The organism is Streptococcus pacificus, assembly GCF_016481305.1.
GTDB lineage: Bacteria > Bacillota > Bacilli > Lactobacillales > Streptococcaceae > Streptococcus > Streptococcus pacificus.
The window spans coordinates 1-57671 of record NZ_JAENBO010000005.1 but is presented as its reverse complement, the minus strand read 5'-3'; the positions used below and the strand labels follow the sequence as shown (position 1 = coordinate 57671).

Here is a 57671-nt window from a genome sequence, read left to right as displayed (position 1 = left end):
GTTCGTCAAGAACACTCAAGAAAACCATGTCAATGGTCTGGTTTGTTTTCAAATAACTATTTCTTTGTTTTAAAACATGGTTATATTGAGAAATCTCAGTTAGATAAAGTGGTTTGATTTGTCCCAAATCAATGTCTAGAAATTTCCTTCTTAAGCTGGGTGCACCTTTAATGAGTTGTAAATCTTCAGGTGCAAATAAGACGACTGGCAAGTGACCAATATAATCAGACAATTTTGACTGTTTTAAGTGATTGACTTTTGTAATCCGTCCTTTGTCTGATAAAACAATGTCAAGGACCAGTTTACCTTGCAAGCGGCTTACATTGCCTGAGACACTTAACTGATTTTGAGAAAAGGCAATTAATTCTTTATCAGATTTAGCACGGTGACTTCTAGTTAAAGAAAGAAAGTAGATAGCTTCAATAAGATTCGTTTTTCCTTGTGCATTTTGTCCTACAAAAACATTTAGATGTGGTGAAAACTCTAGATTAGCCTTGTTGTAATTTCGAAAATTTAAGAGCTGTAATGATTCAAGTTGCATGATTATGTTCCTGGAAAACGAACAGTCGTTTTCGGTTTTTTATTTTGCTTGTTAAGCGTTTTTAGTTTCTTTGAAAGGTTTTCTTTTTCAATGAGTTCTTCTTGATGTAACAGTATTTCTTCACTACTAGGTGCTACAATTGAAATCCTAATATCAGCATCAGGTATTTCTATTACATCACCTTTATACAATTTTTTTCCTCGGCGATTTTCTTTAACACCATTTAGCAATACAATATTTTCAGCTAAAAATAATTTAATTGCCCCACCGGTTTCAATAATGCCCTGATCTTTTAATAATGATTGTAAAGTAATATAGTCATCAAATAATTTATAATCCATAATCCTCACCTTTCTAATAACCTTATTATAGCATAAAAGCGTGTGAAAATAGTTCTTTCTCTCTTTGAAAGAAAACTAATTTTATAAGCTATAAGAAATTGACAAACACTTTACACCTTTGTCAACCCTCTTTACAATTTCAAAACGCTTCTAATAGTAGTTTTTATAAGATTAATATTGCTAGATTTTACTGATGCTAATATTGTTATAAAGTGATATAATGGGTGTTAACTAATGACTTTTAAAGGAAAAAATATGAAAATAGCAGATGGTGTGACATTACATATTATCAAAACGGATCAGTTTAAAACGAATCACCTGACTTTTCGTTTCTCAAGTCAATTAAATAAGAAAAATATGGCTAGTCGTTTTCTGGTTTCTAAAATGATTGAAATTGCCAGTTCAAACTATCCTAATGCTACAAAAATGAGAGAAAAGTTGGCAGATTTATATGGAGCGACTCTTAGTACTTCTGTTTGGACAAAGGGCTTGATTCATATTGTCGATATCGACATTACGTTTTTACCTGGTCGCTATTTAATGGCCAAAGATTCTGTATTAGAGGAAGTTATTCAATTTTTATCTCAACTATTATTTCAACCCTTAATTACTTTAGAACAGTATGAATTAAAAACGTTTGAGCTAGTCAAACAAAATGCTATTCGTCAGCTAGAATTTGATTTGGAGGATTCTTTCTACTACAGTGAGTTGGCACTTGATTCTCTTTTTTTTGAGAAGGAAGAGCTCCAGTTGCCTTATACTGGTTCAAAGGAGATGTTAGGAAAAGAAAATGCTTATACAGCTTATCAAGAGTTCAAGAGAATGCTGAGTTCTGATAATATTGATATTTTTTTATTGGGGAGTTTTGATGACTCAAAAGCAGCGGATTTAATCGGTCAATTTCCTTTAAAGGGGAGACAGAATAATCTTTCATTTTTCTATCAACAAACACCTTCAAATATCACTAATGAAAAGATTGAAGAAAAAGAAACTAACCAATCTCTCTTACAAGTAGGTTATTCTTTCTCTAGCCCTAAAACTCTTTTAGAGAATTCTTCGTTACTGCTTTTTAATAGTATGCTTGGAGCCTTTTCTCATTCGAAATTATTTACTGAGGTTAGACAAAAAGAAGGTTTAGTCTACAGTATTGGCAGTGAACTAGATTCTTTTTTAGGCGCATTATATATTTTTGCAGCAATTGATAGTCGTAAAAGAAATACTGTACTAGCATTAATCAATCGTCAGTTGAACATGATTAAATTGGGGAGATTCTCAACGGCTTTTTTAAAGCAAACTAAAGAATTTTTAATCAGCCAAAGAAAAATAGTTTTAGATAATCCAAAAATGTTAATGGAGCAATCTTATAATACTATGTTACCACTAACCTATCAAGACTTGTCAATGTTTGTTGACAGTATTAATAACGTTCGTAAAGAAGATATATTAGAAATAGCAAACAATGTTAAAATGAAATCTGTATATTTTATGAGAGGAGGGTCATCATGAGTGATTTAAAAAGGCTGTCTTATGACAATCTTGATGAAACGGTATTCTTTACAAAGCTATCAAATGGACTGCGCTTAACCTTAGTTCCTAAAGCTGGTTTTAAAGAAGTTTATGGCATGATGACCTGTCAATTTGGATCAATTGACAACCACTTGACAGTTGCTAATCAAACAATAGAATTTCCTCTAGGTGTAGCTCATTTTTTAGAGCATCAACTTTTTGAAAAAAATGAACAAGAAGATATGGCTCAGCAATTTTCAAAATTGGGATCTGACAGTAATGCTTTTACCAGCTTTGAAAAAACGCACTATTATTTTTCTGGGACTAATAATTTATTAGCTTCACTAGGTTTACTTCAAACACTTGTTAGTAAACAAGGGTTTACAGATATGTCAATCAATAAAGAAAAAGAAATTATTAAAAAGGAAATAGCGCTTTATCAAGATGACCCTGATAGTCGCCTCTATCAAGGAGTTTTAGAAAACCTATATCCTCAAACCGCCTTAGCGGAAGACATTGTTGGTACAGATGAAAGTATTGTAAATATTTCTTTAACCAATCTAAAGGATTGTTTTTCTTTTTTCTATCAACCATCTAATTTGCACTTTGTTGTTGTTGGTGATTTTGATGTCAAGGAAGTTTTCAATAGCATTCAGTCCTTTCAATCAAATTGGCCTAAAAAAGAACAATTTGCATTTGAGAAAACACCTCTTGTTTTACATCCTGTCATTAAAAAGAGGTCAATCATGATGCCAATTGCTACTTCTAAATTGGGCATTGGGATTAGAAGAAATAACCTGAATCAAGATTTTTCTATGACTGAGAAAATTAAAATAGACTTATTCTTCTCTCTTTTACTTGGCTGGACATCACAAGACTATCAAAAATGGTATGATAAAGGCATGATAGACGACTCCTTTACTATTGAGACAACCTTGTCTAGTCGCTATCAATTTGTTGTCATTTTACTTGACACAAAGCATCCTATAACAATGTCTAGCCATATAAAAAAGAAGCTAAAACAAGTTGCTTCTCATTCTAACTTTTCTCTTGAACAGTTTGAAATGTTAAAAAAGGAAAGATATGGTGACTTTATGAGAGAACTTGATTCTTTAGAAGATTTGACACACCAACTATCAGAGAGTGATGATAATGATTATTTTGATTTCCCACAGATTTTAATGTCCTTTACTTTAGATGAGGTCATTGAGGCAGGGCAAGCATTTTTAAAGCAATCTGATTTAACAGAATTTATGATATTCCCAAAATAGTTAAAAATATTGATTTTAATTTGATATAATAGAAGTATTAGAGAAAGGTTGGAATAAATTATGATGCAAAAAAGTATTGGTGATCTTTTAACAGAGGCTCGTGTAAAAAAAGGATTACAGCTGGTCGATATCGCTAAGGAATTGGATATTGATGCCCAGTATTTATTGATTATGGAATTGAGCCAATTTAGTCTGATCCCGGCTGAACGTTTAGAAGAATATTTAACAAGTTATGCTGCCGCAGTTGATCTAGATGGTAAAGCTTTGCTAAATAATTATTACAATAAAGAAGAGAGTGATGTTTCTGTCTCTGATGGCTCTTCAGGAGGAATATCACCAAAGACTTTTGAGGCACCAAGCGAGGAATCTATAGAAAGTATTCCTGTCGAAGTGGCTGCTGTTGATGTAGATGATTCACCAAAAGAAGAAATGGCTTCTTCTACTATCGAAAGTGAAGCAATATACACTATTTTTAGAGACAATAGTAAAAATAGCGTGGTGAACAATACACAATTGGAAGACAATATATCTGTGAAAGAACCTAATCACTCAGAAGAATCTGTCACACCTTTACTGGCGGAAGAAAAATTGTCAACACCCTCAACACCAGATGAACTTACTGAAGATGATCGCTTAAATAATCAAGAGACGATGATTGCTCCGCCTGTACTTCCGAAAGAAAGTGGAGCTGATAGAGTAGAAAATAGGGTGTCTTCTGAAAGTAGAAGCAGACACCGCTCAAAAAGCAAGCGAGAAGTGAAAAAACAGTCAAGTTCTTTCTTGCCTATCTTTTTACTCAGCCTTTTAGCTATTGCAATAGTTGTGTTTATTGCTTACTTCGTTATCAATCAATCTGATATTCCTTTCTTAGATAAGAACACACCATCAACAAGTGTTTCTGAAACTACTTCTAGTGAAACTACAGATACAAACGAGCAAACAGCGACAACAGAAGCTAGCAATGAGACTTCAAATAACAACACGAAAACTAATTTAGAGGTGTCAGGTGGGGGAGACTCACTGACTGTTAATGTTACAAATGGCAACCGTCCGGTGGAAGTGGTTATTTCCTTAGATGGTGTTGAAAGTAGTTGGGTAGCATTAACTAATTCTTCACTTGGTGAAGGTGGTATTATGCTAGATCCTCAAAATACTAGTTATACAGCCACTTTAACGGAAGGTGCTACTTCTGCTGAATTGACACTTGGAGTTAGTCAAGGGGTTGTTGTTACTGTTAACGGCGAAAAACTTGATACTTCTCTTTTAGAAGGAAGTCCAAGCTATATTACTTTTACGATTGAATAAGAGGAAAAAATGATAAAAAAAGAAAACCTCCCGAATCTTCTAACCGTGGGACGCATTTTTGTAATTCCTTTGTTTTTAGTACTAACTAGTATACCAGACAGCATCTTAGTGCACAGGTTAGCGGCTATCATCTTTGCTTTAGCTAGTTTAACGGATTATTTTGATGGTTATTTAGCAAGAAAATGGCAAGTTGTCACAAATTTTGGTAAATTTGCAGACCCTATGGCCGACAAAATTTTAGTTATGAGTGCTTTTATTATGTTGGTGGGCTTGCAGTTAGCGCCAGCTTGGGTAGCGGCTGTTATTATCTGTAGAGAATTGGCAGTAACCGGTTTACGTTTGTTATTAATTGAAAATGGTGGTAAAGTTTTAGCTGCAGCACTTCCAGGTAAAATAAAAACAGCAACGCAAATGTTCGCTATTATCTTTTTGTTAAGTCATTTTGTGCTTGTGGGAACAATATTCTTATATATTTCTCTCGTCTTTACCATTTACTCTGGCTACGATTACTTTAAAGGAGCGAGTTTCCTATTTAAGGATACGTTTAAATAATAATGACTAATATAATTGAAGTAAAAAATGTGACATTTAGATATGATAAAGAACAAGAAAATCTTACTTTGAACAATGTATCGTTTCACGTGAAACATGGTGAGTGGCTGTCTATTATTGGTCATAATGGTAGTGGAAAATCAACTATGGTCCGATTGATTGATGGCTTATTAGAGGCGGAATCTGGTGAAATTGTCATATTAAATCAAAAATTAACAGAAGATAATATTTGGGACATCAGACAAAAAATAGGAATGGTTTTTCAAAATCCTGACAACCAATTTGTTGGTTCTACTGTAGAGGATGATGTTGCTTTTTCTCTTGAAAATAAGGGTGTTTCCCACAATGAAATGAAACAACGTGTTGAAGAGGCTCTTCATTTAGTAGGAATGAGTGATTTTAAAACAAAAGAACCTGCTAGACTGTCTGGTGGTCAAAAACAACGTGTGGCTATTGCTGGCGCGGTTGCTATGAGACCTGAAATCATTATTTTAGATGAAGCAACTAGTATGTTGGATCCAAAAGGACGATTAGAGTTAATTAAAACTATTAAAGACATCCGTGATCAGTATGGTGTAACGGTTATTTCTATCACGCACGATTTAGATGAGGTTGCCCTTAGTGATCGTGTTCTCGTGATGAAAAAAGGCCAGATAGAGTCGACAGCAACACCGAGAGAACTCTTTGCAAGAGGGAGAGACCTATTAACATTAGGTCTTGATATTCCCTTCACCTCTTCTCTTGTTAACGCTCTTCAATTAGAAGGATTTAAATGCCAAGATGCCTATTATACAGAAAAGGAGTTAGAAGATTATCTATGGGAATCACTCTCCAAAATGTGAATTTTACCTATCAAAAAGGAACCCCTTTTGAAGGAAGGGCTCTTTTTGATATCAATTTAGCTATTGAAAATAAGCAATTCACAGCCGTTATCGGACATACAGGCAGTGGTAAATCAACCATTATGCAGTTATTAAATGGTTTACACGTTCCAACAGAAGGTATGGTTGTGGTTGATGATATTACTATAGCACCAGACTCTAAAACAAAAGACATTAAATCTGTTCGAAAAAAAGTTGGACTTGTTTTTCAATTTCCAGAAAGTCAATTATTTGAAGAAACAGTTTTAAAAGATGTTGCTTTTGGACCTCAAAATTTTGGTGTTTCAGAAGAAAAAGCTGAAGAAATCGCCAAGGAAAAACTAAAACTGGTTGGCATTACAGAAGAGCTATTTGAGAAAAACCCTTTTGAATTATCTGGAGGTCAAATGCGTCGCGTAGCCATTGCTGGTATTTTAGCTATGGAACCAAACGTTCTTGTTTTAGATGAGCCAACAGCAGGTTTAGACCCAAAAGGACGACGTGAATTGATGAGTTTGTTTAAACAACTCCACAAATCAGGGATGTCCATTGTTTTAGTTACTCATTTGATGGATGACGTTGCCAATTTTGCTGATTATGTTTATGTGTTACAAGAGGGTAAAATTGTTTTAAAAGGTAAACCAACAGACGTTTTTCAACAAGTGGACTTTCTTGAAAATATTCAGTTAGGTGTGCCTAAAATCACTAAATTTGCTCATAATTTGACTAAAAGAGGCCTTAAAATAGAGAAACTACCAATAACGATAGCAGAATTTGTGGAGGTAGTTATCAATGGATAAACTTATTTTAGGCCGTTATATACCTGGAGACTCAATTGTCCATCGACTAGATCCAAGAAGTAAGTTGTTGGCAATGTTTGTATTTATTTCAATCATTTTTTGGGCAAACAATCTTATCACCAATATCATCCTTTTTAGCTTTACAGTGATTGCTATCTTATTATCAAAAGTGAAGTTAGGATTCTTTATTAGAGGTGTGAGACCAATGATTGGACTCATCTTATTTACTACCTTTTTTCAAATGTTTTTCATTCAAGGTGGTACTATTATTTTCGAATTTGGTTTTCTAAGAATTACTGATTATAGTTTAGGACAGGCTGTAATGATTTTTATCAGGTTTGTTCTTATCATCTTCTTTTCAACCCTGTTAACTCTAACAACGACACCATTAAGCTTGTCAGATGCTGTTGAATCCTTGTTAACACCTTTAAAGCCTTTTAAAGTTCCTGTTCATGAAATTGGTTTAATGTTGTCACTTAGTTTACGATTTGTTCCTACTTTAATGGATGATACAACAAGAATAATGAATGCTCAAAGAGCTAGAGGAGTTGACTTTGGTGAGGGAAATATTATCCAGAAGGTGAAGTCAGTCATCCCCATTTTAATCCCATTATTTGCTTCTAGTTTAAAAAGAGCGGATGCCCTTGCGACGGCAATGGAATCAAGAGGCTATCAAGGTGGTGATGGCAGAACAAAGTATCGTCTATTACACTGGGGCTTAAAAGATAGCTTGTTGATGCTAACTTTACTGGGATTGACAGTGGCACTTTTCCTGTTAAAATCTACTTAAAAATTAGTATAATAGTATAGAAAAGGTTGACACCGTTTGACATATTTGACAATTATCAAAAAATAGAATATGATAAATTATGGATAAAAAACTATAGAATTACTGATTTTGTAACTATTGATAATAATGAAAATTAGATTAATTACAATTATTGTCAATGAAGTAAACTGTAAACTTTAGACTTTTATTCATAATTTTTTGGAAACCTTTTTTTAATCAAACTGTAACATAAAAAAGGTAAGATAAGATGTATTCTAAAAAAGGAGACTAACTTCGTGTATAGTAGAAGTAAGATAAGATTATTAAAACGTAGAAAGAAAGTTTTACAATGGGTAATGCTTGCCATAGTTGTCAGCTTGACAGCTATATTTACAAGTAGACCTGTAAATACTGATTCTTACTCCGTTAAGACAGAAGTAAAGAAGCAAAAGCTTCTATCTGTTAATGATTTTGAAAAGAAAAAATCAAAACAGACATTGACTTCTAAAGATAAAATTAAGAAAACGATTGAAACAACAACAACTACAGTTGAAACCACAGAAGAGACCACTCAGGCCCTTACTGTTGAAGAAATACAAGTTGTTACTGAACCATCTACAACTGTTGTTGTAGAACAACCAGTTGTTACTCAACCAGTTCAAGAGACAGCGCCAGCCACTAGTTATCCAGTTGTTTTGGCTAATGGTAATACTGCTGGTGAGATTGGCTCACAAGCAGCAGCTCAAATGGCTGCAGCCACAGGTGTTTCGCAACAAACATGGGAATACATTATCGCTCGCGAATCAAATGGTAACCCATCAGCAGCTAATCCATCTGGTGCTTCAGGATTATTCCAAACAATGCCAGGATGGGGGTCTACAGCTACTGTTGACCAACAGATTGAAACAGCAATCAAAGTTTACAATACTCAAGGCTTATCAGCTTGGGGTATGCAATAAGAAAAAACACTTGAAATTATAATTTCAAGTGTTTTTTAATGTCTTTAGGATGATGACAGATAATATCTGCTCCATTAATGATGAGATCTTTTTCTTTTCCAAATCCCCAAGTAACACCAAGTGTTCTAATATTATTCTTCTTGCCACCGATCATGTCATAGATAGTGTCACCAACAATAATGGTTGTTTTCTTGTCAAGAGAATGACTCTTAATGGCAAAGTCGATAATATCTGCTTTATGATAACGGTTAGGCAATGCACCATAAACCCCTGTAAAATACTCTTTGATATGGAGATTTTCTAACATGAGATTGGCCATTGGTTCGTTTTTACTTGTTGTAACATAAATAGGATGGGAAGACTTTTTTAAATCATTTAAAAGTGTAAAGATACCACTGTAAAGTTCCGTCTCATAGACACCATTTTTATTATAATATTCGCGAAACGTTTTTATAGCTTTGTCAACACCTTGTTTTTCAGTGTAAAACTTTGTAAAGGTCGCCTCAAGTGGTGGGCCAATATATTCAAGCAGTTGCTCATCAGAATGAGTGGGTAAATCTAGTCTTTCAATGGTATACCTAAAGGCATTAATGATACCTTTGCTTGAATTGACAAGTGTTCCATCTAGGTCAAATAATAGGGTGGTCATAAACATCTCCTGTAAATAAGTTGTAAACTTTAATTGACAAACATGTTTTGTCCTTGAAAATAAATTCAGCAATAAAAGGCATTAAAGTTTTAATTTCTTCAAAATGATGATAGTTAAAGCTCTTTGAATAATGGTGAATAAGGGTAGAGATTGCTGTACCATGAGAGCCAACAACAACGTTGTTTCCTTTTTCTTTATCCAACACGTTATTAATCGCATTAACCATTCGATGTTTTACATCGTTTAAAGACTCACCATTGGTAAGTTTATAGTTGAAATCAAGCCATTGTTTTTGCGCAAACTGATTAAAATCCTCTATCCAGACATCATCAATCTTTCTTTCACGAAAGAGGTTGTCAATGGTAGTTGAAAGCTGTCTTTCTTTTGAAAATGATTCAATCGTTTCTATAGATCGTCTGTAGGGACTCGAATAAATACTATGAATTGCTTTGTCTTTTAAAAACACTGAGATAAGTTGACTGTCTTGTAAACCTTTTGTTGTCAATTCACGATCGCAATCATTATGATTTTCATAATTTGGCTGAGCATGTCGTACTAAGTAAATAGTAGTAAATGTCTCTTTCATAATTAACTTTCTCCGAAAATTTCTCTAGCATAGCGAAGACCAGTTGGAGTTGTAGCAAGTCCTCCTTCTGCTGTTTCTCTATGAGCTACTGGCATGCTAGATCCAACTTGATACATGGCATCAATGACTTCGTCAACAGGAATTTTTGAGGTAATACCAGCTAGAGCCATGTCTGCACAAACGAGAGCAAGGGTTGCTCCCATAGCATTTCGCTTGACACATGGGACCTCTACTAAACCAGCAACAGGGTCACAGATTAAACCTAATAAATTTTTAATGACAAAGGCAGTGGCTTGACTGGCTTGAAAAGGTGTTCCTCCTGCTGCCATTACTAATGCCGCTGCCCCCATTGCTGAAGCAGACCCGACTTCTGCTTGACAACCTCCCTCTGCACCTGAAATTGAGGCATTGTTAGCAATGACAAGACCAATAGCGCCTGCAGTGAAAAGAAATTCTAATTGTTCTTTTTTGCTTAGTTCTAGTTTTTCAATAGCTGTTGTTAAAACGGCAGGTAAACAACCTGCACTTCCAGCTGTAGGCGTGGCACAAACAAGTCCCATTTTCGCATTTTGTTCATTGACAGCAATGGCATTTCTAGCTGCTGATAAAACAGAATGGCCAGAGAGAGTCTTTCCTTTTTTGAGATAAGTATCTAATTTTAAAGCATCTCCCCCTGTTAAGCCACTAATAGACTTATTGTCATTTAAGCCATCAAGAACTGAGCTTTTCATGACTTCTAAATTCTTGGACATAATACTTATGATGTCATCACGGCTTCTACCAGTTAGTTCTTCTTCTGTCGCAATCATTAATTCAGCTATACTACCATGATATTGTTCTGTTGCTTGTTCAACAAGTTCAGCAATACTATAAAACATTCAAAACCTCCTAGCCAAAATAATTAACATTATAAATGTGAGAAACCTCTTCAATAACCTTGACAGCATCTTGACAGTCTCTGGAATCAATTTCAATAATCATAATGGCTTTTGCTCCCGCTTTTTCTCTCGTTACATTCATTTGTGCAATATTAATATCAAAACTTGATAAAATATCTGTGACACGAGCAATCATACCTGGAACATCCTTATGAACAATGATTAATGTAGGGGTGTTCATTGTTAAAGAAACTGAAAAACCGTTGAGTTCAGTTACTTCAATATTACCCCCTCCAATGGAAACACCAGTAATACTCATTTCTTTTGTTCCCTTCTTGACAGCAATCTTGACAGTGTTAGGATGAGGGGCGTTACTGTCTTTCAAAACATTCCAGTAGATTTTAATCCCTTTTTGATGCGCAATCTCAAGAGAGTTTTTAATGTCTGGATTATCAGTATCCATTCCTAAAATACCTGCAACTAAAGCTAAATCTGTGCCATGCCCTTTGTAGGTTTTAGCGAAAGAATGGTAGAGATGAAAAGTGATTTCTGTTGGTTCTTCACCAAAAATGGATCCAACAACACGCCCTATTCTAACAGCTCCTGCTGTGTGACTGCTTGATGGGCCAATCATCACTGGACCAATAATGTCAAAAACGGATTGAAATTTTAATGTATTCATATTTTCTCCTCTAAAATGAGCTACATTATATTATACCAAAGTTATAGATGACAGAGTAGTTATTTTTTAGATTATTCTTACTGTATTAAATGAGTAAGTAAGATTTTGACTTCTTTTTAAATCGTGCTATAATAATGTTTACCTGTTTAACAGGGTTTAAAATCGACCTTCAAATCGTTTTTTAAATATTACAGAAAATGGACCTTCAAATCCGTATTTCTAGGAAAAGATGGGAGAAAAGATGGTAGATAACTCTAAAACTCGTGTCGTTGTCGGTATGAGTGGAGGCGTTGATTCATCAGTGACAGCCTTACTTTTAAAAGAGCAAGGTTACGATGTTATCGGAGTCTTCATGAAAAACTGGGACGATACGGATGAATTTGGTGTCTGTACAGCAACAGAAGACTATAAAGATGTTGCTGCTGTAGCTGATCAAATTGGTATTCCTTATTACTCTGTTAATTTTGAAAAAGAGTATTGGGACCGTGTATTTGAATATTTTTTAGCCGAGTATAGGGCTGGTAGAACTCCAAATCCTGATGTCATGTGTAATAAGGAAATTAAATTTAAAGCTTTTCTTGATTACGCGATGGACTTGGGAGCAGATTATGTTGCAACTGGACATTATGCTCAAGTCGCAAAAGATGATGATGGCTTTGTTCATATGCTAAGGGGTGTTGATAATGGCAAAGATCAAACTTATTTCTTAAGCCAATTATCACAAGAACAATTACAAAAAACAATGTTTCCTTTAGGTCACCTAGAGAAAAAACAAGTTCGTGAATTGGCGGAGAAAGCTCATTTAGCAACTGCCAAAAAGAAAGATTCAACTGGTATTTGTTTTATTGGTGAGAAAAACTTCAAAACTTTTCTAAGTCAATACTTACCTGCTCAAAAAGGAAGAATGATGACAGTTGATGGACGTGATATGGGTGAACACGCAGGATTAATGTACTATACTATTGGTCAAAGAGGTGGACTAGGTATTGGGGGACAACATGGTGGTGACAACAAACCTTGGTTTGTCGTTGGAAAAGATATTTCAAAGAACATTCTATATGTTGGACAAGGTTTTTACCATGAGTCATTAATGTCAACTAGTCTTGAAGCAAGTAGTGTCCATTTTACAAGGACTATGCCCTCTGAGTTTACAATAGAGTGTACAGCTAAGTTTCGTTATCGTCAACCTGATTCTAAGGTAACTGTCCATGTGAAAGATGACAAAGCTGAGGTGGTTTTTGAATCACCACAAAGAGCTATTACACCAGGTCAAGCAGTTGTTTTTTATGATGGAGATGAATGTCTTGGTGGTGGTATTATTGATAAGGCCTATAAAAATGGAGAAGTTTGTCAGTACATTTAATGACACTAAGTTGACAATGCTGTCAATTAAGTTGATTTGTTTGTAAAGTTTGCAAATGGAAATTTGATTGACAAATCATAAGATTTTGATAGAATAACTATAACAATAACTATGATGGTCAAAGCTCATGGATGTTGTAAGCCTTTTTGCTTACACTTTCAAAGCTTTGATCATTTTTTGTATTTTGAGAGGTTAATATGAGACATCATTTTGTAGAAGAATATGACATTGTAGTAATAGGAGCAGGTCATGCTGGTGTAGAAGCTGCACTTGCTGCAAGTCGAATGGGTTGTAAGACATTACTAGCAACAATTAGTATTGATATGCTAGCCTTTATGCCTTGTAATCCTTCTATTGGAGGATCTGCCAAGGGTATTGTTGTTCGAGAAATTGATGCCCTTGGCGGTGAGATGGCAAAGAATATTGATAAAAGCTATATTCAGATGAAAATGCTAAACACTGGAAAAGGACCAGCAGTTAGAGCGTTGAGAGCTCAAGCAGATAAGGCGCTTTATTCAAAAAATATGCGTCAAACAGTTGAAAGACAAAAAAATCTAGTGCTTCGTCAAACGGTGATTGATGAGATTTTGGTGGAGGATGATAAAGTTGTCGGTGTTAAAACAGCTACTAAACAAGCCTACGCCGCTAAAACAGTTATTGTCACAACAGGAACGGCTCTTAGAGGAGAAATTATTATCGGTGACCTTAAGTATTCTTCAGGTCCAAATAATAGTCTTGCCTCTGTTAAGCTGGCAGATAATTTACGAGAATTAGGTTTAGAAATTGACCGCTTTAAAACAGGGACACCTCCGCGTGTTAAAGCTGATTCCATTAACTATGATAAGACTGAAATTCAACCTGGAGATGATAAGCCAAATCATTTTTCTTTTCTTTCTAGGGACGAAGACTATCTTAAGCAGCAAATTCCTTGTTGGTTGACCTATACAAATGAAGAAAGTCATGAGATTATTAATAGTAATCTTCATCGAGCACCTTTGTTTTCAGGAATGGTTAAAGGTGTTGGTCCAAGATATTGTCCTTCTATTGAAGATAAAATTGTGCGATTTTCCGATAAAGATCGTCACCAACTCTTTTTAGAACCAGAAGGTAGAGATACTGAGGAAGTTTATGTTCAAGGACTGTCAACGAGTCTACCAGAAGATGTTCAAAAAGAATTACTACACTCGATTGCAGGTCTTGAAAATGCTGAAATGATGAGAACGGGTTATGCCATTGAATATGACATTGTTCTTCCCCATCAATTGCGCGCGACACTTGAAACTAAGAAAATTTCAGGCTTGTTTACAGCTGGGCAAACAAATGGAACGAGTGGTTATGAAGAAGCGGCTGGACAAGGGATTATTGCTGGTATCAATGCGGCCTTGAAAGTTCAGAACAAGCCAGAATTTATTTTAAAACGTAGTGATGGCTATATTGGTGTTATGATTGATGATCTTGTTACAAAAGGGACTTTAGAGCCTTATCGTCTCTTAACTAGTCGAGCAGAATATCGTTTGATTTTACGTCACGATAATGCTGATATGAGGTTGACAGAACTTGGACGTTCTATTGGATTAGTGGATGATGACCGTTACAAAGCATTTTTAGATAAGAAAAACAACATTGACAAAGAGTTGACAAGACTTGACAGTATTAAATTAAAACCTGTTTCAAAAACCAATGAAAAGATTGTTGCTTTAGGGTTTAAACCATTAACAGATGCCTTGACAGCTAAAGAATTTATGCGTCGTCCAGAAGTCAACTATGATGTTATAACACAGTTTATTGGCTCTGGGGAAGTGGAACTAGATGATAAGCAAATTGAATTCATTGAAACTGAAATTAAATATGAGGGTTACATCAAAAAAGCTATGGATCAAGTTGACAAGATGAAGCGAATGGAAGAAAAACGAATCCCTAAAAATATGGATTGGGATGCTCTTGATTCTATTGCAACTGAAGCTCGTCAAAAATTCAAGAAAATTAATCCTGAAACCTTAGGCCAAGCTAGCAGAATCTCAGGAGTCAACCCGTCTGACATTAGTATTCTAATGGTTTACTTAGAAGGACGAAATCGTTCTTCTAAAAAAGAGAGCTAGGCTTTTGATAAACTAGACTAAGTCTATATTTTGAAGTGTTTTTATGCTATAATGATGTATTAAGAGGTTTATAATATGAAAAGATTTCGATTAACCAATATTCATTTTGTCATTATTGGCTTGCTTTTACTAGTGTTAGTTGCTATTTCCATTAGTTTACTAACGTCAAAAGTGATGCTATTTTTGGCACTTTTCTTAATCATGTCATTTGTAGTGGCTATTCTTATCTATCAAAAAACAACGTATGAATTATCTGAAACAGAGCAAATTGGTCTTTTAAACAACCAGACAGAAGTCAGTCTCAAAAACTTATTAGACCAAATGCCTGTCGGTGTTGTGAAATTCAACCAATCTAGTCATGCTATTGATTGGTATAATCCTTATGCTGAGTTAGTGTTTACTGATGCATCTGGAAAATTTGATGATAAGATTATCAAAAATACAATTAAAGAAAAAGAAAATGGCTCAATTGATCAATCCATTATGATTGATGAAAAGAGATATTTCTTTAATGTTGATTTAGACGAAGGTGTCTTTTACTTTTTCGATAATGTCTCTTCTGTCTATCATAACAATGTTATGCCTTCAACAAGCCCTGTCATTGGAATTGTCTCAATTGATAACTATGACGATATTACCAATAATCTCCAAGATGCTGAGGTATCTCAAGTTAACACTTTCATTGCTAATTTTATTACAGAGTTTGCAGAATCAAGACATATTTTTTATCGTCGATTTGATATGGATCGTTTCTATTTCTTCACTGATTATAATGTCTTATCAAAGTTAATTGAGTCTCAATTTGATATTCTTGGAAAATTTAGAGAAGCAGCCAAGGAAAGAGAATTATCATTAACTATTAGTATGGGTATTTCTTATGGCGACCAAAATTATTATGATATTGGGAATGTTGCACAAAAAAACTTGAATATGGCTCTCGTTAGAGGAGGCGATCAGGTTGTTATTAGAGAAAATGGTGAACACAAAGAATTCCTATACTTTGGTGGGGGTAGTGTTTCAACTGTTAAGAGAACAAGAACTCGTACAAGAGCCATGATGACAGCCATCTCAGATAAGATTAAAGCAGCAGATTCTGTTTTTGTTGTAGGTCATCGTAACCTTGATATGGATGCCCTAGGAGCTTCAATTGGGATGCAATTTTTTGCAAGTAATATCATTGATGATGCTTTTGCGGTCTATGATGATAAAAACATGAACCCTGATATCAAAAGAGCTGTAGCGAGTTTACAACAAGATAGCATGCTTCCATTGATTACGTTGGAACAAGCTGAAAAACTTGTCACAAAGAATTCCATTTTAATTATGGTTGACCATTCTAAGACCAACTTGACACTTTCAAAAGAGTTATATGATAAGTTTTCTGAGGTCATTGTTGTTGACCATCATCGTCGGAATGAAGACTTCCCTGAAAATGCTGTCTTATCATTTATCGAGAGTGGTGCAAGTAGTGCTTGTGAATTAGTCACAGAACTCATCCAATTTCAAAATGCTCGAAATAAACAATTAAATAAAGTGCAAGCTAGTGTGTTAATGGCTGGTATCATGCAAGATACAAAAAACTTTTCAAATAGAGTGACCAGTAGAACCTTCGATGTGGCAAGCTACCTTGTTACTTTAGGAAGTGATAGTTTTGAAATCCAAACCATTGCAGCAACTGAATTTGAAGAGTATCGACAAATCAATGAATTGATTTTAAAAGGTGACCTCTTTAAACGCGACATCATCATTTCTTGTGGGGATGAAGATAAATGTTATTCAAATGTGATTGCTAGTAAATCTGCTGACACAATGCTTGCCATGGCGGGTATTGAAGCTACTTTTGTTATCTTTAAAAACCTTAAAGGTCAGACAGCAATTTCAGCTAGAAGTCGTAATAAATTAAACGTTCAAAAAATTATGGAAGAAATGGGTGGCGGAGGACACTTTAACGTTGCTGCTTGTCAAAAAGATGGGGAAACGATTAAAGAAGTGTATCAAGTGTTGGTTGAAAAAATTCAAAAAGAAAGAAGTCGTCAAGAGGAGTACTAAAATGAAGGTTATATTTTTAGAAGATGTTAAAGGTAAAGGGAAAAAAGGCGAGATAAAAGAAGTTCCAACAGGCTATGCCCAAAACTTTTTAATTAAAAAGAATCTAGCAAAAGAAGCGACAGCAAAAGCTATTAGCGAATTAAAAGGGAAACAAAAATCGGAAGCAAAACATCAAGCGGAAATTCTTGAGGCGGCTCAACAACTCAAAAAAGAGTTAGATAAAGAAGAAACATTAGTTGTCTTTGGTGAGCATGTTGGACCAGATGGTAGAACATTTGGCTCTATCACGACTAAAAAAATTGCTGAAGAGTTAGAAAAACAATTTGGTTTAAAAGTTGACAAGCGTCACATTCAATTGGATCATCCGATTAGAGCTATTGGTTTGATTGAAGTACCAGTAAAACTTCACAAAGAAGTGACAGGTCAAATAAAATTACACGTTAAAGAACTGTAAACAAAAGTTGACACCAATGTAAACTAGGAGGTACCGTGTTTTGACAGATGCTCAAGAATTGAGAATTCAGCCACAAGATGTAGTTGCCGAACAATCTGTCCTAGGTTCAATATTTTTATCACCAGACAAATTAATTGTTGTTAGGGAATACATTGAACCAGAAGATTTTTACAAATATTCTCATCGTATTATTTTTAAAGCGATGATTGCACTCAGTGATAAGAATGATGCTATTGATGCCACAACAGTTAGAAATATTCTCGATAGCCAAGGAGATTTACAAAATATCGGTGGCATTTCCTACCTAGTTGAACTTGTTAACAGTGTTCCAACGAGTGCTAATGCTGAATACTATGCTAAAATTGTTTCGGAAAAATCCCTTTTAAGAAATATTATTAATCGTTTAACAGATACGGTTAATAAAGCTTATGATGGCTCTTTTCCTTCTCAAGACTTAATTGCAAAGGCAGAACAAGATTTAATTGCTGTTAATGAGCATAATAATCATAATGGTTTTCGAAAAATCTCTGATGTCTTAAAAATTAATTATGAAAATTTAGAAAGTCGCTCAAAACACTCGTCTGATGTAACAGGACTTGCTACTGGCTTTACCTATCTCGATAAAATTACAACAGGGCTTCACCCCGATCAGCTGATTATTCTAGCAGCTCGTCCTGGTGTCGGAAAAACAGCTTTTGCACTTAATATTGCACAAAATATTGGCACCAAGCAAAAGAAAGCTGTTGCTATTTTCTCACTGGAAATGGGTGCTGAAAGTTTAGTAGATAGAATGCTTGCTTCTGAAGGTATGGTTGATTCTCACAATTTAAGAACAGGACAACTTACCGATCAAGAATGGCAAAGCCTTACTCTTGCTCAAGGAAATCTAGCAGAAGCACCAATATTCATTGATGACACACCGGGTATTAAAATATCTGAGATTCGTGCGCGTTCTAGAAAATTATCTAAAGAAGTTGATGATAATTTAGGACTTATTGTTATCGACTACTTGCAACTAATTTCTGGTTCAAAGACAGAAAACCGTCAACAAGAAGTTTCTGAGATTTCTCGTCAGCTTAAAATTCTTGCTAAAGAACTAAGAGTACCAGTTTTGGCCTTGAGTCAGCTTTCTCGTGGTGTGGAACAACGTCAAGACAAGCGTCCTGTTTTATCTGATATTAGAGAATCAGGTTCGATTGAACAAGATGCTGATATTGTAGCTTTCTTATACCGTGAAGATTATTATAATCGCGATAACAAAGAAGATGAGGACGAGACACTTGTAGATAATACTGTTGAAGTTATTTTAGAAAAAAACCGTAGTGGTGCGCGTGGGACTGTCAAGTTAATGTTCCAAAAAGAGTACAACAAGTTTTCTAGTATAGCTCAGTTTGATGAAAGATAGGGGATGGCTAAATGAGTGATGCATTTACTGATGTTGCAAAGATGAAAAAAATCAAAGAAGAGATTAAGGCACATGAAGGGAAAATGGTAGAATTAACCCTTGAAAATGGTCGTAAAAGAGAAAAAAATAAACAAGGGCGTTTAATCGAAGTTTACTCTTCCTTGTTTATCGTTGAGTATAATGATCGTCCACAAGATGATGGGTCTTTCGAGAATTCCTATGTTGAATCCTATACTTATTCTGATATTCTGACGGAAAAAACACTTATCCGTTACCTTGATGATGATAATGATGATTCTACTGACAGTGAAGAAGAAAATAGTGATCAAATGTCGGACGAGATGTCATTAGAAACGAAAGAATAAAGATACTTTCTACTAGCTTGGGGTTTACAACGCCAGGCTTTTATGTTATACTATCCTTTGTGTGAAATAGCAGCAGAAAAATATGAAGCTCGTCAACAGGTGGTTAGCTAAAAAAGTAACCTTTGCTGTTTAGGCGAAGACCCTCTGCACGAATCAGGATTTTTCAAGCGTCTATTTCCTCATATTTTAATTAGAGGAGGACATTTATATGTCACGTTATACAGGACCATCTTGGAAACAAGCACGTCGTTTAGGATTATCACTTACAGGTACAGGTAAAGAGCTTGCTCGTCGTAACTATGTACCAGGTCAACATGGACCAAACAACCGTAGCAAATTATCTGAATATGGTTTGCAATTAGCTGAAAAGCAAAAACTTCGTTTTACTTATGGCTTGGGTGAAAGACAATTCCGTACACTCTTTGTGAAAGCAACAAAAATTGCTGACGGAACATCAGGTTTCAACTTTATGCTTCTTTTAGAACGTCGTTTAGACAATGTTGTTTACCGTCTTGGTTTAGCAACAACTCGTCGTCAAGCCCGTCAATTTGTTAACCATGGACACATCCTTGTTGATGGCAAACGTGTTGATATTCCAAGCTACAGCGTAGAAGTAGGTCAAGTGATTTCAGTACGTGAAAAATCACAAAAAGTACCAGCTATTCTTGAAGCTGTTGAAGCAACTCTTGGACGTCCAGCATTTGTATCATTTGATGCAGAAAAACTAGAAGGCTCATTCACTCGCCTTCCAGAACGCGACGAAATCAATCCAGAAATTAACGAAGCACTTATCGTTGAATACTACAACAAACAATTGTAATATATTATTAAAGACCTACTATTTAGTAGGTCTTTTTCATTGTAGAGTTTTATGACTCTATTTATTTTAAAAGTGTTAGTCATTGACTAACACTTTTTTCTATTTTCTACCATCATTTGTTTTTAAGCCACCCTGAAAGTCTGCTTCGATATTATCCACATAGTCGCGGTAGTAATCCTCTAAGTCTTTTTTCAGCTCTTGATAGTCTGCTTCAGAATAATCCTTATCTTCAAAAAAAGCATTGAAACGAGGTAAACCTAATTCTTCTCTTAAACGTTTAACGACTTCTTCTTTTGTCATAACTGCTCCTTATCATCTGTTAGTTTCTATTTACCTTAATAGTATTATTCTATCATAATTTCATTTTTTCTGATAGATATCATTGATACATCAGGATTGCTTTGTAGTCTGAGATAGCCAAATTATGTGCTTGTCAAAAGGTTGACAATCCTGTAAAGATAACAAATAAAATATAAGCAAAATAATACCTCAAGTTTCTTGATTTTTATTGTGAAATAATGTACAATGTTCGTGATTAAAATTAAACATAAAAGGAGACTCTAATGAAAAAGAAAATTTTAGCTTCTTTAGCTGCTTTATTAGTCTTATTCTTGTTGGTGGCATGTGGGAAAACGAGTGAACCTAAAGAAACAACCACAGAAGAAGTTGTTTCTAGTGCAACTGAAAAAACGTACACAGACCCTTCCAAGCTAGAAAAAAACTATGATGTCATTATTATTGGTTCTGGTGGGGCAGGAATGTCTGCAGCCATTGCGGCAAAAGATGCTGGTGCCAACGTGGTTATTTTAGAAAAGATGCCATATATTGGCGGTAATACTTCTAAATCATCTGCTGGTATGAATGCTTCAGAAACCAAATTCCAAAAAGAACAAGGCATTGAAGATTCTAATGAGAAATTCTTTGAAGAAACACTTAAAGGTGGTAAGGGAACCAATGATGAAGCGCTTCTCCACTATTTAGTTGACAATTCAGCATCAGCGATTGACTGGCTTGACAGTATGGGCATCACGCTTGACAATATCACAACAACAGGGGGAATGAGTGTTACTCGTACTCATCGCCCTTCAGATGGCTCAGCTGTTGGTGGCTATTTGGTTGATGGATTATATGATAATATTATGGAACGTGACATTCCTGTCTTTGTCAACGCAGAAGTAACAGATATTATCGAAAAAGATGGTCAAGTGGCAGGTGTTACTGTCAAAATTAATGGTAAAGAAACGACTATTTCTTCTAAAGCTGTCGTACTAGCAACAGGTGGTTTTGGTGCTAATATGGACATGGTGACGAAGTTTAAACCAGAATTAAAAGGCTATGTGACAACCAACCAAAAAGGCTCAACAGGAGATGGAATTGCCCTTGCTGAAGATGAGGGTGCTCAAACGGTTGATATGGATCAAATTCAAATTCACCCAACAGTTGAACAAGAATCATCTTACCTGATAACAGAAGCTGTTCGTGGTGAAGGGGCAATCTTGGTTGATAGCAAAGGAAATCGTTTCGTCAATGAGTTAGAAACAAGAGACAAGGTGTCTGCAGCCATTAATCAATTAGAGCCAAACCATGCGTTTGTCATCTTTGATGATGCTCTTAAAGGACGTGTTCCTGCTATTGATAAGTATGATGAAAAGGGCTTAGTGGCTAAATCAGATAGCATAGAAGGATTAGCCAAAGAAATTGTAACAGAGTCAGAAACATTGAAAAATACCTTAGAAAAATGGAATCAAGCGGTAGCAGATGCTTCAGACACTGATTTTGGTCGAACAACAGGAATGGAAAACGACTTAAGCACTGGACCATTTTATGCGATTAAAATTGCACCAGGTATCCATCACACAATGGGTGGTCTAAAAATCAACACTGAGGCTCAAGTTCTAAACAAAGATGGAAAAGCCATTCCAGGTCTTTATGCTGCTGGTGAAGTTACTGGTGGAATCCACGGTCAAAACCGCATCGGAGGTAATGCGGTTGCAGATATCATTATCTTTGGTCGCCAAGCAGGTGAACAGTCAGCAAAATTTGTGAAATAGTATTAAAAAGAGTTCTTAGAAAACTAAGAACTCTTTGTTACTTTAGAATATGTTATAATAGCTAGGATAATTCTTTTAAGGATATTTTGATAACAATTAAATGAAGTCATTTCTAGCTAATATAAGGAAAAAACAAATGAAACAAGTGATTAGAACCGTCTTAAACGACCAAGAAATAAAGGCTATTAATAGCCTGATAAAAAAATGCCAAGCTTATGACAAGACTTTTAAGGAACCCTACTTGTCAAACATGTTAAATTTTGACAGCCAATTACCTAGCTTCTTTTTAGGATATGAACAAGAAAAATTAGTTGCTTTTCTTGGTGTTTATGCAGATAGTAAAGAGGCAGAACTCAGTCTTTTGGTGGAGCCAGATTATAGAAGACAAGGCTACGCGACAGCTTTATATGATAGTTTTAACAGAGAAACAAAAAATTATCAGTTAGAACCACCACTCTTTATCACAGAAGCCAAATTTTTGACTTCAAATCCTGATTTTCTCACCAATTTACAGTTACACCGACTGGAAGATACAGAAATTTTGCTTGGACGTAACAGTGAACCTTTTGACGTAACGCCAAAAGAAGAATGGCAAGTTAAACAAGCAGCGTTTAGTGATGTTGATGCGATTGTTGCTGTTAAAATGTCTGCTTTTGATGATGAGACTAGAGAGATCCACTATCAGTATGTCACAGAAGCAATTGGTGATGATGATAGTTTACTCTATATCCTTTCAGAAGAGAACAAGGTTCTTGCCTCTTGCACGGTGAATATCAGTAACAAAGATTATTATCTTTATGGTTTAGCTGTCTTAGAGGCCTATCGAGGAAAAGGTATTGGTTCTTACTTGGTTATGATGATGATCAACGACTTGATTCAAAAAGGTGCAAAATCCTTTCAAATTGCCGTAGATGATGACAATGTTGGTGCAAGAAGACTCTATGAAAAACTCGGGTTTACCTATCAAACCCAAGTTGTTTATTTGACAGAGAAACAAGACTAATTAAATATTACAACTCTAAAAGAGCTCATCAAGTGAGCTCTTTTATACGCTTATCTAACAGAAAAAAACTTGTTTTAACTCTATCTATGTGATATATTTATAACATCAAACCCAAGTATTGGTGACAAGGTAGAAAGAAGCAATATGAAAAATTTTAAAACCGCTCTTATTTTAATCATGCTCATTATTTTTTTAGTGATTGATTACCAAATCTTTTTTGGTCAAAATGCGTTAAGTTGGCTTGCGAAGTGGTTGATTGTTGGGATAATAAGTATCGGCGAAGGGGTTTCCATCGCAACGATTCTCATGATGACGTCAAATGATGTTGGTCGAAAAAGAACATTTGGCATTGCTGAAAAATTACATTCTATTTTGGTGATACTGTCAACCATCATCTACACTATTGGTGTTTGGGCCTCAACACCAAGTATCGGTACACATTATGTTAAAGAAATCTTTTTAGGATTAGGACTTCTGGTACAGCTTGTTTTTTTACTCTATTTTGTTTTTAAAAAGACCAAAGAGAAACCAGATGAGCGTTTTATCAGCAATTTAGCCAAAACCGCAACTATCATGTTTGTGATTAGTCTAATTGTTCTATTTACTCTAGCTATGGTTCTTGCTTTAACAGGCTCTATCACTGTTTTTTCTGGCTATCTTTTTGTACTTGTTGGTTTACTAGTGCTACTATTTGCTGCTATTTTTTTCTTCTTTGAAAAGTGGGGATAAAAATGGCGAAAGAAAGTCAGATTAGGACTAATTTAAAAGCCGTTAGAGAATCAGTTGGTATGACCCAGCAAGAATTGGCTGATCTGGTTGGTGTCAGACGTGAGACGATTATTCATCTTGAAAATAATCGCTACAACCCTTCTTTAGAAATGGCGTTAAAAATTGCGCGTGTTTTTGATACGACGATTGAACATCTTTTTCAGTTGAAAGATTGATAAATAGTTAAGAGAGTTATTATTTGAAAAAACCTCCAAAGGAATTTTTCTTTCCTTTGGGGGTTTCTCTATAGTTCTTTATCGTGCAAATTGAGAAAGAAGATATCTTTATCAGTCCATTTGCCATTTTCAAAACTGAATTTTTCTCTGGTCACTTCAAAGCGAAAATCCAATTTTTGGATTAATTGTTTTGATGGGTGATTTGTGGGGTTAATATGAGCTTCTATTCGATGAAAGTTGAAGTGGTCTTCAAGATGAGGTAGTAGCTTAGAAAGGGCTTCATGAGCAGTGCCTTGACGCCAAAGGTGATTATGCACAGCATAGCCTAGTTCTCCCCAATTGAAATTGGCACGCGCCAAAGTAGCAATATTAATCATTCCTAAATGATGATTATTCTTATCAAAAATGGCGAGAATGTAAGTATCGTCGTTTTGCCATAGTTGATGGTGGTACTCTACCAACTGGTTGAACCACTCTGTTGTCGCAATTGACATATCTAAATGTCCCTCATCAAATGCGTGCTGGGACGGTAGACGGTTTGAGAATCCTTCAAACCAAGAGGGATAGTCAGAAACCTGTAAAGGTCTAATGATTAATCGTTTTGTCTCCAAGTAAAAATCAATGGTCATGTATTCGTCACACTCCGATATAAGATTTTGTGAGACTAATTTTTTGCGCCATCCTCACAAATTGGCGTTTTTTGTTTGCTTAGTATCATAGACTTATCCTCCTTTTGATTGTGGTTTTATTGTATCATTTTTTACGGCTATCGCAAAAGCTTCGGTTTTTAAAAGTATTTGAAGAAATTGTTAGGTGGTTAATTTTACTTGCTAAAAATAGTAATAATTGAGAAAATGATAGGAGTGGAGGAAATCGATGATAGTTAACATTGCATTACTTGCTGATATTCACGGTAATTATGAAGCCTTAAAAGCTGTGATTGAGGATGCTAAGAAAAATAATGTGACAGAATACTGGTTACTGGGAGACATTTTAATGCCTGGACCAGGGAGTGAAAATATTTTTACCTTGCTAGACCAATTGCCAGTAACGGTCAAGATTAGAGGGAACTGGGATGATTGCTTGTTGGCAGCTCTTGACGGAAAATTATCTTTAAATTCCACTGACGAAATTTATTTATTAAGATTAGCACAATATTTGGAAAATAAATTACCCCCTCAACGTATCAAGGCTATACGAGAGATGCCACTCAATGTCCAGAAAACCATTAATGGTTTAAAAATTACTATCTCTCATCATCTGCCAACAAAAAATTGGGGGAGAGAGTTAATGGCAACCAATAGCACGAAAGCATTTGATGACTTATTTTTAACGAATGACGTTGATATCGCTGTTTTTGGACATATCCATCAACAACTATTAAGATATAGTAGCCACCACCAACTGGTGATTAATCCAGGTAGTATTGGGCAACCTTATTACCCAAGAAAAGAGTTGAGAAATGATTTGCGAGCACAATATGCGATACTAACTATTGATGAACAAGGTTATTCAGATATTCTTTTTAGAAAGGTGCGCTATAATAAAGAACAAGAGTTGTTATCTGCAGCAACCGAACACCTTCCTTTTTTGGAATTGTATCAAGAACTGCTAAACACAGGCGTCAACAAGGATAAAGACCGTCCTTATCTACAAAAGATTATTGATGATTATCATTACAAAGAAGAAGTTGCTAAATGGCTTAGTGGTAGGCATTCACAGCTAAAGGAGAAAAATGGATAAAGCCTATGAAATAATAAAACCCTAGAAAAAGTTATTTCTAGGGTTGTTTTGTTTATATCTATTTCTTTTTTGCCACCAAATAAAAGCGGTGAATGCGACCTTCTACAAAGCCATCTCTGTCAATCATTTTCTGTGCTTTTAGCAAGTTATCAAGGTGCTTATCAACAGAAAAGCCGACAAATTCCCATTCGATGATTCTTGCAAACCAAACTAATGCGCCAACGTCAAAGAAGCGGATGGGTTGATAAACTTCATCACTTTCAAGAATATCAAATCCATTTGCTATTAATTCTTTTTCTCTAAATTTTAAAAAATGATTCGAATAAGGTAAGTCTTTAAGTTCTGGTAACAGTAATTCAACAAGTTCTCTATCATTTTTAGCACCAACTTGTTGGGTGATAAAATAACCACCTCGTTTTAACAATCTTTTTAGTTCTGTTGGTCTATAATCCCCATGACGATTAGTAATCACATCAAAGCTTTCATTGTCAAATGGTAAGGAATCTGCACCATCTGCTTCTTTAAATGCAATGCCTAAGGGTAATAAGACTTCTTTACAATAATCAACATTAGGTGGATAGCCTTCAATGGCGGCAGTTTTGTGATAGGGATGTTTTAATGACAGCAAAAATTCTCCGCCACCCGTTTCCATATCTAAGAGAGTCAAGTCATCCGTTAAATATTTTTTAATCACTTGATAAAAATCCCAAGGCAAGTCACCTTCCTCTTTATAGCGATCCTTGATATGTGAAAAATCCCAGCCCTTAATGTGAGCCATTTCCTCTTCTTTTTTCCATTCTTGGTACAATTCTTCTTTTGTCATGGTTGTCTCCTAATTTTGATAGTAACATTAATTTATTTTGTTCTCAATTGATGGCAATGATTAACAAGATAGTATAGATTACTTTTCTTGTTTACGCTTAAGGGTCCCAGCTCCAAACAGTCCAATAAATCCTAGTAGACTTAATAAAGTGTTTGATGTTGAGCTGGTTGATGGTAATATTTTATTAGTTTGTTTATTTTTTTCGACACGCGAAAAAGTTTTTTTAGTAGCCTCAGACTTGTTTTCAACGATTTGTTTAACTGTCGTATTTTGAGATTGTTTTACATGGTATATTGCATATAAGTGATCATATTTAGTTTTAGCTTCACCTTGTACAGATTTCAAATTGTTCAATTCCGTTTTGGCTTCATTATATTCACTAATGGTTTCAACATATTCAAGTTTAGTACTCTCCAATTCTGCCAGTTTTTGAGTATAAGCTTGTTTTTCATTAATCAATCGTTCGTATTTTACCTTACTGTTTTCCAAATTCTTAAGAGCTTCTTCTAGCATTTCTTTGGCTTCATTTAATTTTGTTTCTGAAGCTAATAATGTCGCTTTTGCTGTGTCATATGTCGTTATTTCATTATTTAGTTGATTTTGGGTTTTGGATATTTCATCTTTAGCAATAGCTAAATTGGTTTCTAATTCTGATTTCTTGGCTTTTAATGACTCAATTTTGGCTTGATGTGCTTCAATTTGTTGTTCAATTGTTGCTAATGACTCTTTTGCATCAACTAGTGTTGCTTTTGCTTTTTCTAGTTTTTCTAACGCTTCACCAAGACCACTAGATTGTGACAATAATTGATTTAATGTTTTTTCGGTAGTTTCTGATTCGGTTTTGGCAGTATCATAAGCTGAACGAACAGAATTAAGTTTTATTAGAGCTTGTGTTTGATATTCAACAGCTTTATCATATTCTGATTGTGCTTTATTAATAGCATCCTGATAACTAGTATCTTTTTCAGGTTTTGTCAAATTCAATTCGGATGTTAATCCGTATAATGACTCATATAAATCCTCAATAGGCATTGTCATAGGATATTTATTATCGACAATGTGTAAATTGGTTACTTTCATATTAGCGAGCTCTGGGAAGTTGGTATCATATGATGAGATACTTAAGCCAAATGTTTTTTCCTGAGCTAATGACAATGCATGACTATATGATGAATCTGCATCACCCATGAATAATAAATTCATTGCTTTAAATGTCATATGATATAATTCATCTTTGGTGTATTCGCTTTTAGGACTAGTTTCACTATATAGATTTTCATAGTAATTATCATCATTTAACAATCCACGTCTTTCGGCAGCACGTCCAATTCCTTCTTTATTATGACCTTCTCCTAAATTCCATTTGTCCTCGCGATATTCTTGGGCGATATTATCGGCAAATGACATCAAATCAATATTGACAATGGTAGGTGTTTCAATACCTAATTGTTTCTTTATTGAGTCTAATAAGTCAGCAAAATAAAAAGCTAGTTCATTTTTAATTTCTGTTGGTAATTCATTAACATCATATTTCTCAGCTGTCATATCTGAGCCTGAAAATGTGTTATTAGCCATTTCATCTTGTGTCATATCTTTTAATTGGTTCATTAATTCACGACGTCTTGTACCTTTTGCATTCATCAATTCTTTAAAAGTATTAGCCCACTGAGTTGAAATTTTTATTTTGGAAGAATAGGTTTCAGTAGCAGCTTCTCCTGATTTTACATCAGTTAGTTCTCTTTCTTTTGTTAAAACATTATTATCAGCATCTTCTTTATCTGATAATGCATCGTTTAATGCGTGTTCTAATGAAATTAATGTCTGTTTAGCAGTGTCTACCTTGTTTTGAGCGTCTTCAATTTTATTTTTTAAGTTTAGATCATCTTGTGTTTTTGTTTCTAGATCAGCTTTAGCAGTTTCAACAGCTTTTTCTTTATCTTTCACATCTGCTTCAGCTTTAGTAGTTGATGGAAGAGTGTTTTCTTTTTCTGATAACTCAGCGGTTACAATGTCTAGTTCAGATTGTAGAGCACTTTCGGATTTTTTCTTATTATCAAGTTCAGTCTGTACTTTGCTGATGTTTAATTTTTGAGCATCATAAATATTTTTTGCTTCGTTATCTACATTTTCAGCTAATAAAATATTATATTTTGCTTTTTTTATATTTTTTTCTGCTTTTTCAACTTCTTGTTTTGTTACTTCAATATTTTCAGGTGTAGCATCTTGTGTGTCAGACACTATATTATTTGCTTGCTTACTTAATGTTTCAATTTTTGTTTGTTTATCAATTATTTTGGTCTCTAAATCAGCAACTATTGTTTCTTGTTTGTTAACATTATTAGAAGCAGTATCCAATTCATTTTTAGCACTATCGACTTCTTTCTTAGTGACTTCTTTCATTTTTGTGTTATCAGCAATTGCAGGTTGTTCCATTGTTTTTACAACTTCATCTGTATCCGCATTTACAGTCTGACCGATAGATGCAGCAGCAATTGTAACCGCCGCTATGGTGAATTTTGTTTTTTTATTCATTTTAATCCCTCCGAAAAATATTGAAGCATGGCCATATTCTATCATGTTTGTCTCATTTTGTAAATGTTTATCTTATTTCAAACAGAAATAAAAAGTTTCAAAAAATGATATTTATTTGTATTTTTTTAAAAAATTATAAATTAATTAAAGGATGTCAGCAATTTTCTCTATTTGATATTTTTTGTAACATATTAACCCATATATCGAATAAGATAAGTGATATATAGATAAGAGCTGTCAAATTTAATTGATAGCTCCTAGTTTATAAGTATTAATTTTGTTTTTGGAATATAGTTTCAATTTTAGTCCCAACCACTTCTTTTTGTCACAAAATATAATTAGAGAATTTGATTTTCTATAGATTCATTTTCTCTTCTTTTGTCATGGTTGTTTCCTAACTGTTAGTTGTTTAAGTCTATTATATCATTAAAAACACAACAAAAAAGCCTATGAAACATTGATTTCATAGGCTTTTCTTGCATTCAATTATTTAACCTCAGTGAAAATAACGTGTTTACGTAATTTTGGTGAGTATTTTTTCAATTTGATACGGTCTGGTGTGTTACGTTTGTTTTTTGAAGTAAGGTACAAGCGTTCACCAGATTCTTTATGTTCAAGTGTGATATTTACGCGCATGTGATCTCCCTCCTATTATTCTGCTGAAGCAGCTTTGGCGATTTGACGTCCTTTGTAGTATCCTTTAAGTGATACGCGGTGAGAACGTGAGTAATCTCCAGTTGTTTCATCAAATTTAACAGTTGGAGCTGCTAATTTATAGTGTGTACGACGTTTATTCTTTTTCGCTTTTGAGGTGCGACGTGCTGGTACTGCCATGTTTATCTCCTTTTAATACTTATATTTGATTTTATATCAACTTCACTATAATAGCATACCTTTTTTGTAAAGTAAAGTTACTTGACAGTTTTTTTCAACTTTTTTTAAAAATAGGTATCAATATCCCGAAAAAACCTTTCTTTTTATGTTAAAATAGATAGGAATACTTCATGGAAGAGGACTCTTATGAAATTACAAAAACCAAAAGGCACACAAGATATCTTGCCAAAAGACTCAGCAAAATGGCAATATCTTGAAAAGGTGTCACGTGAAACATTTCAAAATTATCGTTACGAAGAAATTAGAACGCCTTTGTTTGAACACTACGAGGTTATCAGTCGTTCGGTTGGTGACACGACAGATATCGTCACTAAAGAAATGTATGATTTTTACGATAAGGGGAATCGCCATATCACTTTACGACCAGAAGGAACAGCTCCTGTGGTACGTTCTTATGTAGAAAATAAATTATTTGCCCCAGAGGTACAAAAGCCGGTTAAATTATACTATATGGGCTCGATGTTTCGTTATGAACGTCCTCAAGCAGGACGTCTTCGCGAATTTCACCAAATCGGTGTTGAAGCATTTGGCTCAAAAAATCCTGCTACTGATGTTGAAACCATCGCCATGGCTTATCAATTGTTTGAGAATTTAGGGATTTCTGATGTTACTCTTCATTTAAATAGCTTGGGAAATCCTGATAGTCGAAAAAACTATCGTCAGGCCTTGATTGATTATCTTACTCCTTTGCGAGATAAGCTTTCAAAAGATAGTCAACGTCGATTAGAAGAAAACCCTCTTCGAGTGTTGGATTCCAAGGAAAAAGAAGACAAGCAGGTTGTAGAAGGTGCCCCTTCTATTCTTGATTACCTCGATGAAGAGAGTCAACAACACTTTGATACCGTTTGTCAGCTACTAAAGACGCTCAATATTCCTTTTGTGATTGACACTAATATGGTGCGCGGGTTAGATTATTATAATCATACGATTTTTGAATTTATCACAACTATTGATAAGACAGAATTGACTATCTGTGCGGGTGGTCGTTATGATGGATTGGTTGAGTACTTCGACGGACCTGAAACGCCTGGTTTTGGCTTTGCTCTTGGGGTTGAAAGATTACTGATGATTTTAGAAAAACAAGGTGTTGCCCTTCCAATCACAAATAATCTTGATGTTTATCTTGTTGTTTTAGGTGAAGCTGTTAACGAAACAGCACTGACTCTTGTCCAATCACTTCGCAAACAAGGGTTTTCAGTAGACAGAGATTACCTTGATAGAAAACTAAAGGCACAATTTAAGTCCGCTGATGCTTTTTGTGCTAAAATAGTTATCACCTTAGGTGAGTCAGAACTTGAGTCAAATAGAGTCGTTGTGAAAAACAATCAAACCAGACAAGAAAAAGAAGTGACTCTAAACAACTTACAAGAAGATTTTGCAAGTATTTACAAAGAATTAACACAAAGAAAATAATGGAGAAAATTATGAAACGATCAATGTATGCAGGACGTGTTCGACTAGAACATGCAGGAAGTGAAGTCGTCCTAAAAGGATGGGTAGATAGACGTAGAGACTTAGGTGGACTCATCTTTATTGATCTTAGAGACCGTGAAGGAATTGTCCAATTGGTGATTAATCCAGAGGTAGCCAGTCAAGAAGTCATGTCAATTGCTGATGGGTTAAGAAATGAATATGTTATTGAAGTCGTAGGTAAAGTTGAAAAAAGAGACCAAGAAAATCCTAAACTAGCTACAGGTAAGATTGAGGTTCATATCACCAGCCTAACCGTCTTAAACACTGCCAAGACAACACCGTTTGAAATCAGAGATCACATTGAAGTGAATGATGATATTCGTCTGCGTTATCGTTACCTTGACTTACGTCGCCCTAGCATGTTGGAAAATTTCAAGCTACGTGCCAAAGTTACTCACGTTATGAGAAATTACCTAGATGAGCTTGAATTTATCGATGTTGAAACACCAATGCTTGCTAAATCAACACCAGAAGGTGCGCGTGATTACCTCGTTCCTAGCCGTATTAGTGAAGGTCATTTCTATGCACTACCTCAAAGCCCTCAAATCACCAAGCAGTTATTGATGGCTTCTGGTTTTGATCGATACTACCAGATTGTTAAGTGTTTCCGTGATGAAGATTTAAGAGGAGACCGTCAACCTGAGTTTACACAAGTGGACCTTGAGACCTCGTTTTTATCAGATGTAGAGATTCAAACCATTGTGGAAGGTTTAATCGCTAGGGTAATGAAAGAAGTCAAAGGAATTGAGCTTCCTTTACCTCTACCAAGAATGTCTTATGATGATGCCATGAATTTATATGGTAGTGATAAACCAGACACAAGGTTTGACATGCTTCTCCAAGATGTCTCAGAACTTGTTAGAAAAACAGACTTCAAAGTGTTTTCTGCAGCACCAAGTGTTAAGGCAATTGTTGTAAAGGATGCTGCTGATAATTATTCTCGTAAAGACATTGACAAGTTGACAGAAGTTGCTAAGCAATATGGAGCTAAGGGACTGGCTTGGTTGAAGTATGTTGACAATAACTTGACAGGACCTATTGCAAAATTCTTACCAGAAATAGCAGAAGAGTTGACAGAAGCTTTACAGTTAACCAATAATGATTTAATTTTATTTGTTGCCGATGAACCTGATATTGTTAATGACACATTAGGATCTCTTAGAACTCGTATTGCTAAGGAACTCAAGCTTATTGATGAGTCTAAGTTTAATTTCTTATGGGTGGTTGATTGGCCAATGTTTGAATGGTCAAAAGAAGAAGAACGTTATACCAGTGCGCATCATCCCTTTACCTTACCGCAAAAAGAAACTGTTTCAGAACTAGAAGGTGACTTGAGTAAAGTAAGAGCGGTTGCTTATGATATCGTTTTAAATGGTTATGAACTTGGTGGCGGTAGTCTACGGATTAACGAAAAAGACATTCAAGAAAGAATGTTAAAGGCCTTAGGCTTTAAAACGGAAGATGCCTATGAACAATTTGGTTTCTTATTAGATGCCATGGATTATGGTTTTCCACCACATGGTGGTTTAGCTATTGGGCTTGATCGCTTTGTGATGCTTTTAGCAGGAAAAGAAAATATTCGAGAGGTCATTGCCTTTCCAAAAAACAACCGCGCCATTGATCCAATGACGCAAGCTCCAAGTATTGTTTCAAAGAAACAATTAGAAGAATTATCTTTAACAGTGAAAGAACATGATTAAAAAAGCACCCTTAAGCAAACGTATTAGATTTGTCATCAATCGTTTAGCAAAAAAAGTAGGACTTCTTAATACACTAAGAAGTATTTCTAGAGAAAAATATGCAGAAAAGATTTCAGCAGCAGTGCTAACTGGTTTACTATTTAGTATTGCTGTCAATTTCTTTTTCCAACCTGGCCATGTTTATTCGAGTGGTGTCACAGGTCTTTCTCAAATTATTTCGGCCGTTATTTTTAGAACGACCGGTTTGAGAACATCTATTGCTTTTTTCTACTACTTTTTAAATGTTCCTCTGCTTATCTTAGCTTGGTATCGAATTGGTAGAAAATTTACTGTTTTCACCTTTATCTCAGTTACTTTAAGCTCTCTCTTTGTGCATTTTATGCCTCAGATTACCTTAACAACGGACCCTCTCATTAACGCTATTTTTGGTGGTCTTTTTATGGGGGTTGGTATTGGTCTTGGTTTTAGAGCCAATATTTCGAGTGGGGGTACAGATATTGTCAGTGTCACTATTAGAAAAAAAACTGGTAGAGAAGTTGGCAATATTTCCATGATTGTAAATGGCTTCATTATGCTCTTTGCAGGTCTTCTTTTTGGCTGGCAGTATGCTCTTTATTCAATGATTACCATCTTTGTTTCTAGTCGAGTAACAGATGCTGTTTATACTAAACAACGCAAAATGCAAGCCATGATTATTACAAGTAAACCTGATAAAGTGGTTCGAATGATTCATAATAAACTTCATCGAGGAGTGACTTTGATTAATGAAGCAGAAGGCACTTATAAACATGAAAAAAAATCTGTGCTCATTACGATTATTTCTCGAGCAGAATATAATGAATTTAAAACAATCATGCGAAAAACCGACCCAACGGCTTTTGTGTCGGTCTCAGAAAATGTTCATATCATCGGTCGCTTTACAGAAGATGAGCGATAATTTTATCATAGTATAGGAGAATAAATGAAACAAAAATATGTTTTTCATCCCAAAAATTTTTTCTTTATCACCCTTGGAACAGCTATTTATGCCTTTGGTTTTGTTAATTTAAACATGCAAAATAAAATCGCTGAAGGGGGCTTAGCTGGTTTAACCTTAGTTTTTCACCATTTATTTAATATTAACCCTTCTTACTCAGGTTATCTTTTGAATTTACCTTTGGTTTTATGGGGAGCTTATATTTTTGGTAAAAGAGCGATGGCTTACACGGTTTACGGGATTAGTACCATGTATTTGTTTGTTTATATCTTTCAAAAAATACCCCTTAATCTTGATTTACAACACGATTACCTTGTGATCTCCTTAATTGCAGGGATTGGTGCAGGTCTTGGAAGTGGAATTGTTTTTCGTTACGGTGGTACAACAGGTGGTTCAGATATTATTGCAAGGATTATTGAAGATAAGTTTGGTATTCAACTTAGCCAAGCTCTCCTAGGATTTGATATCTTTGTCATGTTATTATCATTAACCTATGTTTCTGTTCCTCGAATGATGTATGCTCTTATTGCCAGCTTCATGTTTAGTCAGGTGGTCCATCTGGTTGAAAATGGTGGGTATTCTGTTCGTGGGATGTTTATCATTTCTGATAAATCCACCGAAATTGCTAAATTTATCATTGAAGAGATTGGTAGAGGAGTTACTTACCTTCAAGGTGAAGGAGCTTATTCTGGCCATGAGAAAAAGGTTATTTATGTTGCCATGTCGCCTACAGAAATACGGGATGTCAAAAAAGTGATGGAAGAAATAGATCCTCGAGCATTTATTTCAATCATGAATATTGAGGAGGTCGTCAGTCCAGACTTTATTGTTAATCGTAGGCCGATGTTAAAATTACCTAAGAAATAAAAAACTTCAGTCATTTGACTGAAGTTTTTCTTTTTATTACATTTCGTTTGGCGCTTCAACACCCAATAAGCGTAAAGCTTCTTTTAAAACCACTCCAGTAGCATAAGATAGGGCTAAACGACTATCGCGTTCAGGACTGTCATCTAAAATACGCGTATGAGCGTAGAAGCGGTTAAAGCTTTGAGCTAAGTTGATGGCAAACTTGGCAATGATAGATGGCTCAAAGTTATCAGAACTTCTTGCAATAATGCGAGGGAAGTCTTGAATCAACTTAACAATTTCCCAACTATCAGTATCACTGAGCTTGTAATCACCATTAGCGTCTGGGATAAAGTTAGCTTTCTTAAGGATTGATTGGATACGTGCGTGAGCATATTGAACGTATGGACCAGTTTCTCCTTCAAAAGAAACCATTGTTTCCAGATTGAAATCATAGCCATTCGTTCTATCTGTTTTTAAATCGTAAAATTTAATCGCACCCACACCAACAGCTTGAGCAACATATTCTTTATTTTCAAGGTTAGGATTTTTGGCTTCAATTTGTGAAAGTGCACGATTAATAGCTTCATTAATAGTCGGCTCTAGTAGGATAACATTTCCTTTACGTGTTGAGAACTTAGTCCCATTACTTGTTACTAAACCAAAGGAAACGTGGCTGATATCATCGCTCCAGTCATAAGACATTTCAGACAAAACAGCTTTTAACTGTTTAAAGTGAGACGCTTGTTCTTGTCCAACAACATAGACAGCTTTAGCAAAATCGTAATGACGGTGACGGTATAGTGCCGCAGCTAAGTCACGAGTGATGTAGAGGGTTGCACCATCTGATTTTTTAATCAGAGCTGGATGTTCAATACCGTATTTTTCTAAATTAACGACTTGAGCACCTTTAGACTCTTGTAAGAGATTCTTTTCAGCTAACAAATCAAGAATTTCTTGCATTTTATCATTGTAGAAAGCTTCACCGTTATAACTGTCAAAAGAAACCTTCATTAAGTCATAAATACGGTTAAATTCAACCAAACTTTCGTCACGGAACCATTGCCATAACTCAAGTGCTTCTTGATTACCATTTTCAAGCCTTAAGAACCAATCTCTTGCTTCATCATCAAGTTCTGGATGGTCTTTGACTTCAGCATTAATGCGAACGTAGAGTTTTAATAATTCATTAATCGGGTCTTTTTCAACAGCTTCTTTGTCACCCCATTTTTTGTAAGCCACAATTAACATTCCAAATTGTTTGCCCCAGTCTCCTAGATGGTTGACTTTAATGGTTTTATAGCCCATTTTTTGGAAGATATTAGATAGAGCATCCCCAATAACTGTTGAGCGCAAGTGACCAATTGAGAAGGGTTTTGCGATGTTTGGGCTAGACATGTCAATGACAATGTTCCTGTTTTCTCCAACGGTTTGTTGACCGTAATCATCACCTTTTTCAATAACACTCTTCAAAATTTGATGAGATAGTTTTTCTTTGTCCAAGAAAAAGTTGATGTAGGGCCCAACAGCTTCTACTTTTTCAAAGCCCTCTTTATCCATTTTCTCTACAATGTCTTGGGCAATCATTTGTGGTGCTTTTCTTAGCACTTTAGCTAAGGAAAAAGTTGGAAAAGCAAGATCTCCCATGCTTGAATTTTTTGGAACTTCAAGTAGATTAAAGACTGTTTCAAATTCTAAATCAGCCACAGCGGTAATTTTTTTAGCAATAAGTTGTTTTGTATCCATCTTTGACTCCTAAACTCTTAGTTGTTTCTTATATTTTAACATAAAAAAGGCTTGCTGATAAGTATATCTTTATTTTAGCCTTAAAATATCTTGTTTTTTTAAAATTTATTTAAAATTGTAAATGCGAAACTTGTTTGATTAGTTGTTTTCATTTTTAACAGTTTATGACATGTTTGATTTATGATAAAATGAAATATATTATAATTAGTGTTTGTTTAGAAAATGGATGAGGACTTATCATGACAAAAGAAAAAATTTCTCCAGGGATGCAGCAGTATCTCGACATCAAAAAAGATTATCCGGATGCCTTTTTACTCTTTCGCATGGGAGATTTTTATGAACTGTTTTATGAGGATGCCGTCAAGGCAGCACAGATTCTTGAAATCAGTTTAACCAGTCGTAATAAAAATGCCGAAAATCCCATACCAATGGCAGGTGTTCCCTACCATTCTGCCCAGCAATATATTGATGTTTTAATTGAACTTGGCTATAAGGTAGCTATTGCTGAACAAATGGAAGACCCAAAACAGGCGGTAGGAGTGGTTAAAAGAGAGGTTGTTCAAGTGGTGACTCCAGGAACAGCAGTTGACTCTTCAAAGCCTGATGCTAAAAACAATTATCTGATTGCTATTGACACCAACCAGAAACAATTTGGTTTATCTTATATGGATGTCTCAACAGGTGAGTTTTATGCGACCGTTTTACCAGATTTTGCAAGTGTTTGCAGTGAAATTTTAAACCTAAAAGCCAAAGAAGTGGTGGTAGGTTACCAGCTCGATGAAGACAATCAGGCCCTTCTTGAAAAGAAAATGAACGTGATTGTTTCTTACCAACCTCAAGAAGAAAGTCACCCTTTACTCAACTTAGACCTTGATCCGATAGAAGTGTCAGCTGCGTCTAAATTACTTTACTACATTAAAACAACGCAGATGCGTGAATTGAGCCATCTGCAAAAGTTAGTTCATTATGAGATTAAAGATTACCTTCAGATGACCTATACCACAAAAAGTAGTTTGGATTTACTAGAAAATGCTAGAACCAATAAAAAACATGGGAGTCTTTTTTGGTTGCTGGATAACACAAAAACAGCTATGGGGATGCGTTTGTTGCGTCAATGGATTGATAGACCACTTATCAATCACCAAATGATTGAACAAAGACAAGACATCATTCAAGTGTTTCTAGAACAATTCATTGAGCGTAGTGACTTAACAGAAAGCCTCAAAGGTGTTTATGATATTGAACGCTTGGCGAGTCGTGTTTCTTTTGGAAAAGCTAATCCCAAAGATTTGCTTCAACTAGGCCACACGTTGGCTCAAGTCCCATACATCAAGGCCATTTTAGAAAGTTTTTCTCATCCTAGTTTAGAAGGTCTTGTCAATCAAATGGATCCCTTGTCTGAATTGGAAGAATTGATTCGTTTGTCAATAGACACAAATGCTTCAGCAACAATCACTGAAGGTAATATTATCAGAACAGGGTTTGATGATAGACTAGACCATTACCGTAAGATTATGCGAGAAGGGACAAGCTGGATTGCTGATATTGAGGCTAAAGAAAAAGAAGCAACAGGCATTTCAACCCTAAAAATTGATTACAACAAAAAAGACGGTTATTATTTCCATGTTACTAATTCTAACCTGAGCCTTGTGCCTGACTATTTTTTCAGAAAGGCAACCTTGAAGAATTCAGAGCGTTTTGGGACAGCAGAATTAGCTAAAATAGAAGGAGAAATGCTTGAAGCGCGTGACTATTCTTCTCAGCTAGAATATGATATTTTCATGCGCGTGAGAAGTCAAGTAGAAAAGTACATTTCTAGGTTACAAAAACTTGCCAAACAGATTGCGACAGTTGATGTTTTACAAAGCTTAGCACAAGTGGCTGAAAACAATCGTTATGTGCGTCCTAACTTTAACCAAACTGGTCAAATTCAAATTGAGCAAGGCCGTCACGCTGTTGTGGAGAAAGTTATGGGAACACAAGAATACATTCCAAACAGCATTACCTTTGATGCCTCAACAAACATCCAACTCATTACTGGACCAAACATGAGTGGGAAATCAACCTATATGAGACAACTCGCCTTAACTATAGTCATGGCACAGATGGGTTCGTTTGTAGCCGCTCAATCAGCTGACCTTCCAATTTTTGACGCCATTTTTACCAGAATAGGAGCTGCAGATGATTTGATTTCAGGTCAGTCAACCTTTATGGTAGAAATGATGGAGGCCAATCACGCTATTAAAAGAGCCAGTCAACACTCACTCATCTTATTTGATGAGTTGGGAAGAGGGACTGCTACTTATGATGGTATGGCTCTTGCCCAAGCTATTATTGAATATATTCATAACCACATAGCAGCAAAAACGATGTTTGCGACCCATTATCATGAGTTGACAAGTCTGTCAACTAGCTTGACACATCTTGTTAATGTTCATGTATCAACATTAGAACAAAATGGTGAAGTGACTTTCCTTCATAAGATAGCAGATGGCCCTGCTGATAAATCTTATGGGATTCATGTGGCAAAAATAGCTGGTTTACCAACAACACTACTCAAACGGGCAGACACTCTTTTGACTCAGTTTGAGTCACACGCTGTGGTACCAAAAGTTTCAGCGAAAGAATTAACAACTAACACTCAAACCCAACAATTAACATTGTTTGAAGAAGAACAACAAGCCATTTTAGATCGTCTCAAATCACTTGATGTGATGAATATGACACCAATGGAAGCCTTGAATGAGTTGCTGGATTTGCAAAAGCATTTGAAATGATCAAGTAAAAATAGTTATAATGAGTCACAAAAAAGAAGCTGGTGGTTTCTTGTTTTGTGGCTCATTAGTTATACTTACCACACTCAAACTCTTTCAATTTCTTTCTTTTCTTAGTGTGGTATAATAGTAAAATAATAACAAGATAAAAATCACCCCTACAAAAATTACTAAAGGAGGTTGATGTGATGACAAAATCAAGATTAGAAGCTTTTAGCGATGGTGTTTTAGCCATTATTATAACCGTTATGGTGATTGATTTAAAAAGTCCCGAGATAGATTCACTTCAAGCGGTATTTAATTTAATTCCCAACATAGCTTCTTATATCCTTAGTTTTACTTACGTGGCTATCTATTGGAACAACCACCATCAATTATTATCAACTATTAATCGAGTCAATGCCAAAATTCTATGGTCAAATTCTTTATGGTTGTTTTTTATGTCTCTTATTCCTTTTGGAACAGGCTGGATTAGTCGTTTTTATTCCAGTCATATTCCAGTTATGACGTACGGTTTGATTTTATTAGTAACGGCTTTAGCCTACTTTTTTTTACAACATCAAGTGGTTAAATATAGTGAAAGAAGTGCTCTCTTGAAAAGAATCATTGGTAGAGATTTAAAAGGAAAATCAACTGTCTTATTATATGTGATCTCTATTTTAATCAGCCCATTTTTTACTATGGGATCTGAAATAATCTATGTTATTGCTGCTCTTATGTGGTTTATCCCAGATAAACGAGTGGCCAAAATCCTAGAAGAAGAATTGTAATATGAATGATTGTCACTATCTTGATAAAATATAGTGATGAGAATCTTAGAAAAGGTGATGACTATTATGCCTAAAATTATTGAATTACCAGAAACACTCGCCAATCAGATTGCGGCAGGTGAGGTGATTGAACGTCCAAGTAGTGTTGTGAAAGAATTGATAGAAAATGCTATTGATGCTGGAAGCACACAGATTACTATTGACATTGAAGAATCAGGATTGAAAAAAATCCAAGTGACAGATAATGGTGATGGTATTGCCAAAGAAGATGTCGCTTTAAGCTTGAAGCGACATGCCACTAGTAAAATTAAAAGCCAATCGGATTTGTTTCGAATTAGGACATTAGGTTTTCGTGGTGAGGCCCTACCATCAATCGCATCAATCAGTTTAATGACCATTAAAACAGCGACGGCTTTCGAAGAAGGAGGCACGTTATTGATTGCAAACGGTGGTCAAATTGAACAAGAAGAGGTCATTTCAACACCCGTAGGCACAAAGATTATTGTTGAAAATCTCTTTTTTAATACGCCTGCGCGATTAAAATATATGAAAAGTTTACAAGCTGAGCTAGCTCATATCGTTAATGTCGTTAACCGTTTGAGTCTTGCTCATCCTGAAGTGTCTTTTATCCTATTTAGTGATGGTCGTGAATTAATCAGAACAGCTGGTAGTGGTGATTTACATCAAGCAATAGCAGGTATTTATGGTGTTAGTACTGCGAAAAAAATGGTGCCCATTTCAGCGTCCAATCTGGATTTTGAAGTATCAGGCTACGTCAGCCTGCCAGAACTAACAAGAGCAAACCGTAATTATATCACGATCTTAATTAATGGTCGCTATATTAAAAACTTCTTACTCAATCGAGCCATTATTGATGGTTATGGTAGTAAATTAATGGTTGGGCGTTTTCCGATAGCTGTCATTGATATTCAAATAGATCCCTATCTAGCTGATGTCAACGTTCATCCCACCAAACAAGAGGTGCGACTCTCGAAGGAAGGAGACTTAATGTCTCTTATTAAAACGGCTATCTTTGAGAGTTTACAAGAACACGATTTGATTCCAGATGCGCTTGAAAATTTAGCGAAATCAAGTACTCGTGGTTTTCCTAAACCGGTGCAAACCAGTCTCTCCCTAAAACAAACCAACCTTTATTATGACAAGGACAGACAGGATTTCTTTATTGATTCAAAAGAAGCAAGCGATACGTTTGTTGCAGAGAATCAGACTGTTCAAGAAAGGCCTGAGGTTGACAACTCTCTTGACAACTCTGTCAAGGGATCGCCATCTGTTAAATTTGCAAATCGTACCCATTGGCATGATTTCAATAGTGAACATCCTGAGATTGATGTTACAAATAGTAGTAAACTTAAAACCCTATTAGATAATCTTGAAAATGAGGAGACTTCTATCTTTCCAGAATTAGAGTACTTCGGGCAAATGCATGGCACCTACTTATTTGCTCAAGGAAAAGAAGGACTTTATATTATTGATCAACATGCTGCTCAAGAAAGAATAAAATATGAGTATTATCGTGATAAAATTGCTGAGGTTAATACTGGTTTACAGCAGTTGTTAATGCCCTATTTATTTGAATTTCCAACGGATGATTTTATTAATCTGCAAGAAAAGATGTCTCTACTTCATCAAGTGGGTATTCATTTAGAGCCTTATGGTGAAAATACTTTTATTCTAAGAGAACACCCTATCTGGTTTAAGGAAGAGGAGATTGAGTCTGGCGTCTATGAGATGTGTGATATGTTACTCTTAACGAATCATGTCTCTATTAAAACTTACCGTGCTGAACTAGCCATTATGATGAGTTGTAAACGCAGTATCAAGGCTAATCATACTTTAGATGATTATTCAGCAAGACACTTAATCAATCAACTGGCTCAGTGTCAAAATCCATACAACTGTCCTCATGGACGACCAGTTCTAGTGAGTTTTTCAAATTCAGATATGGAAAAAATGTTCCGACGTATTCAAGAAAATCATAAAAGTTTGAGAGAACAAGGCAAATATTAGAAAAGAGAAATAATGTACGACTATATTAAAGGAACCCTTTCAAAAATAACCGCTAAATACATTGTCGTTGAGGTGTCAGGCATTGGCTACATCATCCACGTGGCAAACCCTTATAGCTTTTCAAATCAGGTTAATCAAGCAATCAAAATTTATCTCTACCAAGTTGTTCGAGAAGATGCTCAACTGCTTTATGGTTTTCATAATGAAGAAGAAAAAACAATTTTCTTAAACCTTATTTCAGTGACAGGGATCGGCCCGACGTCTGCTTTAGCAATCATTGCAGCTGATGATAATGATGGCTTGGTTGCAGCCATTGACAATAAGGACATCACTTATTTGATGAAGTTCCCTAAAATTGGCAAAAAGACGGCGCAACAAATGATTCTTGATTTGGCTGGTAAGTTTGCTGAAACAACAACAACTAATAAAGGGAAAACTAATACGAAAGAAACGTCTTCTACCAATCATGCTTTAGAAGAAGCGATGGAAGCCTTGAGTGCTCTAGGTTATAAAGCCAGCGAGTTGAAAAAAATTCATACCTTCTTTGAGGGGACGACTGAGACAACACAAGACTATATTAAAGCAGCTCTCAAAATGCTTATCAAATAGGAGAAACCAATGAAACGTTGTGGTTGGGTTAAAACGAATGATGTGTTAGATAGGACTTATCATGATACCGAATGGGGACAACCCTTACATGATGAACAAGCTCTTTTTGAATTGTTTTGTTTAGAAAGTTATCAGTCAGGAGTCTCTTGGACAACCGTGCTCCATAAACGTCAAGCCTTCAATCAGGTCTTTAAAAAATATGACATTGCTAAAGTAGCAGCCATGACAGATGAAGAGCTTGAGGCTATGTTATCTAATAGCGCTATTATTAGACATCGTGGCAAACTATTTGCGACAAGAAACAATGCGCAACAATTCTTACAGATTCAAAAAGAATTTGGGTCTTTTGATGCTTACATTTGGTCTTTTGTCAATCATCAGCCACTTGACCACAAAGTTAGTCATTATCAGGACGCTCCAAGTCAGACTTCCTTATCAGAACAGATTGCTAAAGAATTAAAAAAACGAGGCTTCAAATACGTTGGACCTACCATGATATATTCTTTTATGCAGGCGGCTGGGTTAGTCAATGACCATGAGGTGGATTGTTCTTTTAATCCTAATCATTTTTAATCAAAACGATAATTGTTTACGAATAAGAGAGTGAGGCACTTGTTATGAAGGCTGAAATTATAGCAGTTGGGACAGAAATTTTAACGGGACAGATTGTTAATACTAATGCGCAATTTTTATCAGAAAAATTTGCTGAAAATGGGATTGACGTCTATTTTCAAACAGCTGTAGGTGATAATGAAGAACGGTTGCTATCTGTTTTGTCTATCGCAAAACAACGCAGTGATATTGTGGTCTTGTGTGGTGGTCTAGGCCCCACAGAGGATGACTTGACCAAGCAAGTTTTAGCTAAGTTTTTGGAAAAACCCTTAATCGTTGATCAAGAAGCAATGACCAAATTAGATGCTTTTTTTGCCACAAGACCAACTGCCTCACGAACAGCCAACAATGATCGTCAAGCTCAAATCATTCTGGGCGCTAAAGCCATTAAAAATCCTACAGGTTTAGCTGTAGGAAGTATGATTGAGGTTGATAAGACGACTTATGTTGTTTTACCGGGGCCACCTAGCGAATTAAAACCAATGGTCACTCAGTTTTTGCTTCCTTTGTTAAAAAATGAAGCCATATTATATTCACGTGTTTTAAGGTTTTTTGGGATTGGTGAAAGTCGTTTAGTCACCGAGTTGTCAGATATTATTGCTAACCAGACAGATCCAACCGTGGCACCTTATGCTAAAATTGGGGAGGTAACCTTACGACTATCAACAAAAGCCAAAACTGAGGAAGAGGCTAACAAGAAATTAGATAAGTTGGAACATGAGATTTTAAATACTTCCACCCTCAAAAACTATCATTATGGCTATGGGGATGACAATTCTTTAGCAGAAGTTGTTTTTGAGATGCTTCGACAAAAAAAGAAGACCATCACAGCAGCAGAAAGTTTAACCGCTGGCTTGTTTCAGTCGCAAATAGCTGATTTTCCAGGTAGTTCCTCTGTTTTTAAAGGTGGTTTTGTAACTTATAGCCTGGAAGAAAAATCACGGATGTTAGGCATTTCGTTAGAGGACCTAAAAGACAATGGTGTTGTTAGTGCTTTTACTGCTGAAAAAATGGCAGAGCAGAGTAGACGACTAACAGATTCTGATTTTGGTGTGTCATTAACGGGAGTTGCCGGACCAGAGACTTTGGAAGGACAACCAGTCGGCACTGTTTATATTGGTTTAGCCACTGAAGATGCTGTTTTTTCTCAAAAAATAATGATTGGAGGGCGCAGTCGCTCAGATATTCGCCACATTGCAACCATGTATTCCTTTAATATTTTGCGTCAGGCTTTATTAAAGCTATAAAGTTTAGTATAATGTAACAAGTATAGAAAATAGGAGATTTCAATGGCAAAAAAATCAAAGAAAACAGAAGAAATTACCAAAAAATTTGGTGATGAAAGACAAAAAGCGCTTAACAATGCTTTGAAAGATATTGAAAAAGATTTTGGTAAGGGCGCAGTAATGCGTCTTGGTGAGCGTGCTGAACAAAAAGTTCAAATCATGAGTTCAGGGAGTTTAGCACTAGATATTGCTCTTGGTGTTGGTGGTTATCCTAAAGGTAGAATTGTTGAAATATTTGGACCAGAAAGTTCAGGGAAAACAACAGTCGCTTTACATGCCGTTGCCCAAGCTCAAAAAGATGGTGGTATCGCAGCATTTATTGATGCAGAGCATGCCCTTGATCCAGCTTACGCACAAGCTTTAGGCGTTAATATTGATGAGCTTCTTTTATCACAACCAGATTCAGGTGAGCAAGGACTAGAAATTGCTGGGAAATTGATTGATTCAGGAGCCGTTGATATCGTTGTTATCGACTCGGTTGCAGCCTTGGTTCCTCGTGCTGAAATTGATGGTGATATTGGAGATAGTCATGTTGGTTTACAAGCTCGTATGATGAGTCAAGCCATGAGAAAATTATCAGCATCTATTAATAAAACAAAAACGATTGCTATTTTTATTAACCAATTACGTGAAAAAGTAGGAGTAATGTTTGGGAATCCTGAAACAACTCCAGGTGGCCGTGCCCTTAAATTTTATTCTTCTATTCGTTTAGATGTCAGAGGAAACACACAAATTAAAGGTTCAGGAGACCAAAAAGATAGTAATATTGGTAAAGAAACCAAAATTAAAGTGGTTAAAAACAAGGTTGCTCCACCATTTCAAGTGGCCCTTGTTGAAATTATGTATGGTGAGGGAATCTCACGCACTGGTGAGTTAGTGAAAATTGCTAGTGAGCTTGATATCATTCAAAAAGCGGGTGCTTGGTACTCTTATGATGGTGTTAAAATTGGTCAAGGATCAGAAAATGCAAAGAAATACCTTGCAGATAATCCAGATGTCTTTGATGAAATTGACCGTAAAGTACGCATTAAATTTGGGCTTATTGAAGACGATACTCCTAAAGACCTCCCATCAGAAACCAAAGAAGAAGCTAACGATGAGATTGCCTTAGAGTTTGATAGTATTGAGATAGAAGAATAAAATCAGTCTAAAGACCGACTTTCAAATAGAGTCTTTTGTGATACAATGTTAGTATCATGTGGTAGAAAGCGAGAATAGACATGATCAAAATTTATACGATTTCAAGTTGTACAAGTTGTAAAAAGGCCAAAACGTGGCTAAATGCCCACAAATTACCTTATAAAGAGCAAAACTTAGGGAAAGAGCCTTTAACTAAAGAAGAAATTTTAGCAATTCTATCCAAAACAGAGAGTGGTGTTGAAAGTATTATCTCCTCAAAAAACAGATATGCCAAAGCCCTCAATTTTAATATTGATGATTTGAGTATCAATGAGGTGGTTAAAGTGATTCAAGCCAATCCAAGGATACTAAAAAGTCCTATCTTGATTGATGACAAACGTCTTCAAGTTGGTTATAAAGAAGATGATATTAGAGCTTTCCTTCCTCGTTCTATTCGTAATATCGAAAACGAGCAAGCCCGCTTACGCGCAGCTCTATAAGTTAATGTTGTTATTATAAGAATATATATCTACGAAACCTGTCCCTGTAAAGAGACAGGTTTTGTTAATCTTGAGAGAGAATTGTTTTTAAGTGATGGTTTAAAAAGAGTTTCGTAGTTGGTGACAAGTGTTTAAGTAGTGTTTTATTCTTGTTTAATAATGTAAAATATAGTATAATAAAATGTAATACTTTAATAACGAAAGAAGGTGTGAGCATGGGCTTTACAGACGAAACAGTTCGCTTTAATTTGGATGATAGCAATAAAAAAGAAATTAGCGAAACATTGACTTCGGTTTATCGTTCTCTTGAGGAAAAAGGTTATAATCCAATCAATCAGATTGTTGGTTATGTGCTAAGTGGTGACCCTGCTTATATTCCTCGTTACAACAATGCTAGAAATCAAATACGTAAATATGAACGAGATGAAATAGCAGAAGAGCTAGTTCTTTATTATCTCAAAGGAAATGGTATTGATATCAAATGAGAATAATGGGATTAGATGTTGGTTCAAAGACAGTGGGTGTGGCTATTAGTGATCCACTTGGCTTCACCGCACAAGGTCTTGAAATCATCAAAATCAATGAAGAAAAAGAAGAGTTTGGCTTTGATCGTTTGCGTGAATTAGTTAAAGAATATCGCGTGGAAAAATTTGTGATTGGTCTTCCTAAAAATATGAACAATACCAGTGGTCCACGAGTTGAAGCTAGTCAATCTTATGGAAAGCGTCTTGAAGAGTTGTTTGGTCTACCTATCATCTATCAAGATGAACGTCTATCAACCGTTGAAGCAGAAAGAATGCTTGTAGAACAGGGAGATATTAGTAGAGGCAAACGCAAAAAAGTTATTGATAAATTAGCTGCCCAGTTAATCTTGCAAAATTATCTGGATCGCATCTATTGATTAATTCATATAAAGGGGAAAAATATGACAGAAACACATAACCACGAAGAACATGATGTGATTACATTAGTGGATGAAGAAGGCAATGAAACTTTATTTGAAATCCTTCTAACAATTGATGGCACAGAAGAATTCGGTAAAAATTATGTCCTACTAGTTCCTGCTGGTGCACAAGAAGATGAAGATGGCGAAGTTGAAATTCAAGCTTATGCCTTCACTGAAAATGAAGATGGCACAGAAGGAGAACTTGAGCCAATACCAGCAGATTCTGATGCTGAATGGGATATGATTGAAGAAGTCTTTAATACTTTTATGGAAGAATAATTAAGGCGATACTAGTCTTATAAAAAGCACCTTGACAAACTTCAAGGTGCTTTTTAAGTGGCAATAAGAAATTGACTAATCAAAAGTTTTTGCTATACTTAAATAATAAGAATGTTCAGGAAGGAAAGAGTGTATCAATGTCATCAACCCCCTTAGAAAGTTATCGTGAGGAGTTTTCAGATTTGTCTACCTTGGAGGAGGTCAATCAAGACACTCATCTTAGTAGAAGAACTAAAAAAACGCCAACCAAAAAACCAAGGATGAAAAAAACTAAAGTAAGAGTACCGTTTTTTCATCATTTTTATTTACTTGTTTTTAGTCTAATCATTTCCCTGTTTAGTATTGTCATCCCATTCTTCTCAAATTTTGCCAATGGGATTCAAACGCAAAATTTATATACGGGGTTCATGATAACACAAGGGCAACTCCCCTATACAGATCTTTTTGCAACAGGTGGATTTTTATATTACTTGACAATTTCTTTCACCTATCTAGTGGGAAGTAACCTTTGGCTCTTACCTGTCCAAATATTATCGTTCTATGTTTCAGGTGTTTATCTGTATAAAATAGTTGTTTCACTTAGTCAAAAAAGTGTTCTTGCCCTTTCTGTTAGTTCGATTTTTTATCTTTTAAATGTTACTTTAGGATTTGGTGGCCTATATCCCATCCAGTTTGCCTTTTTATTCTTTTTACCAGCCATATGGTTTTTACTAAATTATTTTAAAGGACAAGCCAAGGATGAAGGTTTCATTCTTTATGGGATTTTATGTGCTTTTGCTATTTTATTTGATTCAAGAGCCTTATTGTTTGGTCTTATTGCGCTTGTTGTTTTAAGTAGTTATAATTTAGCTCACCGTTATTTTGCCAGAGGATTTTATCAATTGTTGTGTTTAATCTTTGGCTTACTTCTTGTTTTTTATACTGTTGGTTTTATAGCCTTCAACATGCAAGTTATTGTTCCCTATTTACAACAAACCGTTGTTTACCCAGTCACTTCTATTACTAATAGTTTTGAAACACTAGTTTACAGTTTAGGTTTTTATCTAGTTGCTACTCTTGGTTCAGGTTTGTTACTAGGTGTTTTGGTTTTCCCATTATTACTTGGAAAAGGAACAAAAAATCATGCCATTAAATGGGTCTTCTTCTTATCAGCACTTTTCTATTTCATTTTAACGATTCTGACAAAAAGTTTTGAAGCCTATCATCTTTTACCAATGATTCCATTTGGTCTCATACTAACCGTTCTTTTCTTAAATCGTCGTTTTGAAGATACAAGTGTTGAAGAATTTGAACATACTCATCATCGTCAACACCTGCCAAACGATAGTGATATTCAAGGCTTTGGTGCCTTCATGCTAAAACATTTTCTTGTCCCAGTCTTGGTGATGGGTTATGGTCTTGGTTTACCGGTGTATCACTACCTTATCGACACCTCTCTTCATCAAGAAAGAGAAATGATTGCTTCTTATATTGCGACAAATACGGCAGACAATGATTCCATTTATGTCTGGGATACTGTTGCTACTATTTATCAAGATAGCCAGCGTCAGTCAAGTTCCCATCTGGCTCTTCCTCTTATCAATACTTCTGATGCTGTCAATCAAAAGAGATTAGAAGATGAGTTATTACAAAATAAGGCACACTACGTTGTCTTAAATAACAATTTAGAACTTCCTCAGTTGGTAAGAAATACACTTGAAGAACACTATCAGGAGGTTTCTTTTGAAAATATAGAGCACTTGACAGTGTACCAGTTAAACCCTTAAAAAATCAATATGTTGTGTCTTTTTTAAAAATTAAACACAACATATTGATTTTTTTTGCTGAAAACGATTGATTTTTATTTTGCTTATGCTATAATATTTCTTGAATTAACAATTAGAAAAGAAGGTAAAGAAATGGTCAAATCACTCATTACAGTTATTAAGCGTGATGGTAGAAAGGTCGCCTTTGAAACTGATAAAATTTTTCAAGCGCTTTTAAAAGCAAGTAATCAAGTGACTCCTTTAACTCCGTTTGTAGAAGAAAAGTTAAAAGAGGTTACTGAAAAAGTAGTTACTGAAATTTTTGAACGTTTTAGTAAAGATGTTAAAATCTATGAAATTCAAAATATTGTTGAACATCAACTACTTGAAGCAAACGAATATGCGATTGCAAAAGCCTATATCAACTACCGAACAGAGCGTGATTTTGATCGCTCCAAAGCAACAGATATTAATTACACAATTGATAAACTAATCAATAAAGATCAAAGTGTGGTTAATGAGAATGCTAACAAAGATAGCAATGTTTTTAATACGCAACGTGATTTGACAGCTGGAATCGTTGGTAAATCTATTGGTCTTAAAATGTTACCACCACACGTGGCAAATGCTCATCAAAAGGGGGATATCCATTTCCATGACTTGGATTATAGTCCCTATACGCCAATGACCAACTGTTGTTTGATTGATTTTGAAGGCATGTTAAAAACTGGTTTTAGAATAGGAAATGCAGATGTTGAAAGTCCTAAATCTATCCAAACAGCGACAGCTCAAATTTCTCAAATTATCGCTAATGTAGCGTCTAGTCAATATGGTGGGTGTTCTGCTGACCGTATTGATGAAGTGTTAGCGCCTTATGCTAAGCTTAACTATGACAAGCATATGAAAGATGCTGAAAAATGGTTGGATGAAGATAAAAGAGAAGACTATGTTCGTGAAAAAACTCTTAAAGACATCTATGATGCCATGCAAAGTCTTGAGTATGAAATCAATACCCTTTTCACTTCAAATGGTCAAACACCGTTTACTTCTCTTGGTTTTGGTTTAGGAGAAGGATGGTTTGAGCGTGAAATTCAAAAAGCGATTTTAAAAATTCGTATTGAAGGGCTTGGGAAGGAAAAACGCACAGCAATCTTTCCTAAATTGATTTTCACTGTTAAACGTGGTCTTAACTTAGATCCTGATTCTCCAAACTATGACATTAAGCAATTGGCTTTAGAATGTGCAACAAAACGCATGTATCCAGATATGCTATCCTATGATAAAATAATAGAATTAACTGGTTCGTTTAAGGTGCCAATGGGATGCCGTAGTTTTCTTCAAGGGTGGAAGGATGAAAATGGCAATGATGTCACTTCTGGTCGTATGAATCTTGGTGTTGTCACTGTTAACCTTCCTCGTATTGCTTTAGAATCTCAAGGAGATATTGAAAAGTTCTGGGATATCTTTAGTGAGCGTATGGCTATTGCCAAAGATGCACTTGTTTATCGTGTGGAACGCGTTAAAGAAGCAACACCAGCAAATGCCCCAATTTTATATCAATATGGTGCTTTTGGGAAACGTCTTGCTAAAGATGGCAATGTTGATGATCTCTTTAAGAATCGTCGTGCCACTATTTCTCTAGGTTATATCGGTTTATATGAAGTGGCAACGGTCTTTTATGGTGGTGAGTGGGAAACCAATCCTGCAGCAAAAGACTTTACGATTGACATCATTCATCAAATGAAGAGCTTGTGTGAGGACTGGTCAGATGAATTTGGTTATCATTTCTCTGTCTATTCAACACCATCAGAAAGTTTGACAGACCGTTTTTGTCGTTTAGATACTGAGAAGTTTGGTATCGTTGAAAACATTACAGACAAGGAATACTATACTAATAGTTTCCACTATGATGTTCGTAAGAACCCTTCACCATTTGAAAAATTAGATTTTGAAAAAGTTTATCCAGAAACTGGAGCAAGTGGTGGCTTTATCCATTATTGTGAGTACCCTGTTTTACAACAAAATCCTAAAGCCTTAGAGGCTGTTTGGGATTATGCTTATGATCGTGTTGGCTATTTAGGTACCAATACTCCGATTGATCATTGCTATGAGTGCGGTTTTGAAGGCGATTTTGAACCGACAGAACGTGGGTTTAAATGCCCTAGCTGTGGCAATACTGATCCAAAAACAGTGGATGTGGTGAAACGCACTTGTGGTTATCTAGGTAATCCACAAGCAAGACCAATGGTTAATGGTCGTCATAAAGAAATTGCGTCACGTGTGAAACATATGAATGGCTCAACAATGAAACTAAACTAAAAAATAATAAATAGGTTGCTATTTAGCAACCTATTTTAACAGAAAAAAGAAAAGAGAAACTAATGGGAAAATATCAACTCGATTACAAAGGGCAAAAACAAGTGGAGCGTTTTCACGAGAAAAATTCCCGTGTAAAAGGTGATCAAAAGGCGCGTGTTAAAGCTTTAAAGGAACGGTTCATAGAAAAAAAGACTAATAAAGACTAATCGGAGGTCTAACATGCTTAAAATAGGAATTGTTGGTTTGGGGTCGATTGCTCAAAAAGCTTATTTACCTTATATGCGTCAGTTGGCTGAAGTTGAGTGGCATCTATTCACCAGAAATCAAGAGGTTTTACATCAAACAGCTCATCTGTTTTCGCATGTTAAAACCTACGCTTCATTAGAAGAACTTGCTGATGCCACCTTGGATGGCATCTTCATCCACACGGCAACTGTTTCTCATCGTGAAATTGTCGCTTTGTTTCTTAGTCGTGGTATTCCTGTTTATGTGGATAAACCCGTGACACAAAATTATGAGGAGACCAAGGAGCTCTATGATTTGGCGAGCATTCATCAGACGTTTTTGATGGTTGGTTTTAATCGTCGGTTTGCACCACGTGTGGCTGCTTTGAAAGAAGAAACCAACAAGACAAAGATTTATGTTGAAAAAAATGATGTTAATCGTCCGGGGGACTTGGTGTTTAAAGTCTTTGATTTTTTCATTCATCCTTTAGACACAGCTATTTTTTTAATGGATAATCCTCCCAAGCGAGCTTGGTTTCATTACCACAAAAATAATGGTCTCCTAAGCCAAGTGACAGTGACACTGGTTTCCAAAACAGAAACTGTTATAGTAGGTATGAATCTCCAATCAGGTTCAAGAAGGGAAATTGTTGACGTCCAACTCCCTGAAAAAACTCTTCACGTGGAAGAATTATCCGATCTAACCATCTATGAAGATAGCACACAAACTAAGCAAAATTACAGTGCATGGGATAGAACCTTATACAAAAGAGGGTTTGAATCGATTGTCTTAGCCTTCATAGAGGCTGTTAAAACAGGTGTTAATCCTGTTTCAGAGACATCAAGCTTATTAAGCCATTACCTTTGTCAACAAATAGTTGATGCACAAAGTGATATGGGAGAATTATCAGTACTATTACCAAAATAGGAGATATCATGCAGTTAAGAAGACCAAATGTAGATGATCAAGCAACTATTTTAGAAATGATTAAAGAATTTGAAGACCAAAAGAGTCAGCATGATGGTGGATTTTGGAATCCTCGTGAGTTTTCTTACAGTGATTGGCTGCAACAAAATCGTGAGTATGAAATGGGAATTAATATTCCTAGCCAGTTTGTCCCTTCTATTCAGCTGGTTTCTTTTGACGATGACAACAGAGCCATTGGCTTTTTAAATCTCCGTCTGCGTTTGAACGACTACCTAAAGCAAAAAGGCGGTCACATTGGCTATAGTATCAGACCAACGGAACGTGGGAAAGGCTATGCTAAAGAACAACTGAGACAGGGGCTACAACTAGCTAAGGCCAAAAACATCACATCTGTGTTATTAACTTGTCATAAGGATAATTTAGCCAGTAAAAAGACCATCCTAGCTTGTGGTGGTCGTTATGAAGATACTCATGATAATGTAGAACGTTATTGGATTGATTTGGAGGGATAAAGATGAATAATCCGAAACCTAAAGAATGGCAAAGTGGAGACTACAGCCAAGGCTACATTTCAGACTACAAAGCATTTAACTTTGTTGATGGTGAAGGTGTCAGAAATTCGCTCTATGTCAGTGGTTGTCTCTTTCATTGTAAGGGGTGCTATAATCAAGCAACATGGAATTTTCGAAATGGCGTGCCCTACACAAAAGAATTAGAAGAGCAGATTATGGCTGATTTGGCTCAACCTTATGTGCAAGGACTTACTTTGTTGGGAGGAGAACCCTTTTTGAATACGGGTATTTTACTGCCTTTGGTAAAACGTATTAAAAAAGAATTGCCTGAAAAAGATATTTGGTCCTGGACAGGCTATACTTGGGAAGAAATGATGCTTGAAACACCTGATAAACTAGAATTACTGAGCTATGTGGACATCTTGGTAGATGGTCGTTTTGATATCACGAAGAAAAATTTAATGCTACAGTTTAGAGGCTCATCTAATCAACGTATTATTGATGTTAAAAAATCATTAGCCAGCAATTCAGTGGTTATCTGGGAAAAACTCAATGACGGTAAAGCGAGCTATGAACAAGTGTCTAGAGATCATTTAATTTAAAAAGCAGAAAAAACAATTTGAACTGCACCCCAAAAGTTGGACAAAAATCTAACAATTGAGGTGCAGTTCATTTCGTTTTCTGCTTTTTTTATATTTTTTTGACAAAAACAAATTTTTGGGGTTCTGATAAGTCTTCTTGGTAAGTAAAGCCATCGAAAGTGAGTTTTTTGAGACCCGATAAATTGTCAGCATTTTTTTTAATGGCTTCAGATAAAAATGCTCCACGTCCTTTTTTAGATATGGTTGAATGCGTTTTGAGTTGTCCATTTTTAGCTTCCATAAAGACCACTTTAATCAACTGTTCTCGAATGGGTTTGGAGAATATGTCTTCAAATTCACTAGATAATAGCGAGATATAGGTTTCGTCTGGCGTATAGACGGCATCAAAATCAGCTTGCCAATATTTTTTTAATGGAGTCCCTTCAATTGTCAGTTTTTGTGAAAAGTCTAAACGATGAGGCGCAATTGGTGTGAGTGCAGGGATAATGCCATACAAAGAAGAGGAGATCAAGACATCACTAGATAGCCTATTTAATTCATCTTGATTGAAGGCAAAACGATTGATATAACGATACATCAATCCATTAAAGAGAAAAATAGCAGGATAATATTTTGCTGTTTCATGTTTTATCTCTTGAATGCGTTCGTACTCTTTTTTAGCAGCTTCTGGTTTTATTTTATAGAAACGAGCTAATTCCTCAGGTGACATTTTTGTCAGTTCAGCGAGGATAGCATCGGTTTTTGGATGACTTTTAAGAGGTGATTTACTATCAATGTCTTCGGTCATTTCTTTGGCGGTAGGGATTAAAAATTTCATCTTTTTCTCCTTTTTTTCTATTTTAGGATATTCTAGGTAAAAGTCAAGTTATCGCAAGAATAAAGATTATAAGAAGAAGGACTGGTTTTTTCATACTAAAAATGATCACTAAGAGAACTAGCGAAAAAACAATTTATATAGAAATTAACATTTCACTTGAAATATAGCTATTAATAATATAATTTTTGTAAATCTGCTGTAATCTTTTGAAACTATGGGTTAAAACAGTTGTAATTTTTATAAAAAAGTATTAGAATGAGAGTGACTGCTATGGACAGTTAATATATTTTATAAGACTTAAAAATTGTAGATAATTTCATTACCATAAAGCCCAAATGTTATTGTTATTATTTACCATTTTTAAATCTTTAAAATATAAAAGAAAGGGAAAAACAATGAAGAAAAAACTATTAAAAGTTTTAGCATTGATGGCGTTGGTAATAACAACCTTCTCATTTATCAAAGCTACACATGTTGATGCAGCTGAGCATGATAATGTTATTACAGGTATGTCGCTGACTAGTGAATCAGGAGGTGCTTTACCTGATACAATTGGTCAATGGACTAACTTTAGGGTTAATGCGGACTTTGCACTACCTGATAATACGGTTCATCAAGGAGATACCACCACTATTCAACTACCAGACAAGTTGACTTTTCCTCAAACAACAGCGTTTGAAGTAAAAGATCCAGCTGGAAATCTAGTTGCAAATGCAGTGATTAATCCTGATACCAAACAGGTAGTACTAACGTACACTGATTATGTTGAAACTCATTCAAACGTTACCGGAAAACTCTTTTTCTATTCACGTGTTGACTTTAAAGTTATCGACACTGCAGAAATTATAGATGTCAATATTCAAGTTGGCTCTCAAGGTTTTAATGCTGGTAAACTTAATTATCAAGGTGTTATAAGACCACCAGCTTATTTATTAGAAAAGGCTGCTTGGGCAGAAAACGGGGACCCACAAACGGGGAACTTTTCAGTTGCGATTAACCGTTCAAAAGAATCACTTAGACAAGTTGTGATTAAAGATGCACTTCAAAGTGCTGGTATAACTTACAAAAAAGACAGTGTTCGTATCTATAAAGGTGAGTGGGATTTTGTGCAAGGAGACTGGAGATTAGAAGGTCTTCATGAGGTTACTCAAGATTATACTGTAAACTTTGATGATGCCACTAATTCATTTTCTGTTGATTTAGGTAATATTTCAGAAACTGATAATTTCATGATAAATTATCAAGTGGCGATTTCTTATACTCCTACTGATGGTGAACTTTTTAAAAACCTTGCGACGTTAGATGCTGAACAACATGGCACAACGACAACTGATGCAGCCTATCGTTATCTAGAGGCTGGTGGTAGTGCTGAAGGTTATGTCTATACTGTTGGTGTTCATAAAGTTTCTGAAGATGGTAACACTCCTCTTCAAGGTGCTGTTTTTGATGTTATCCGTAAAGCTAACGGTCAAGTTGTTGGCACATTGACAACAGGTCCTGATGGTAATGCTACAGTTGGTGGTCTTTTAAAGACAGATTACATCCTTAGAGAAGTGACTGCACCTGCAGGTTATGAACTTTTAACTACTGATATTGAAATCACTCCAAATGACTTTGATAGTAGTAAAGTTGCTATGAAGACAGTTACCAACAAATTAGCCAAGACGTCTATTAGTGGTCAAAAAACATGGAACGATAACGATGATCAAGATGGTAAACGTCCAGCACAAATTGTTATCAAATTACTAGCTAATGGTGCTGATACAGGTAAAACAGTCACCACAGATGTGGCAAAAGGTTGGGCTTATACCTTTGATGACCTTGATACAAGAGATGCTCAAGGAACTCCTATTCAATATTCTGTAGCTGAAGAGGCTGTTCCAGAATATGACGCAGTTGTTTCTGGTTATGATATTACAAACAACCATACACCAAGTAAAATTAGTATTTCAGGTAAGAAAATCTGGGATGATGCTAACAACCAAGATGGTAAACGTCCGGATTCAGTCGTTGTCAACCTCCTAGCAGATGGTCAACCAACGAATAAAAAAGTGACTGTCACAGCTGCTAATGACTGGGCATATGAATTTACCGATTTAGATGAGTATAAAGCAGGTAAGAAGATTGTTTATACTGTCACAGAAGATGCTGTCGCAGAATACACAACAACTTACGAGGGCTTCAACATTACCAATAGTTATCAACCTGGTAAAACAAGCATTAGAGTAACTAAAGCTTGGATTGATAATAACAACCAAGATGGTATCCGTCCAGACAGCATTAAAGTCCAACTTTATGCCGATGGTGAAAAATCAGGGGATGCAGTTGATGTAACTGCTACTGATAACTGGTCATATACATGGTCAGATTTACCAGAAAAAGCTGCCGGTAAGGTTATTGTTTACTCTGTTCAAGAGGTAGGAACAGTTACTGGCTATACTTCAGAAATTGGTCCACTGACTGCTGGTAATGTTACAATTACTAACACTCACTTACCAAGTGTGACACAAATTTCAGGTAAGAAAATTTGGGATGATGCTAATAACCAAGATGGTAAACGTCCAACAGAAGTTGTTGTTAATCTGTTAGCCAATGGACAACCAACAGGTGATAAAG

55 protein-coding genes and 1 pseudogene (1 of these 56 running past the window's edge) are annotated in these 57671 nt (G+C 35.5%); 42 read left to right on the top strand and 14 right to left on the bottom strand.

The genetic code is table 11. The features are described from left to right. Positions 1–541, bottom strand: partial view of a DNA replication/repair protein RecF gene (recF, locus tag JHK62_RS06555; protein WP_199575971.1) — the beginning only. 563 nt of this gene lie to the left of the window's left edge; only the first 541 of its 1104 coding nucleotides appear in the window; its start codon is at positions 539–541; its stop codon lies off the left edge, out of view. 2 nt (positions 542–543) lie between these two features. Further along, entirely contained in the window at positions 544–882 is a 339-nt protein-coding gene (yaaA, locus tag JHK62_RS06550) for a S4 domain-containing protein YaaA (protein ID WP_199575970.1), read from the bottom strand. Positions 883–1137: 255 nt separating this feature from the next. On the opposite strand from yaaA (JHK62_RS06550), the gene yfmF reads away from it, so the two are divergent. The 8 genes from yfmF to JHK62_RS06510 all read left to right on the top strand — a co-directional run bounded on the left by yfmF (position 1138) and on the right by JHK62_RS06510 (position 8904). Then, positions 1138–2388 (top strand): EF-P 5-aminopentanol modification-associated protein YfmF, encoded by a 1251-nt coding sequence (gene yfmF / locus JHK62_RS06545; protein WP_246447924.1) that lies wholly within the window; start codon positions 1138–1140, stop codon positions 2386–2388. Then, positions 2385–3659, top strand: coding sequence for an EF-P 5-aminopentanol modification-associated protein YfmH (yfmH, locus tag JHK62_RS06540; RefSeq protein ID WP_199575968.1), 1275 nt, complete (start codon positions 2385–2387; stop codon positions 3657–3659). Before yfmF ends, yfmH begins: the two co-directional genes overlap by 4 nt. Before the next feature lie 60 nt (positions 3660–3719). Then, the gene (locus tag JHK62_RS06535) at positions 3720–4964 is read left to right on the top strand and encodes a helix-turn-helix domain-containing protein (protein ID WP_199575967.1); all 1245 of its coding nucleotides are present in this window, start codon (positions 3720–3722) and stop codon (positions 4962–4964) included. A 9-nt stretch (positions 4965–4973) separates the two neighbouring features. After that, positions 4974–5516, top strand: a complete 543-nt coding sequence (gene pgsA, locus JHK62_RS06530; RefSeq protein ID WP_199575966.1) for a CDP-diacylglycerol--glycerol-3-phosphate 3-phosphatidyltransferase — start codon at positions 4974–4976, stop codon at positions 5514–5516. Positions 5517–5518: 2 nt separating this feature from the next. Further along, a complete protein-coding gene (locus JHK62_RS06525; RefSeq protein WP_199575965.1) occupies positions 5519–6358 on the top strand; it encodes an energy-coupling factor ABC transporter ATP-binding protein in 840 nt (279 codons plus the stop codon). Beyond that, positions 6334–7176, top strand: a complete 843-nt coding sequence (locus tag JHK62_RS06520; protein ID WP_199575964.1) for an energy-coupling factor transporter ATPase — start codon at positions 6334–6336, stop codon at positions 7174–7176. Before JHK62_RS06525 ends, JHK62_RS06520 begins: the two co-directional genes overlap by 25 nt. Beyond that, positions 7169–7966 (top strand): energy-coupling factor transporter transmembrane component T family protein, encoded by a 798-nt coding sequence (locus JHK62_RS06515; protein WP_199575963.1) that lies wholly within the window; start codon positions 7169–7171, stop codon positions 7964–7966. Before JHK62_RS06520 ends, JHK62_RS06515 begins: the two co-directional genes overlap by 8 nt. Before the next feature lie 335 nt (positions 7967–8301). Then, on the top strand, positions 8302–8904 hold the full coding sequence (locus JHK62_RS06510) for a transglycosylase family protein (protein ID WP_199575999.1): 603 nt from the start codon (positions 8302–8304) through the stop codon (positions 8902–8904). Positions 8905–8920: 16 nt separating this feature from the next. Here the strand turns inward: JHK62_RS06510 and JHK62_RS06505 are convergent, their stop codons facing one another. The 4 genes from JHK62_RS06505 to sdaAB are packed head-to-tail and all read right to left on the bottom strand — an operon-like array spanning position 8921 to position 11699. Next, positions 8921–9553: an HAD hydrolase-like protein gene (locus tag JHK62_RS06505; protein ID WP_199575962.1), complete on the bottom strand. Its 633-nt coding sequence runs from the start codon at positions 9551–9553 to the stop codon at positions 8921–8923. After that, positions 9534–10139, bottom strand: a complete 606-nt coding sequence (locus tag JHK62_RS06500; RefSeq protein ID WP_199575961.1) for a histidine phosphatase family protein — start codon at positions 10137–10139, stop codon at positions 9534–9536. Before JHK62_RS06500 ends, JHK62_RS06505 begins: the two co-directional genes overlap by 20 nt. Before the next feature lie 2 nt (positions 10140–10141). Next, positions 10142–11017 (bottom strand): L-serine ammonia-lyase, iron-sulfur-dependent, subunit alpha, encoded by an 876-nt coding sequence (gene sdaAA / locus JHK62_RS06495; protein ID WP_199575960.1) that lies wholly within the window; start codon positions 11015–11017, stop codon positions 10142–10144. Positions 11018–11027: 10 nt separating this feature from the next. Further along, positions 11028–11699: an L-serine ammonia-lyase, iron-sulfur-dependent subunit beta gene (gene sdaAB / locus JHK62_RS06490; protein WP_199575959.1), complete on the bottom strand. Its 672-nt coding sequence runs from the start codon at positions 11697–11699 to the stop codon at positions 11028–11030. A 241-nt stretch (positions 11700–11940) separates the two neighbouring features. Between sdaAB and mnmA the strand changes: the two genes are divergently transcribed. The 7 genes and pseudogenes from mnmA (at position 11941) to rpsD (ending at position 20254) form a co-directional block, all read left to right on the top strand. Further along, positions 11941–13062, top strand: coding sequence for a tRNA 2-thiouridine(34) synthase MnmA (mnmA, locus tag JHK62_RS06485; RefSeq protein ID WP_199575958.1), 1122 nt, complete (start codon positions 11941–11943; stop codon positions 13060–13062). Positions 13063–13259: 197 nt separating this feature from the next. Beyond that, the gene (gene mnmG / locus JHK62_RS06480) at positions 13260–15161 is read left to right on the top strand and encodes a tRNA uridine-5-carboxymethylaminomethyl(34) synthesis enzyme MnmG (RefSeq protein ID WP_199575957.1); all 1902 of its coding nucleotides are present in this window, start codon (positions 13260–13262) and stop codon (positions 15159–15161) included. A gap of 75 nt (positions 15162–15236) precedes the next feature. Beyond that, positions 15237–17210, top strand: coding sequence for a GGDEF domain-containing protein (locus JHK62_RS06475; protein ID WP_199575956.1), 1974 nt, complete (start codon positions 15237–15239; stop codon positions 17208–17210). A 1-nt stretch (position 17211) separates the two neighbouring features. Further along, positions 17212–17664: a 50S ribosomal protein L9 gene (gene rplI / locus JHK62_RS06470; protein WP_199575955.1), complete on the top strand. Its 453-nt coding sequence runs from the start codon at positions 17212–17214 to the stop codon at positions 17662–17664. A gap of 40 nt (positions 17665–17704) precedes the next feature. Further along, positions 17705–19069 (top strand): replicative DNA helicase, encoded by a 1365-nt coding sequence (gene dnaB, locus JHK62_RS06465; RefSeq protein ID WP_199575954.1) that lies wholly within the window; start codon positions 17705–17707, stop codon positions 19067–19069. A gap of 11 nt (positions 19070–19080) precedes the next feature. After that, a pseudogene (locus JHK62_RS06460) lies at positions 19081–19356 on the top strand (Veg family protein); the annotation flags it as partial. A gap of 286 nt (positions 19357–19642) precedes the next feature. Beyond that, a complete protein-coding gene (gene rpsD / locus JHK62_RS06455; RefSeq protein ID WP_199575952.1) occupies positions 19643–20254 on the top strand; it encodes a 30S ribosomal protein S4 in 612 nt (203 codons plus the stop codon). Positions 20255–20353: 99 nt separating this feature from the next. Here the strand turns inward: rpsD and JHK62_RS06450 are convergent, their stop codons facing one another. After that, positions 20354–20554, bottom strand: a complete 201-nt coding sequence (locus JHK62_RS06450) for a hypothetical protein (RefSeq protein WP_199575951.1) — start codon at positions 20552–20554, stop codon at positions 20354–20356. 263 nt (positions 20555–20817) lie between these two features. Between JHK62_RS06450 and JHK62_RS06445 the strand changes: the two genes are divergently transcribed. The 4 genes from JHK62_RS06445 to JHK62_RS06430 all read left to right on the top strand — a co-directional run bounded on the left by JHK62_RS06445 (position 20818) and on the right by JHK62_RS06430 (position 24252). After that, complete coding sequence (locus tag JHK62_RS06445; protein WP_199575950.1) at positions 20818–22305, top strand: flavocytochrome c; 1488 nt, start codon at positions 20818–20820, stop codon at positions 22303–22305. A 136-nt stretch (positions 22306–22441) separates the two neighbouring features. Then, on the top strand, positions 22442–23308 hold the full coding sequence (locus JHK62_RS06440; RefSeq protein ID WP_199575949.1) for a GNAT family N-acetyltransferase: 867 nt from the start codon (positions 22442–22444) through the stop codon (positions 23306–23308). A 144-nt stretch (positions 23309–23452) separates the two neighbouring features. Beyond that, positions 23453–24037 (top strand): hypothetical protein, encoded by a 585-nt coding sequence (locus tag JHK62_RS06435; protein WP_199575948.1) that lies wholly within the window; start codon positions 23453–23455, stop codon positions 24035–24037. Positions 24038–24039: 2 nt separating this feature from the next. Beyond that, the gene (locus JHK62_RS06430; protein ID WP_199568020.1) at positions 24040–24252 is read left to right on the top strand and encodes a helix-turn-helix transcriptional regulator; all 213 of its coding nucleotides are present in this window, start codon (positions 24040–24042) and stop codon (positions 24250–24252) included. A gap of 68 nt (positions 24253–24320) precedes the next feature. On the opposite strand, the gene JHK62_RS06425 is transcribed toward JHK62_RS06430, so the two are convergent. Then, entirely contained in the window at positions 24321–24881 is a 561-nt protein-coding gene (locus JHK62_RS06425; RefSeq protein ID WP_199575947.1) for a GNAT family N-acetyltransferase, read from the bottom strand. Between the two features lie 247 nt (positions 24882–25128). Between JHK62_RS06425 and JHK62_RS06420 the strand changes: the two genes are divergently transcribed. Beyond that, on the top strand, positions 25129–25995 hold the full coding sequence (locus JHK62_RS06420) for a metallophosphoesterase family protein (protein ID WP_199575946.1): 867 nt from the start codon (positions 25129–25131) through the stop codon (positions 25993–25995). A 58-nt stretch (positions 25996–26053) separates the two neighbouring features. On the opposite strand, the gene JHK62_RS06415 is transcribed toward JHK62_RS06420, so the two are convergent. The 4 genes from JHK62_RS06415 to rpmF form a co-directional block, all read right to left on the bottom strand. Beyond that, positions 26054–26818, bottom strand: coding sequence for a class I SAM-dependent methyltransferase (locus tag JHK62_RS06415; RefSeq protein WP_199575945.1), 765 nt, complete (start codon positions 26816–26818; stop codon positions 26054–26056). 78 nt (positions 26819–26896) lie between these two features. Next, positions 26897–29350 (bottom strand): SEC10/PgrA surface exclusion domain-containing protein, encoded by a 2454-nt coding sequence (locus JHK62_RS06410; RefSeq protein WP_199575944.1) that lies wholly within the window; start codon positions 29348–29350, stop codon positions 26897–26899. A gap of 486 nt (positions 29351–29836) precedes the next feature. After that, positions 29837–29986, bottom strand: a complete 150-nt coding sequence (rpmG, locus tag JHK62_RS06405) for a 50S ribosomal protein L33 (protein ID WP_018370479.1) — start codon at positions 29984–29986, stop codon at positions 29837–29839. A gap of 15 nt (positions 29987–30001) precedes the next feature. After that, complete coding sequence (gene rpmF / locus JHK62_RS06400; protein ID WP_018370480.1) at positions 30002–30184, bottom strand: 50S ribosomal protein L32; 183 nt, start codon at positions 30182–30184, stop codon at positions 30002–30004. 186 nt (positions 30185–30370) lie between these two features. Between rpmF and hisS the strand changes: the two genes are divergently transcribed. From hisS to JHK62_RS06380, 4 genes are read left to right on the top strand one after another with little or no spacing between them, the layout of a single operon-like run. Next, entirely contained in the window at positions 30371–31657 is a 1287-nt protein-coding gene (gene hisS, locus JHK62_RS06395; protein WP_199575943.1) for a histidine--tRNA ligase, read from the top strand. Positions 31658–31668: 11 nt separating this feature from the next. After that, positions 31669–33417: an aspartate--tRNA ligase gene (aspS, locus tag JHK62_RS06390; RefSeq protein ID WP_199575942.1), complete on the top strand. Its 1749-nt coding sequence runs from the start codon at positions 31669–31671 to the stop codon at positions 33415–33417. Then, positions 33410–34354: a YitT family protein gene (locus JHK62_RS06385; protein ID WP_199575941.1), complete on the top strand. Its 945-nt coding sequence runs from the start codon at positions 33410–33412 to the stop codon at positions 34352–34354. The genes aspS and JHK62_RS06385 overlap by 8 nt, the downstream gene beginning before the upstream one ends. A gap of 24 nt (positions 34355–34378) precedes the next feature. Continuing rightward, entirely contained in the window at positions 34379–35260 is an 882-nt protein-coding gene (locus JHK62_RS06380) for a YitT family protein (protein WP_199575940.1), read from the top strand. A 36-nt stretch (positions 35261–35296) separates the two neighbouring features. On the opposite strand, the gene argS is transcribed toward JHK62_RS06380, so the two are convergent. Continuing rightward, the gene (gene argS / locus JHK62_RS06375; protein WP_199575939.1) at positions 35297–36985 is read right to left on the bottom strand and encodes an arginine--tRNA ligase; all 1689 of its coding nucleotides are present in this window, start codon (positions 36983–36985) and stop codon (positions 35297–35299) included. Positions 36986–37224: 239 nt separating this feature from the next. Between argS and mutS the strand changes: the two genes are divergently transcribed. The 17 genes from mutS (at position 37225) to nrdG (ending at position 54238) form a co-directional block, all read left to right on the top strand. Beyond that, a complete protein-coding gene (mutS, locus tag JHK62_RS06370) occupies positions 37225–39762 on the top strand; it encodes a DNA mismatch repair protein MutS (protein WP_199575938.1) in 2538 nt (845 codons plus the stop codon). A 185-nt stretch (positions 39763–39947) separates the two neighbouring features. After that, complete coding sequence (locus JHK62_RS06365) at positions 39948–40529, top strand: TMEM175 family protein (RefSeq protein ID WP_199575937.1); 582 nt, start codon at positions 39948–39950, stop codon at positions 40527–40529. Positions 40530–40595: 66 nt separating this feature from the next. Next, complete coding sequence (mutL, locus tag JHK62_RS06360; RefSeq protein ID WP_199575936.1) at positions 40596–42557, top strand: DNA mismatch repair endonuclease MutL; 1962 nt, start codon at positions 40596–40598, stop codon at positions 42555–42557. 12 nt (positions 42558–42569) lie between these two features. Next, on the top strand, positions 42570–43166 hold the full coding sequence (gene ruvA, locus JHK62_RS06355; protein WP_199575935.1) for a Holliday junction branch migration protein RuvA: 597 nt from the start codon (positions 42570–42572) through the stop codon (positions 43164–43166). Positions 43167–43175: 9 nt separating this feature from the next. Then, positions 43176–43739, top strand: a complete 564-nt coding sequence (locus JHK62_RS06350) for a DNA-3-methyladenine glycosylase I (protein ID WP_199575934.1) — start codon at positions 43176–43178, stop codon at positions 43737–43739. A 44-nt stretch (positions 43740–43783) separates the two neighbouring features. Then, on the top strand, positions 43784–45025 hold the full coding sequence (locus tag JHK62_RS06345) for a competence/damage-inducible protein A (RefSeq protein WP_199575933.1): 1242 nt from the start codon (positions 43784–43786) through the stop codon (positions 45023–45025). 42 nt (positions 45026–45067) lie between these two features. Beyond that, a complete protein-coding gene (gene recA / locus JHK62_RS06340) occupies positions 45068–46204 on the top strand; it encodes a recombinase RecA (protein ID WP_199575932.1) in 1137 nt (378 codons plus the stop codon). A gap of 80 nt (positions 46205–46284) precedes the next feature. Then, on the top strand, positions 46285–46683 hold the full coding sequence (gene spx, locus JHK62_RS06335) for a transcriptional regulator Spx (RefSeq protein ID WP_199575931.1): 399 nt from the start codon (positions 46285–46287) through the stop codon (positions 46681–46683). Between the two features lie 215 nt (positions 46684–46898). After that, positions 46899–47168, top strand: a complete 270-nt coding sequence (locus tag JHK62_RS06330) for an IreB family regulatory phosphoprotein (RefSeq protein ID WP_199575930.1) — start codon at positions 46899–46901, stop codon at positions 47166–47168. After that, complete coding sequence (gene ruvX / locus JHK62_RS06325) at positions 47165–47584, top strand: Holliday junction resolvase RuvX (RefSeq protein WP_199575929.1); 420 nt, start codon at positions 47165–47167, stop codon at positions 47582–47584. The genes JHK62_RS06330 and ruvX overlap by 4 nt, the downstream gene beginning before the upstream one ends. A gap of 24 nt (positions 47585–47608) precedes the next feature. Next, positions 47609–47908, top strand: a complete 300-nt coding sequence (locus JHK62_RS06320) for a DUF1292 domain-containing protein (RefSeq protein WP_199575928.1) — start codon at positions 47609–47611, stop codon at positions 47906–47908. A gap of 137 nt (positions 47909–48045) precedes the next feature. Then, positions 48046–49674: a glycosyltransferase family protein gene (locus JHK62_RS06315; RefSeq protein ID WP_199575927.1), complete on the top strand. Its 1629-nt coding sequence runs from the start codon at positions 48046–48048 to the stop codon at positions 49672–49674. A 132-nt stretch (positions 49675–49806) separates the two neighbouring features. Continuing rightward, positions 49807–51972, top strand: coding sequence for an anaerobic ribonucleoside-triphosphate reductase (nrdD, locus tag JHK62_RS06310; protein WP_199575926.1), 2166 nt, complete (start codon positions 49807–49809; stop codon positions 51970–51972). A gap of 62 nt (positions 51973–52034) precedes the next feature. Further along, a complete protein-coding gene (locus JHK62_RS06305) occupies positions 52035–52178 on the top strand; it encodes a hypothetical protein (protein WP_199575925.1) in 144 nt (47 codons plus the stop codon). Between the two features lie 13 nt (positions 52179–52191). Continuing rightward, the gene (locus JHK62_RS06300; protein WP_199575924.1) at positions 52192–53124 is read left to right on the top strand and encodes a Gfo/Idh/MocA family protein; all 933 of its coding nucleotides are present in this window, start codon (positions 52192–52194) and stop codon (positions 53122–53124) included. Positions 53125–53132: 8 nt separating this feature from the next. Beyond that, positions 53133–53636 carry a GNAT family N-acetyltransferase gene (locus JHK62_RS06295; RefSeq protein WP_199575923.1) on the top strand — a complete coding sequence of 168 codons (504 nt, stop codon included), beginning with the start codon at positions 53133–53135 and terminating at the stop codon, positions 53634–53636. Positions 53637–53638: 2 nt separating this feature from the next. After that, on the top strand, positions 53639–54238 hold the full coding sequence (gene nrdG / locus JHK62_RS06290; protein WP_199575922.1) for an anaerobic ribonucleoside-triphosphate reductase activating protein: 600 nt from the start codon (positions 53639–53641) through the stop codon (positions 54236–54238). Between the two features lie 88 nt (positions 54239–54326). Here the strand turns inward: nrdG and yaaA (JHK62_RS06285) are convergent, their stop codons facing one another. After that, entirely contained in the window at positions 54327–55055 is a 729-nt protein-coding gene (yaaA, locus tag JHK62_RS06285; protein WP_199575921.1) for a peroxide stress protein YaaA, read from the bottom strand. Between the two features lie 395 nt (positions 55056–55450). Between yaaA (JHK62_RS06285) and JHK62_RS06280 the strand changes: the two genes are divergently transcribed. Next, the coding region (locus JHK62_RS06280) for a Cna B-type domain-containing protein (protein WP_199575920.1) at positions 55451–57671 on the top strand (2221 nt) is incomplete at its 3' end.

Excerpts from the sequence above, each read along its gene's own strand:
- JHK62_RS06515 (WP_199575963.1), top strand. The coding sequence starts at position 7,169 with ATGGATAAACTTATTTTAGGCCGTTATATACCTGGAGACTCAATTGTC.
- rpmG (WP_018370479.1), bottom strand. The coding sequence starts at position 29,986 with ATGCGCGTAAATATCACACTTGAACATAAAGAATCTGGTGAACGCTTG.
- JHK62_RS06380 (WP_199575940.1), top strand. The coding sequence starts at position 34,379 with ATGAAACAAAAATATGTTTTTCATCCCAAAAATTTTTTCTTTATCACC.
- spx (WP_199575931.1), top strand. The coding sequence starts at position 46,285 with ATGATCAAAATTTATACGATTTCAAGTTGTACAAGTTGTAAAAAGGCC.
- JHK62_RS06430 (WP_199568020.1), top strand. The coding sequence starts at position 24,040 with ATGGCGAAAGAAAGTCAGATTAGGACTAATTTAAAAGCCGTTAGAGAA.
- JHK62_RS06425 (WP_199575947.1), bottom strand. The coding sequence starts at position 24,881 with ATGACCATTGATTTTTACTTGGAGACAAAACGATTAATCATTAGACCT.
- mnmA (WP_199575958.1), top strand. The coding sequence starts at position 11,941 with ATGGTAGATAACTCTAAAACTCGTGTCGTTGTCGGTATGAGTGGAGGC.
- JHK62_RS06520 (WP_199575964.1), top strand. The coding sequence starts at position 6,334 with ATGGGAATCACTCTCCAAAATGTGAATTTTACCTATCAAAAAGGAACC.
- rplI (WP_199575955.1), top strand. The coding sequence starts at position 17,212 with ATGAAGGTTATATTTTTAGAAGATGTTAAAGGTAAAGGGAAAAAAGGC.
- sdaAB (WP_199575959.1), bottom strand. The coding sequence starts at position 11,699 with ATGAATACATTAAAATTTCAATCCGTTTTTGACATTATTGGTCCAGTG.
- JHK62_RS06535 (WP_199575967.1), top strand. The coding sequence starts at position 3,720 with ATGATGCAAAAAAGTATTGGTGATCTTTTAACAGAGGCTCGTGTAAAA.
- JHK62_RS06420 (WP_199575946.1), top strand. The coding sequence starts at position 25,129 with ATGATAGTTAACATTGCATTACTTGCTGATATTCACGGTAATTATGAA.
- ruvX (WP_199575929.1), top strand. The coding sequence starts at position 47,165 with ATGAGAATAATGGGATTAGATGTTGGTTCAAAGACAGTGGGTGTGGCT.
- recA (WP_199575932.1), top strand. The coding sequence starts at position 45,068 with ATGGCAAAAAAATCAAAGAAAACAGAAGAAATTACCAAAAAATTTGGT.
- aspS (WP_199575942.1), top strand. The coding sequence starts at position 31,669 with ATGAAACGATCAATGTATGCAGGACGTGTTCGACTAGAACATGCAGGA.
- JHK62_RS06505 (WP_199575962.1), bottom strand. The coding sequence starts at position 9,553 with ATGACCACCCTATTATTTGACCTAGATGGAACACTTGTCAATTCAAGC.
- JHK62_RS06330 (WP_199575930.1), top strand. The coding sequence starts at position 46,899 with ATGGGCTTTACAGACGAAACAGTTCGCTTTAATTTGGATGATAGCAAT.
- yfmH (WP_199575968.1), top strand. The coding sequence starts at position 2,385 with ATGAGTGATTTAAAAAGGCTGTCTTATGACAATCTTGATGAAACGGTA.
- JHK62_RS06445 (WP_199575950.1), top strand. The coding sequence starts at position 20,818 with ATGAAAAAGAAAATTTTAGCTTCTTTAGCTGCTTTATTAGTCTTATTC.
- rpsD (WP_199575952.1), top strand. The coding sequence starts at position 19,643 with ATGTCACGTTATACAGGACCATCTTGGAAACAAGCACGTCGTTTAGGA.
- JHK62_RS06440 (WP_199575949.1), top strand. The coding sequence starts at position 22,442 with ATGAAACAAGTGATTAGAACCGTCTTAAACGACCAAGAAATAAAGGCT.
- JHK62_RS06410 (WP_199575944.1), bottom strand. The coding sequence starts at position 29,350 with ATGAATAAAAAAACAAAATTCACCATAGCGGCGGTTACAATTGCTGCT.
- yaaA (WP_199575921.1), bottom strand. The coding sequence starts at position 55,055 with ATGAAATTTTTAATCCCTACCGCCAAAGAAATGACCGAAGACATTGAT.
- nrdD (WP_199575926.1), top strand. The coding sequence starts at position 49,807 with ATGGTCAAATCACTCATTACAGTTATTAAGCGTGATGGTAGAAAGGTC.
- hisS (WP_199575943.1), top strand. The coding sequence starts at position 30,371 with ATGAAATTACAAAAACCAAAAGGCACACAAGATATCTTGCCAAAAGAC.
- yfmF (WP_246447924.1), top strand. The coding sequence starts at position 1,138 with ATGAAAATAGCAGATGGTGTGACATTACATATTATCAAAACGGATCAG.
- JHK62_RS06345 (WP_199575933.1), top strand. The coding sequence starts at position 43,784 with ATGAAGGCTGAAATTATAGCAGTTGGGACAGAAATTTTAACGGGACAG.
- JHK62_RS06365 (WP_199575937.1), top strand. The coding sequence starts at position 39,948 with ATGACAAAATCAAGATTAGAAGCTTTTAGCGATGGTGTTTTAGCCATT.
- JHK62_RS06435 (WP_199575948.1), top strand. The coding sequence starts at position 23,453 with ATGAAAAATTTTAAAACCGCTCTTATTTTAATCATGCTCATTATTTTT.
- sdaAA (WP_199575960.1), bottom strand. The coding sequence starts at position 11,017 with ATGTTTTATAGTATTGCTGAACTTGTTGAACAAGCAACAGAACAATAT.
- JHK62_RS06500 (WP_199575961.1), bottom strand. The coding sequence starts at position 10,139 with ATGAAAGAGACATTTACTACTATTTACTTAGTACGACATGCTCAGCCA.
- mnmG (WP_199575957.1), top strand. The coding sequence starts at position 13,260 with ATGAGACATCATTTTGTAGAAGAATATGACATTGTAGTAATAGGAGCA.
- JHK62_RS06415 (WP_199575945.1), bottom strand. The coding sequence starts at position 26,818 with ATGACAAAAGAAGAATTGTACCAAGAATGGAAAAAAGAAGAGGAAATG.
- rpmF (WP_018370480.1), bottom strand. The coding sequence starts at position 30,184 with ATGGCAGTACCAGCACGTCGCACCTCAAAAGCGAAAAAGAATAAACGT.
- JHK62_RS06300 (WP_199575924.1), top strand. The coding sequence starts at position 52,192 with ATGCTTAAAATAGGAATTGTTGGTTTGGGGTCGATTGCTCAAAAAGCT.
- yaaA (WP_199575970.1), bottom strand. The coding sequence starts at position 882 with ATGGATTATAAATTATTTGATGACTATATTACTTTACAATCATTATTA.
- JHK62_RS06385 (WP_199575941.1), top strand. The coding sequence starts at position 33,410 with ATGATTAAAAAAGCACCCTTAAGCAAACGTATTAGATTTGTCATCAAT.
- JHK62_RS06450 (WP_199575951.1), bottom strand. The coding sequence starts at position 20,554 with ATGACAAAAGAAGAAGTCGTTAAACGTTTAAGAGAAGAATTAGGTTTA.
- nrdG (WP_199575922.1), top strand. The coding sequence starts at position 53,639 with ATGAATAATCCGAAACCTAAAGAATGGCAAAGTGGAGACTACAGCCAA.
- ruvA (WP_199575935.1), top strand. The coding sequence starts at position 42,570 with ATGTACGACTATATTAAAGGAACCCTTTCAAAAATAACCGCTAAATAC.
- pgsA (WP_199575966.1), top strand. The coding sequence starts at position 4,974 with ATGATAAAAAAAGAAAACCTCCCGAATCTTCTAACCGTGGGACGCATT.
- JHK62_RS06475 (WP_199575956.1), top strand. The coding sequence starts at position 15,237 with ATGAAAAGATTTCGATTAACCAATATTCATTTTGTCATTATTGGCTTG.
- JHK62_RS06350 (WP_199575934.1), top strand. The coding sequence starts at position 43,176 with ATGAAACGTTGTGGTTGGGTTAAAACGAATGATGTGTTAGATAGGACT.
- argS (WP_199575939.1), bottom strand. The coding sequence starts at position 36,985 with ATGGATACAAAACAACTTATTGCTAAAAAAATTACCGCTGTGGCTGAT.
- JHK62_RS06525 (WP_199575965.1), top strand. The coding sequence starts at position 5,519 with ATGACTAATATAATTGAAGTAAAAAATGTGACATTTAGATATGATAAA.
- JHK62_RS06315 (WP_199575927.1), top strand. The coding sequence starts at position 48,046 with ATGTCATCAACCCCCTTAGAAAGTTATCGTGAGGAGTTTTCAGATTTG.
- mutS (WP_199575938.1), top strand. The coding sequence starts at position 37,225 with ATGACAAAAGAAAAAATTTCTCCAGGGATGCAGCAGTATCTCGACATC.
- mutL (WP_199575936.1), top strand. The coding sequence starts at position 40,596 with ATGCCTAAAATTATTGAATTACCAGAAACACTCGCCAATCAGATTGCG.
- JHK62_RS06320 (WP_199575928.1), top strand. The coding sequence starts at position 47,609 with ATGACAGAAACACATAACCACGAAGAACATGATGTGATTACATTAGTG.
- JHK62_RS06510 (WP_199575999.1), top strand. The coding sequence starts at position 8,302 with ATGCTTGCCATAGTTGTCAGCTTGACAGCTATATTTACAAGTAGACCT.
- JHK62_RS06295 (WP_199575923.1), top strand. The coding sequence starts at position 53,133 with ATGCAGTTAAGAAGACCAAATGTAGATGATCAAGCAACTATTTTAGAA.
- JHK62_RS06305 (WP_199575925.1), top strand. The coding sequence starts at position 52,035 with ATGGGAAAATATCAACTCGATTACAAAGGGCAAAAACAAGTGGAGCGT.